Raw genomic sequence first — 57,671 nt, forward strand, 5'->3', positions numbered from 1 at the left:
CCCGAGGCAACTCCAACACTTCTACTCAATGAGTGAGAGCTTAATACTTGAACCTAGGAGAGAAAGATCCTTCCCTAGAGTCGTTAAGAAAAAGCCAAGCCGATACCCTAGAAAAAACAATGCCGATCACCTTAAGTGAACGGCATTAGAGCAATTGCCCTGCCTTTGGTCGTATTGGAAGTTCGTTTGGTCTTACCTAATGCTGGGTCAACTCACTTGATGCAGTTCGTATTTATGCAGCATCGCTTGTTGATGCCCCGCGATGTCTGCGACTTGTTCCGAGCTTTCAACCATGGATTCTAATTGGAGTTTAGTGTATTCACCTTGGTCAGAAATATGTGTAATGGCTTGCGATACATCGGCTGTTGCTCGTTCTTGCTCTTCTGTCGCAACAGAAATCTGTTCGACACGTAGTTGTATATGTCGAACCGCCGCATCGATATCCGAAAAAGCCGACTTTACTTCATGACTCGATTGAAGTGCATGCGCCATCTCTTCACGCGACTCACTTACCGCTTTACGTGAACGTTCTGCGGCAGCCACCAGCTCATTCATCATCTCTCGAATATTTGTGGTTTGTTGGGACGTATCACTCGCTAACTTGCGTACTTCATCGGCGACGACTGCGAAACCTCGCCCTTGCTCCCCTGCACGCGCCGCTTCAATCGCCGCATTCAAAGCAAGTAAGTTCGTGTTATCAGCAATACCACTGATCATGTCTACCATCTCGCGGATCTGCTTAACTCGTTGGTCGAGTTCTAACATCGACCGCTCGTTCAAGTTAAGGGAGCTTTCAAGAGACTCCAAACGCTGACGGTTTTGCTCTACCACACCAACCCCCTTCACTGTGTGTTCTGCCGCTAAATGCGAATCTTCGGAAGAGGCATTTGTCACCGTCGCGATCTCTCTAATCGATGCTTCTAACTGAGTAATGGTCGTCACCATGCTCGCCAGCGCTTCATTTTGCAAAGTTAAGCTTTGATTTGTTTGCTCGGCCGCATCGTGGCTTATCTCAGCGGTTTGGTACAAGGTTTCGCAGTTACGTGTGACGGTAGAAATCGAATCGTGTGTTGAATCGATAACTTGATTGAGTTTGCGTGCGACTTCTTTAAGCTCAAACGGGCCAATCTCTTGCGCTCTATCTCGGAAATCATGTTCCGTTAAAGCGGAGAGACGAGTAAGGATGTTTTTCAACCCTCGATTGATCCAAGTACGGAGGCCAAACCAAGTCACTAACACCACGAGCGAGATAACGCCAGCGGCAGCAACAACCATCAAACTGACGTTTTGAATGGTGCTGTGGACAATGGTTTCACGCTCATCAATCAGAGCAGAGGCGGAATCAGATACTTGGTCGAGCAAATACATGGTTTCGTTTGAGAGCTGAGAGGCACGTTGAAACTCGACCTTTTGCTGTTCGCTCTGCTCAAGTTTCGCCAGAATCAAACGCAAAACCCCGCCATCTTTGAAGCCTGCCTGTACCATCTCATAAGGCGCAGTTAGGCTGGCGAACTCAGTCACTTCAGGGTGCCATTCTTTAAAGTCATCATAAGCGAGGTTAATACCAGCGATACGGTTTCGCATTTCTCTGTATTCTTGCTCCGCTTTCTCTAGCTCGGTTTGCATCATCATGACCAAGAAAGTGCTTTCCATCGAGCTTGCGGATGCAATGAAGCGATTTGCCGCATCACTCGATTCAGGGTTGTCGTTGCTTAGAAGTGAGCTGATACGGTTCATCTCTGGACCAATCGAACTTAAACCATATCGAAACCCACCGACGGCCGAGTTAATGTCGCTTTGCATCTGAATCACCGCAGACTGTTTCGATAAAATGGAATTGGTGACTTGATGCAACTCAGCAACATTTTCTTTGAGCATACTTGATAGGTGTTCGGCAACACCGGAAGTTTGCTCTATGAGTCCGTCACTTTGCAGCGCTAGCTCTTCAATTTGAGAAGTGATTAGAGGAAGTTCATGCGGATCGGTGATTTGCATTCCATAGTTCAGCAGTTTGACCTGCTCTAAACGTTCCTTGTGAGTGTCGCATTTGCCATTGCCATGGGTAACGCTTTTTGAGACAACTCTTTAAATTGTTCGCCAATCTGTTCCATTCCTTTGAAACTTGAGACAGAAAGGGCTATAACAAGTGCGATGATAGTTAAAAATGTTGCACTGATAGTCTGAATCAGTGAAAGAGAAAGGCGTAAACGTTTGCGCTCTGTCATAATCAATTTATGTTCTTTCTTGGTTTTGAATCAACTTTCCGTTTGTTCGTCACATAAGTGAGACAAAAACGTGATTTTCAGCCCATAGTAGGCATTGGTTATGACACTAATATTTCAGTTTTAAGTCATGGAGATGACCTGTGTACAAAGTACGTCGTATATTTTTCCCTTTAATAATCAGTACGCTACTTAGTGCGTGTTCTTCTGGCCCAGACCCAGAAACGCAAGTAAACGCCTCCCTTCCAGTCAACCAACTTCTGTCCGACAATCAGGACTTGTTTCAGTTTTTTAATGAATGGGAAGGCACGCCCTATCGTTTAGGCGGTACAAAAAAATCAGGCATAGACTGTTCTGCGTTTGTACAAAAAGCCTTTGTCGAGGCATACCAAATGTCATTGCCACGAACAACGCGTCAACAGTCAAAACAAGGTGTTGAGATGAGTTGGTCTGATGCGCAGCAAGGCGATTTGGTATTTTTTAAGACCAGAAGAAGCACATACCACGTGGGTATCTACTTGGGAAATAAGCAGTTTATGCACGCTTCCACATCGAAAGGCGTGATCATTTCGAGAATCGACAACCCATATTGGGCATCGAAATTTTGGCAAGTAAGAAGAGTTACAATGTAACTCTTCTTTGAATAGGAATGACGAGAGATTGGGGAATCAGTCGTAGGTCGCGACAGCTGTATCGAACAAGTTCTTCACCAACGCGATGTATTCATCTAAAAAAGCGATCTGTTCATTGGTCGCTTTTTTCGTCCACACACCCGCAAGCACTTCCCCCAAATCTTCTACTACCGCATCAGCTTCTTTTAGTAACTTAAAACGCACACTTGAATGCAATTCTGGGTTTTGTTCGAATATCGCCATGATGTTCGACGCAACCATGTCAGTCACGACATCTTCAATGCTTTCTGATCCTGTGTCACCGATTTCAGACGTGAAAATATCTAAGTGAAGTGACAAGTGCTCGATTAGAGCGAGATATCCATCGGTTTCTACAACCACTGTTTTTCTCCATTTAGTGCAAGCCTTCGAAGCTGAAAGCGAAATAGTTTCAATAGTAAGACATGCCGAGAAAATTTCATTAACTTATTTCATATTAATAAGCATTGATGCGTTAACTGAATGGTTTTCAACCAATTAGGTTAGTCATCTTCATGACAACAGGTTTGATTTCGTCCATTTTCTTTAGCGCGATATAACGCAGCATCGGCACTCTTAAGCCATTGTGTGTGACTCTCGAAGTACGATTTATACTCGCAAACGCCGATACTGATCGTGTAGTTAATCAAAAAGTCTTGGGTATTCGTAAAATGATGTGTACGCAAGTCGATAACGCTGATACAGTTTAAATGTGTTTAATTCGTAAAAGAGTGTGTATTGATGGCAAAAGAAATTACCCATAACGACTTATGTAAAAAAGCAGTTGGCTGGCTAAAGCGCTCGCATAGTGCTGGCGGTTGTGGATGCCCTAATGCGTTTTCAGAGGTGCAATCTGGTTCTAATGGTGGTGAAATTGTTGACGCGATCGGATTAAGAACCGCTTATGGAACTGAAACCATAGTCATAGAGGCAAAAGTTAGTCGTAGTGATTTTTTAGCAGATAGAAACAAGCCGTTTAGGGCTAACCCAGAATTAGGTATGGGTAATTTTCGATACTACATCTGCCCAGAGGGGTTAATATCTGAATCAGAACTTCCGAATAAATGGGGTCTTTTATATGTTGGTTTGAGAGGAAAGATAACCGTTGTTCGTGGTCATAGGTTAGGTAAAAGTTCTGATTGGAAGTTTGAATGCAATCGTGATGCAGAGCTTGGGATGGCTTCTCTACTTCTTGCAAAATCGGGGAACTTTGAACAGTTAAACGATGTTTTTCGATATAATCAACGACTTGAAAAGAAAGTAAAGGAGTTAGAGGCGAAGGTTCATGAACTTGAGTTCCCGAATAAAATGGAACAAATGATTAAAGGGCTTGAGGACTTAGCCGTATCTCAAAAACCTATCCCTCGCGTCTCTCGATAACCATGTTAAATCTCGAAAACCTAAAAGTGATTGAGCGTGAAGAATATGACGATCACTGTATATTCCACGCTCAATCTATATCCCCTAACCGCACTTGTTCCGAGTGCGGATCAATCAATACAGTAATCGTCGGCAAGGTAAACCAACCTTACAACGACACTCGTATGTACGGCAAAACCATCAAGATTCAGTTCGATAGAAAGCGACTTCGCTGCAAGGATTGTAGCAAGACTCGCTTTGAACAATTGGACTGGCTCTCTAATGATTTTCGTATGACTAAACGAGCAGAAGACTACATCATGCGAATGTGTGGGAAAGTGCCGTTTACACATGTAGCCACTGAAATGGGTATCACCGAAGGCACTATACGTAACGTATTCGCCAACTACGTGGATATTATCGAAGGTAAGCACGATTGGCTTGCTCCTCGCGTTCTTGGTATCGATGAGACTCATTTCAGCAAGAAGATGCACCTTGTCATGACGGATATTGAGCGTAGAACCCTACTCGATATGCGTAAAGATAGATCTCAGGATGCCACTCAGAAAGCCATTATGAGGCTGAATGGATGGAAAGATATTGAGATCGTCTGTATCGATATGTGGCGACCGTATTACCGCGCTGTGAAACAGCTATTGCCTAATTCAGTTGTAGTTATCGACCGCTTTCACGTTGCCAAGATGGCTGGTGAAGCTATGGAGAAAGCACGTAAGGCGATACGAGCCGAACTATCAGACAAGGAGCGTAAGAAGCTCAAGAATGACCGAAAGATACTGCTTAAGCGTAGAGCAAACATCAAGGGCTTAAACGAGCTGGCGTCATTCCATTTCTGGACAGAGGAATACCCAACGTTGATGGAAGTGTATAACGCTAAAGAGGCTTTTCTCGATATGTGGGATATGCCTACCAGAAAAGAAGCTGAGGACTACTGGGAGAACTGGAAAGCAGTATCTACACCACCTGTCAGAAAATACTTCAAAGACGCCATACGAGCCGTTGATAACTGGCATGAGCCTATCTTTAATTGGTGGGACTATCCTTACACCAACGCTGTTACGGAGAGTCTGAACAACACAATCAAGGGTGTGTTTAGGAATGGTCGTGGTTATAGCTTTGAAGTGCTTAGAGCGAAGCTGCTTTACAACAAAGGCGGCTTGGAAGTGTCAATGAAGTCCTTGAACAAACCAACCCATGATCCACTGTTCGAATTGTTGAAGAAAGACGATCCAAAAGTAACAATGCATGGCTTAAGACATAGAGCCTTTAAAGCTCTGTTTAGAGACATGGTTACTTTGCTTGAAAAACAACCAAATACACACGAATAGGGTTTGTGAAGTGTGGGTATCAATTCTGTATGTTTATTAATCGATACTCACACTATTTCGAATACCCAAAGTCTTCAACTTTCACGATTTCTTGCTCGATTCGCTTTCTTAAACGTTCTGCAAAGTAACAAGCTTGCTCTTGATTAGTATGTGGTAGCAAAACCGTAAACTCTTCACCACCAAAACGACCACATACATCGCTGCTACGTGCCGTTTTACGTAACAAGCTTGAGGTACGACGAATCACTTCGTCCCCCGTGTGGTGTCCATAGGTATCGTTGACCTTTTTAAAATGGTCGATATCAAAGATCACTAACGAGCTCGCCCCTTCAATCACTTTAAGTTGCGCAAATTCGTCCTTCAGAGATTGTTCCCAAAAAGCCCGATTAAATAGACCAGTGAGACCATCTTTACGGCTGATTTCCGATAAGTGTTGGTTAGTTTCTCTCAAATGGATACGGTTACGCGCCGTTTCTGAAACATCATTAATCTGAACTGCAATATGGCTAATTTCACCTGACAACGAGCGTAATGGCGTAATCACAATGTCTTGGAACATCAAGTTGCTGCTGTTAGAAACCGGAGAAAAGTTGTTGAACTTGAAAAGGTATGGTCGGTTTTCCCAGCTAGAAAATGAACGTGTTTCTAAATCTGCTGATGTCTTGAGTTTTGTCTCTAACCACCTTCTCGGGAGATCTTCAAAATGGTCAAATAAACACTCTCCAAGAATGTTTTGCGACAAAATACCACTGTACGACTGCATAAAGCTGTTCCAAACGCAGACTTTATAGTCTTGGTCGAGGACAATAAGCCCAGAGTCCATGGTATCCAGGATTTGGGTAACCCAGTGAAAGTCTGCTATGTCCAGCGTGATTTCGGACATTAGATTAACTCCATGATTTCATAGATGATTTCTACGGATGATTTATCTATCAAAAACAGAACTTCACACTCAAAGTCGAGTGCCTCTGCCATGTAGGTGTATTCGATGGTAAAGAGTTGGCCAGCTTCGCCCTTTTCTTCACTGAAAGGCGTAATGGTTTCAATGATACCTGGCTGACGCAGAGAGAATTGCTTATCCAGTTGGTTGCCTAAAGACGTTAGGAAAGAAGAAACCAACAAGTTAGATACGTTTAAGATGATTTCATTGTGTGGCGTAAACTCTAACAAGTACCCTAACCGCTCACCAATTTGGTTAATGTCTTTACCGCGCAAGCAAACCAGTGCTTCACCGTGGATACCGCCACCGACAAATCGCTGGGCAACCGCTACAGAACTATCACGCCCGATCACATCCACCAGCGTCATATGAAGCTCGCCATAAGAAAGCGGCCCTACATGAGGTACAGGCAGTTGAATAAATTCGCGCAGATGATCCGCCATGATTGCTGCACCTTTACCTAGCGCAATATTGGCCACCTCACGGAACTTAGACAACGGGGTAATTTCTATGTTTGGCGTTGGTTCAATATCAACACTAGAACTAAAGGCGTAATGCAACCCCAGACTTTCATACAAAGGAACGACTTGTTCTTCAGAGAGTGGTTTCGCAATAAAGTCTATTGCACCAAGATCTAAACAACGTTGTTTGGCTTCTTGCTGGACATCACCCGAAACGATGACAATCTTGGTTTGATATTGGCTAACAGGCAGAGACTCTAGAACCTCGAATCCGTCCATTATCGGCATCGTCAAATCGAGAAACAAAACGTCAATATTTTGTTCCGTTAGGATTTTCAACGCCTCGTGACCATCTTGGGCTTCGAGAAGGTGCAATGATGTATCTTGTACGATGGATCGGGAAATCAACTTTCGTGCGACTGCCGAATCATCACAAATCAGTATTTTCATGCCACTAATGGAACTAAAGTCAAAAAAATTATAATACTCGTTGTATCTCAATAGCTCCATATGTTAAGTCGATAAATCATAGAGTTATAGGCGACATGATTCACACTTATGCACATTTTTCACTATGAGCGACGTATTTATTGTCGAAGTTTGCTCAAGTGCGCGTCAATCTTCCGCCGTTTATCCTAAACTATTGTTGGTCAAATAGATGAGCGAGGTTTTGTATGTGGCAAGCAATATCGCAACAGCTTTCTGATACCTTAATGTTTGAATATCAAATCACCGAGAAAGTGAAACTTTCAGGCGGCGACATTAGCGAAAGCTACATGATCAATGACGGAGAGCAACGCTATTTCGTCAAACTTAATGATCGGGATTTCTTAGCCAAGTTTGAAGTAGAAGCAGAAAGCCTTCACCTTTTGCGTGAAACCTCTACTCTATTTGTCCCTGAAGTCGTTTTAGTCGGTAAAACTAAAACGCACTCGTTTATTATTCTTAATTACCTCCCAACCAAACCGCTTGAAGATGCCAGCAACAGCTTTAAGTTTGGTCAACAACTGGCTCGCCTTCACTTATGGGGCGAACAAAAAGAGTTCGGTTTCGACAGCGATAATTATATCGGGTCGACACTCCAGCCAAATCAATGGCACAAGAAATGGTGCGTCTTCTTCGCAGAGCAGCGTATCGGGTGGCAATTGCAATTGCTGAAAGAAAAAGGCGTATCTTTGGTTGATATCGATGACTTTATTGACGTCGTGAAACAGCTTTTAGCAAATCACTCACCTCAGCCTTCTCTTCTGCATGGTGATCTTTGGAATGGAAACGTTGCACTGACCCCTGCAGGGCCTATTAGTTTTGATCCAGCCTGTTACTGGGGAGACCGGGAATGTGACCTCGCCATGACCGAGTTATTTGGAGGCTTCCAACCTGATTTTTATCAAGGATATGAATCAGTTGCACCACTTTCGGCTGGCTATGAAGAACGTAAAGATATCTATAACCTCTATCATGTTCTTAACCATTGCAACCTGTTTGGCGGGCATTATCTGGAACAAGCGCAATCGATAATTAAGAAGATAATTTCTTATTGATTTGGAAGGAAAAGATCATTGCTGAGTGTAAATTTTCGACACATATCACTCTAGAGAAAGACCTCAAGCCCAACGTTGGGTTTGGGGTCAACTTTTGTACTTATTTCGACTCAATTAGCAACAAGAGCACCTAATATTCTAAGTAACTCGGCTTACGTTGTATCTCTAACCCTAAGAGACAAGCGAGTAAATAAGGGCTGTATTTTCTCTACAATAAAGTATTAAAAGCCCTGCAATACTAGGAGTTTTTGTATGCAAAATTACACTGAAAGACATGTGAAATGCCCCCACTGTGGGCACTCAATCGGCATCACTCTCGATGCAAGTAATGGTAACCAAGAGTTCTATGATGACTGCCCGGCTTGTTGTCATGCGATTCACCTCAACATGAAAGTTGATGAATTGCAGCAAAAGGTCGAACTGTTCATCGACGACAACTACGAGTAGGAACTCACATCCCCCCCTAAAAATAGAAGAAACAAAAAAGGAGCCTCAAGGGCTCCTTTATTATTTTTACCCTGTTACTTTTGCCTAGTTAAACAGAGTTAGCTATTCCTCGCAGAACTAAAGCTGCTTTGCTGCCAATACACGTTCTACCGTATCTACGATTGCTTGCGTTTGTGGATCGAATTCTACGTTGATTTTTTCACCAACTTGGCGACGACCAAATAAGGTTCTTTCGAGCGTTTCCGGAATTAAGTGTACTGAGAAACGATTGCCTTCGACTTCACCAATAGTCAGTGAACATCCGTCTAAGCCAATGTAGCCTTTTGCAAGCACGTACTTCATCGACTCTTCTGGCAGCTTAAACCAAATCGTGCGGTTGTTTGGCGTATCAATGACTTCTGCAATTTCTGCCATCAAGCTAATGTGACCAGACATGCTATGACCGCCGATCTCATCACCGAACTTTGCTGCGCGTTCAATGTTGACGCTGTCGCCTTCTGCCAATTCGCCTAGGTTGGTCAGCGCAAGTGTCGCTTGCATTAGGTCAAAGCTGATTTGCGATCCTTCGATTTTCGTTACGGTGAGGCAACAACCGTTGTGCGCGACAGACGCGCCAATTTCAAGACCTTCACTTAATGCGCCTTCCAGTTCAACAACGTGAGTTTGAAAGCGATCTTTCTTGTCGATATGAACGACTTTAGCCGTACCCTGAACGATTCCTGTAAACATTCTTTTTACCTATTTGTTAGAAGCGACTGATAGCTAAGCTAAACGTCCGCTGAGTGTTTTTACAATCGTCTATCAATTAACCAAAAATCCACATCTTGTGGGTATGGTATCTGAGCATACAATTGTTTATCATCTGCGCGGAGTTCCACCGAGGCATTTTTTCACCTTATAGTGACTAAAATCAACCATCAGATCAGTTCCTCACATCTTTTGTCCTCGAGCACTCTCTTTCGATTCAAATTATTTCTTTTACAATATATTGTTCCGCTCTGGAGTATTTCGTGCATCGCTATAAAGAAGAAGCATCGAGTCTTATTAAATTAGCTACCCCTGTGTTGATCGCTTCTGTCGCGCAGACGGGGATGGGCTTTGTCGATACCGTCATGGCAGGTGGCGTCAGCGCGACCGACATGGCTGCGGTATCAGTGGCTGCAAGTATCTGGCTTCCATCAATTCTATTTGGTGTGGGTTTATTGATGGCGCTTGTACCAGTGGTTGCTCAGCTCAACGGTTCAGGTCGCCGCGTAAAAATCCCATTCGAGATCCAACAAGGCATTGTGCTTGCCCTACTGATCAGCATTCCAATCATCGGAGTGTTATTCCAAACCCAATTCATTCTTGGGTTAATGGATGTCGAAGCGGCAATGACAGAGAAAACCATTGGCTATATCCATGCGGTTATTTTTGCTGTACCAGCGTTCTTGCTATTCCAAACTTTACGCAGCTTTACTGATGGTATGTCGCTAACGAAGCCTGCGATGTTCATCGGCTTTATCGGCTTGATGTTGAACATCCCACTTAACTGGATTTTCGTTTACGGTAAATTCGGCGCACCTGCACTAGGCGGTGTGGGTTGTGGTGTTGCAACTGCGATCGTCTACTGGGTGATGTTTGGCTTACTGCTTCTTTACGTTACCACTTCTTCACGACTAAAAAGCATCAACCTGTTTGGCGAGTTCCACAAGCCTCAACTAAAGGCTCAAATTCGTCTATTCAAACTGGGCTTCCCTGTCGCTGCGGCGTTGTTCTTTGAAGTGACGTTGTTCGCAGTGGTTGCGCTTTTGGTCTCTCCACTCGGTTCGATCATTGTTGCCGCGCACCAAGTTGCAATTAACTTCTCTTCACTTGTTTTCATGCTACCAATGAGTGTGGGTGCGGCAGTGAGTATCCGCGTTGGTCACCGTTTGGGTGAAGAAAACGTAGATGGTGCACGTGTTGCTTCTCGTGTAGGTGTGATGGTTGGTCTTGCTCTTGCGATGATGACGGCAATTCTAACCGTTGTGTTCCGCGAGCAAATTGCGCTGCTTTACACCAATAACCCTGAAGTTATCGAACTGGCGATGGTGCTATTGCTGTTTGCAGCGATTTACCAGTGTACCGATGCGGTGCAAGTTATTGCGGCAGGTGCTCTGCGCGGTTACAAAGACATGCGCGCGATCTTCAACCGTACCTTTATTGCCTACTGGTTGCTTGGTTTGCCAATCGGCTACGTGTTAGGTCGTACAGACTGGATTGTTGAGCCTATGGGCGCACAAGGTTTCTGGCTAGGCTTTATCATTGGTCTATCGTCGGCTGCGTTCCTACTGGGTATTCGCTTGCGTTGGATGCACCGCCAAGACCCTGAAGTGCAGTTGAATTTCTCTCAGCAGTAATTCAAACTTCAACTATCGAATTTTAAAGCCAGCGAACGCTGGCTTTTTTGATCTCTCCCGCGCGTCACAAAGTATACTTATCTAAGTGATTAAAAAGGAAATGCAGTGAGAAGTTCATTTGTTGCTACGACTCTTTTATTATCGACAAGCTTACTCAGTGGGTGTAACGAATGGTTTAACCCAGAGAAAGCGGTATTCGAAAAATACAATCAACGCTTAGCAAACGTGTTAGACACATCAGAATCTGAGCTAGAGGCTTCTCCAGCTGTCACTGTTCCTGAGAAAAGAGAACTGTTTCAAGAGCTCCCTCGCCTGTCACTTGGCCTACTAGAAAGCTATCAATTGCGTCAATGTGGCCTGTTCAACTTGCTCGCAGAAAAGAACTCGCAATTGGGTAAAGTACAAGACGCCTTTTACGATTTCGACTATCAAACCAATCTGCTCAGAACGCTGAATGGTTGTTTGAATGATTACCCATTGAGTGACGAAGAAAGCACAAAACTTAACGGTTTGTACGATCAGAAATGGCATCACCTAAGCGTACATCTCGACAATATGTTGCTGACTAGCCATGCCATGCGCAAGCAATTAACCGGGTCTGAATGGTTACCGATGGAGAGCAAAGACCAAGTTGCCCACGTACGAGACGCTTTCCTAGCTTTGGATGAAATCTACCAAACGCCCTATCGCACCCTTTCTCGCTTACCCGACGTAACCATAGTGAACTATCAAGAAGAGATTGAAAAAACACGTCTCGTTGGACGACTGTATTACACCTTGATTGATGCGACCCATTGGCTAGAACAAACCACACAAATGCTCGAAGCAAACCAAGACAAAATTATTTGTGGTGCTAACCGAGACACCACGCAGTTTCGCTATTTGAGAAACGTATTTCAGTCGATTTATGTCGGCGAGGTACAACCTTACATGGCATTTGTCGACAGTACTTATCAGCAGCTCGATGGCGGGATTAACTTAATCGAACAAAGAATGGCCGCACATGGTGCAAATTACGGTATTGAAAAAGCACACGACCAATTTCGACAAAAGACATTGGAGCATGTGCAATTCTGGAAAGACTTATTTAAACGCTGCGGTGTGAGTGTTGGCAATCAGTAGCTTCGATTTATTGAGGAACTCGCTCTCTTAAGAATCGGGCAAATCGTGGTTTTCCATTATGGGTATAGCCGTTAAAACGAAATGTGATTGTCGAGCCGATTCGTGGCGGCGACTTTCTTACATCATCGGTAAAGCCACTGCCAATGTAAAACTCTGTCCCATTGCTCAAACGCACCAATAACGCTCCCATCATTCCCAGTAAACGTCCCGTCCCTGGTTTGTAACCGACCACTAAGGCTTCTGCATCTTCAAAACGTTTGAGCTTGAGTAAATCACTGCCTCTTCCTGCCTGATAACGGCTTGATACCTTTCTCAACATGACACCTTCACCGTCAGATTGCGAAATTTGGTCGAGTTGTTCGAACAAATGTTTCTCATCTTGAATTGCACGATGCTCAACGTACTTAATATGAGGCGCGTCAATCGCAAACACTAGGTCCTGAATGTTGTAGTACCGCTTTCTGTAATCACCCGCCGAATACGGCATGTCAAACAGCATAAAATCGATTCTTTGCCATGCACTGTCTACCGGCGTTCTATCTAAGACTGTCTGCTGAACAAGGTGGAAGTTACCTCGCCCTGCCCATAATTCGCCATCTAAAGGATAATCGGGTAACACTTGGATAAACCAATCTGGCGCGTAAATGCGATTTCCATTTCGCGTCACTAGATGTTGTCCCGTCCAGTACGCCCGAATACCGTCAAGCTTTTCGCTATACCAGTATTGGGATACGTCTATTCCGTCTTGGTAGGAATCGGCAAGTGAAACAGGTGGTAGTAAATTGGGATCAGCTTGCGGCTGGGCGGAAGCTATTACAGCGAGGGCAATCAATGTCATTCTTAATGGCATGCGGGAACCTTTTACGAAAAAGCACCTCTATTGAACCGTACCTCTCTGTAAAAGCCTAACCCACATTTTACGTTCTACGATCCAACGCAACACCCATAAACAAATAAATGCAACTTCATACATAAAGTTCAGATCGAACTAGCATTTATAACCCCCTAAAAGGATTCACTTTTTTGATTCTCATATTGAGAAAAACCAGATTCTCAATATGAAACATCGCTCTACATTTGTTTAATTCCCTGTAATTAAAGGATTTTTTATTTGGCACGTTCCCTGCTCTATCCAAATCAGGAAATAGAATAAATGGAGAAAGCATCATGGAACTACGTAAACTTGAGACCACCCCAAATACACTAACTGTCGAATTTTTTGGTGACCTAGACGCAAAAGGCTGCCGTCAAGCACAACATCAAATTGATGAGGTGATTCACAGTGACGATCACAAGGAAGTAGAAATCAATCTGCAACACGTCCAATTTCTTGATTCTTCAGGGATTGGTGCCATTGTTTATCTATATAAGCGCCTAGTTGAACGTGAGCGTAGCATGATTATTGAAAACGTATCAGGACAGCCATTGGAGATCATGAGCCTGTTACGCATCAATCACGCTATCCCGGTCAATTCAAAAGGTCATTAAAAAATACCGGTTAATACGGAGGTTGGCATGGTGAATCTTTTACGACAAAGTGTGTTTTGTATTCTCGTTGTCGGCATGTTTGGTTGCTCAACGTTTGACTACCCTGAGCATGGTAAGGGCGGTTTGGCTGAAAGTTACCAAGATATTTCTATCGAGAATTATCAGTTTTCACCAGTGATGCCTGACGAGCCTCTTGGCCCTGAGCACGGTTTACGTTTCGATTGGCAGTTAACCAAGCTGCACTTGGATGCTTTGATTCAAGAAGGCGCACGTTGGTGTTTTCCTGCAGCCGTCGTGCAGGCACTTGAGAAACAAAACCGTATCGCTCGTGAGTTGGAAGGCGGACTACTTCTTGATGCTGCCAACGACATTGTGATTCAGCGCCGACGCCTAAACCAGCTTGAGCAACAACTCGATTACGTATTATCGCAAACTACGTGCAAACCACCACAAGATATCGAAGCATTGCGAAGTGACCTAAACATCGTTGCAGACATCTATGACCTCCTGAACGTAGACAATCAATTTGCTGTAGAGTCCGCGGAAATCAACCCTAAATACATGGGGCATCTTGCTGAAGCGGCGTATATTCTCCGCGATCACCCTTCTTTGTCATTGGTTGTAACCGGACACGCAGACGCAACAGGCACACCAGAATACAACCAAAAGTTGGCACAAGCCCGAGCAGAGCAAGTGAAACGCTACCTCAACGTCTTCGGAATCACCTCAGATCGTGTGCAAACCAAATCTGTAGGAGAAACACTCCCCCTTTACGAAGGACAAACTCCTGCAGTTCGTTTGACGAATCGTCGCGTGAGCATTGAAGTTCTAAACGCTAAATCTGACACAAGCGCAGAGATGGGAGGCACACTATGAGAATCCTCAAAGCCATCACCACCCTACTAATGTTGTGTTTGATCACCTTTAATACAACGTGGGCAGCGGAAGATGATGTGGTTAAAGTCGGTGACTTGGTGCAAATTAACCTTCCAGGCGAAGCATCGCTAAACAAAGGCTTCCAAGTTGATAAACGTGGTCGCATTAACCTGCCAGAAATCGGTCCGGTTTTTGTTGCAGGCTACAACGAGACTCAGCTTCAAAACGTCATTACTGATAACCTTAAAACAGTATTCCGCGATGTAAGCAACGCACGTGTGTTCATCAAACAACAACAGCTATTAATTTCTGTACAGGGGTACGTGGTTAAGCCGGGTGAATACACGCTTCCATCTGGCTCCAATATTCAAATGTTCTTGTACGAAGCTGGCGGTCTACGTGCCGGTGCTCAGCTTGATAAAATCATCGTAAAGCGTGGCAACAAGAACATTGAGTTCGACTACAAACGTTTTCTTGATACCGGTGACGATTCAAAACTGCCGACCCTTGAATCTTTGGACGTTCTTTTCGTCCCTGCTTCACCATTGGTGGGTAACATTGAACAAGAGTTCGATGCAGGGAAATTGGCAAACTCGGGCGACAGTGCCGACTCTGCTCGAGCAATTAAAGTATTTGGTGAAGTAAACGCACCGGGCTCATTTACCTATAAACCCAACACGACACTTGTTGATGTGGTCATGCGCGCCGGCGGTGTTACTCGTTATGCTAGTGTGGAACAAATCCGTGTGATCACCAACAACACACCGATTATGTTTAACCTAAAGCGCTACTTAGATACAGGTGACCAGAGCTTGCTGCCTGAGATTCTACCGGGTGCCACCATCTTTGTGCCAAAACAGGAAGAAGAGATCAAAGCTGGTGCTAACGTAGTTTACGTGATGGGTGAAGTGGCGCACCCTGGTGCCTACGAAGGTAAGAAAGGCGCGAGCTTCATGGACATCCTTGCGAACGCAGGTGGACCAACACGTTTTGCTGAGTCTCGCCAAATCCGCGTCATCAAAGCCGACGGTGGTGTCATCAATTTCGATTTAACCGCTCACACCGAAGGGCTGTCGAAGCAAAAAGTTCCAGCTGTTGGGCCGGGCGACGCTATCTTCGTCCCCGAAAAAACCGACATGAATGAAAAGTCATGGCTGAAGGTTGCGCCAAGTCGTGCGGTGGCAGTAATGGGTGAAGTGGTTCGCCCAGGTCGTATCGAGTGGTCAGACGAAATGGACTTGATCGATTTGATTGCCCATGTGGGCGGACCTACTCGCCGTGCGGACACCAGTAAGATCGAAATCTCCAACAACGGTAAAGTGACTAAGTTTGATTTGGATAAATACATCCTACAAGGCTCACCACACTCTAAGCTTCCAAGCGTTTCAGCAGGCACAGTGGTTCGTGTTCATGCGTTACCAGACGATCCATCGGACAACAAATCACAATGGGTCAGTCAAAGCTCCGATGCATCGATTTACGTGTTTGGTCAGATCAACGCGCCGGGTCGTTACCGTTTTACCAAAGAGATGCATTTCCTAGATATCTTGTCTGCTGCCGACGGGCCTACCAAAGATGCTGATATTCATAACATTCGAGTGACGCATCGTGGCTTGGGTTATGCAAAAGTGAGCAAACTTAACCTGTCGCTTTACTTTGAAACTGGTGATGAATCGATTCTGCCAGACGTACGCCCTGGCGATACCATTTACATTCCAGAGAAAGACAAGAACTGGCTTGACCGCTCTAAAGAATCCACAGTTCGCGTGCTGGGTGAAGTACATGCACCTGGCCGCTATGTCTTCAACGACAACATGACCATTCTTGACCTACTTGCTGAGGCTGGTGGACCGAGTGATAGCGCTTACGTTGAGAAGATCAGTGTGGTTAACATGTCTTGCTGCCAAGGTCAGGCACGCGTGTTTAACTTGGTTGAATTCAGCAGAACCGCCAACATTTACGACCTGCCTGTGATTCGTGCCGGTGATACGATTTACGTACCGCACAAAGACGAAAGTTTTGCTGAGAAAGCCCGTGCAGGTTTGCGTGACTTGCTACAAATCACCACCACCATCGTGTTAATAGGAGCGCTGTAATGACTATTCCTGCAACACATGCTGAGATTGAGCAAATCTATCTTCAAAGCGAACTCAAGGACTACAGGTCAATTAGTGTGGTGGCTTGTCAGTCTGAAGATGGGGTTACATCTGTGGCTTCCGCACTGGCAGAGCGTTTGATTCTTGCAGGTCATAAAACACTTTATGTCGACCTAAACCTGTTCAAGCCCGCTTACAGCACGGTTCATGCTTTTGAAGAAGAAGCGGAAGAAGTTGGCCAACTGATCTCTCGTGAGGAAGACCATCAAACGCTGATAGGGTTAAGCGTCCCTTCCCTTGCGAGCACACAACTTGCCTATCGCGACCCAACCATGTTGCGAAAAGCGGTCGATAAGTGGCTTGAGCAATATGACCGAGTGGTCATTGATACTTCACCACTACTGAGCATGAACCGTAACAACATTCCTGCCCAAGTCGTTGCAGGCGTTTGCGATACTTGTGTACTGGTTGCGAGTTACGGCTCAACGACTACGAGCCAAATCGACCAAGCAAAAAAGCTGTTAGAAACCAGCAATGCCAATTTACTTGGCGCTGTACTCAACATGAAGCGCAACGCAGGTTTAAAAGACGAACTGATTCGTCAGGTGAAAAAACTGCGCTTTTTGCCAGAGAAGCTGAAAGCGAAAATATCGAAACAAATAAAGAACAGCGAATTATTTACCTTATAGGGAGCGCGCACTATGAATACTCAAACTGATGTAACGTTGGAGCAAGAATTGGTCGATGAGTTGATTCTTCAGCAAATGATCAAAGATACCTGTGCGGAAATCATGCCTACCTTAATCGAGCACTATATTGAGGAATCTCGTGAGCGCGTCGAAAAGATCCAGCAGGCCCTCAACAGCCAAGACAAAGAAGCGATGGAGTTTGAAGTCCATACGCTTGGTAGCTCTGCACTCGCCTTAGGTAATCGCACTCTATCGCGGCACGCTCGCACCATCGAGAAATACTGTGTTGAAGGTGATACAAAACAAGCTTTTGAGCTTTGCCAATCCTTACCAGAACTGGCAGAACAGTCTTTTACCGCACTAAACCAAAGAAAAGAGCAAGGGTTTGAAGACTAACAACAAATTTCAAGGATTTAATTAACTAAAAAATAAAGAATTTTCTGCAATCCTCACAGCGTGTGCTAATACTTAAATATAAAGATTCTCAAAATGAGAATCGAAAAGAAGCCATCAGCTTGAGGCAAGAAAAACGAACTGATCATGACAGCATGAACCTCAAGCCGACTTTACGCATTAAAACAACGAATTGAAGAAAGTTGGGAAAGGATTATGAGACCAAGAGTGTTACTGGTAGAAGACTCTACTTCACTAGCCATACTTTATAAGCAGTACGTCAAGGATGAGCCTTACGACATCTTCCACGTAGAGACGGGGCGTGAGGCGATTCAATTCATTGAGCGCAGCAAACCGCAACTTATCATTCTCGATCTCAAACTTCCGGACATGTCGGGCGAAGACGTATTGGACTGGATTAATGAAAACGAGATCCCGACTTCCGTCATCATCGCAACGGCGCACGGCAGTGTCGATCTCGCGGTCAATCTTATCCAGAAAGGCGCGGAAGACTTTCTAGAGAAGCCCATCAACGCTGACCGTTTAAAAACCTCAGTCACTCTTCACTTAAAACGCGCAAAACTAGAAAATCTCGTCGAGAACATTCAATCGACCTTCGATCGTCACAACTACCATGGTTTTATTGGCTCTAGCCTGCCGATGCAAGCGGTATACAAAACCATTGATGCGGTTGCCCCAACCTCTGCAAGCGTGTTTATCGTTGGTGAAAGTGGTACGGGTAAAGAAGTGTGTGCAGAAGCCGTTCACAGACAAAGCGATCGCAGAGACAAACCTTTCATTGCCATTAACTGCGGTGCTATCCCTCGTGATTTAATGGAAAGTGAAATTTTCGGTCACGTTAAAGGCGCATTTACTGGCGCAACCACCGACCGTAAAGGTGCAGCAACACTTGCCCACGGCGGTACACTGTTCCTAGACGAACTGTGTGAAATGGAACTTGAGATGCAGAAAAAACTTCTCCGCTTTCTGCAAACAGGAACCTACACCCCGCTTGGTGGCACCAAAGAGATGAAGGTGGATGTACGGATTATCTGTGCCACCAACCGAGATCCACTAACCGAAGTGGAAGGAGGTCGTTTCCGCGAAGATTTGTACTATCGTGTGCACGTTGTGCCAATCGATATGCCGCCACTTCGCGAACGTGGTAGTGACATTGTCACGCTAGCCAAGCATTTCTTAACCACATACGCCAAGCAGGATAAGAAGAAGTTCAGCAATATAGACAGCGAAGCGCAACATGTGATTAAGCATTACGACTGGCCTGGTAATGTGCGTCAATTGCAAAACATCATTCGTAACATCGTGGTGTTGAATAACGAAGACAAAGTGACTTTAGAACATCTACCTGCTCAATTGACCCGCAAACCGTCAAAAGCACGCACCGTCACACCACCTCATGTTGAAAGTGCTCAAGTAGCCGCGGTAAATCCAGCCACCGCAGCAACGCCAGTGCAAGCACAACCATTAGAAAGTGCACCTGTAGAAACATCCGCGCAACCAGAGTTCGCCTCAACTATGGTTACGAACGAAGCGCCTCCAGCAAGCCCTGCGGCGCAAGTGTCATCACCTTACTTCAATTCCGATGGCACCATTCGTCCAATGTGGAAAGTTGAGCGAGAGGCGATTCAAAACGCCATTGCGTATTGTGATGGTAACGTGCTTAACGCGGCGGTGATGTTGGAGCTTAGCCCTTCCACTGTGTATCGTAAAAAACAAGCGTGGGAAGCGGATGAAGCTAATCTCGAACAATCTTGAGATCCCAGTCGTTGGCGAAGTTTGGATACTACTGGATAGCCGCATTTACGGTGGCATTGAAAGCCATGTCGTCGAGCTCGCCACTGGGTTGCAATCCTTTCATGTTAACGTACGAGTTGTGTTGGTGGTGGAATACGATCCACCAGCACCACTTATCGACAAATTAAACCAAGTTCAAATACCTGTGAGTTATTTGTGGCACCTATGCCCAAAGTCAGAGCGGTCGAAAACCATTCCAGTCAAACAAATTACTGGCGCGGTGGCTGAGCATCAACCCAGCGTTATTCACACCCATGGTTACAAAGCGGCACTGTTAGCCAGAAGCGCAAAGGTATTCACTCGTACTTTTCCCCGTTTAATCTCGACCTACCACGCCGGTGAAACACCAACTGGCAAAGTTTGGGTGTATGACTGGCTCGATCGATATTCCGCGCGGCTCTCTGATCACAGCTTTGCGGTGAGTCAAGCCATTCAAGACAAGCTCCCTACTCAATCAGAATTGCTCAATAACTTTGTTACGATTCCCGAACAGCATTGTCGCTACAAAGAAATCGCGTTTGTTGGTCGTCTAAGCCATGAGAAAGGCGCAGACCGCTTCATCGATATTGCCCGTCAAATTCCTGATATCGAGTTCTCTATTTATGGTGACGGCCCCGAAAAGCCGAGACTCGTAGAAAGCGCACCTACCAACGTGATATTTCACGGTCATCAAAGTGACATGGATGCCGTTTGGCGAAATATCAGCGTTCTCGTCATTTCATCGCGCTATGAGGGGTTGCCAATGGTAGCGTTAGAGGCAATGGCTCGTGGTATCGTTGTGATAAGCCTTGACGTTGGTCGTCTTCCTGATTTGATCCAAGATGGTCAAAATGGATTCCTCACCCACGATATTCCAGTGCTAACCGACAAGGTCAATGGCTGGTTGGAAATGAGCCACAGCGAACAATACCCTATGCGCCACAAAGCGATTGAGACCATCAAAGCACACTATTCCTCTCGCAGCATCATTCCTATTCTGATTGAACGCTACCAAATTGAGAATCACACTTGATGCATATCCATTCTCAATTTGAGAAGTTTCGTATCTGATTTTTACGCCCACCGCATTTTCCATTTAAAAACAGACATTTAAATCGATGGCATATTTTGGCATCTCGGTTGCAATAGCTAATCCAAACAGATTGGCTAACCGAGGTAACGACGATGACTACTCCAAAACGCATTCTTTACGTTCATTATGGTGATAACTGGATTCGCGGCAGCGAAGTAGTACTGCTTGACCTTATCACTAATATTGACCGCAACCAGTACCAACCGTTTGTCTGGTCAAACTGTGAGCCTTTGATTGAGAGATGCCAATCCTTAGGTATCGAAGCAGAACATTCGAACTTCAGTCTTGTTGGCGGTTGGAACACGCCTCGCTGGGACATCAGCGGTTGGAACGATTTGATCAAACAAGGCACAGCATTGATCGAAAAGCACAGCATTGACCTTGTCCACGTAAACAGCGGCGGCCCATGCCAATGGATGTGCCTAGCTGCTCGTATGAATCACATCCCTTTGGTAACGCAACTTCATTGCCACTACACCTTACGTGACCGTTTCTCACTGGGTCTGCACCTTTCTCCAAAATTGATTTGTGTGAGTAAAGACGTGGGACACGAGATTCTCAAAGATGGCTACCCAGAAGAACATCTTCATGTCGTTCATAACGGCGTGTCATTGCAGAGTCACGATGCACCTATCGATGTCAAAGATCGTCTGGGCATTCCGCACCAAGCATTTACCTTTATTTCGGTTGGATCTCTCATTAAACGCAAAGGCTTTGACCGCTTAATCCAAGCCATGCGTATGCACAACTACCATCAACATAATCCGCATTTGGTGATTGTTGGTGATGGTGAAGAACGTATCGCGTTGAAGCAGTTAGCCGTAGATTTGGGCGTGGAGGATCGTGTGCATTTTGTTGGTGAGCAACACAACGCTGGAGACTGGATGAAAGGTAATGTAGATGCCTTCATCAGTGGTGCTTACGAAGAGGCGTTTGGTCTTGTTCTTGGTGAGGCAGCACTCGCGAAGTTACCAATCATTGCACCAAAAACAGGTGGCATCCCAGAATTGTTTGAGCACAACCACAGTGCCCTATTGTTCGCCAATCACGGTATGGCGAGTCTGTTAAATGCGATTCAGCAGATGATCCAAGATACGCCGCTACGAAATAAGCTAGCCGAGAATGCACATCAACACGCGAATCAGCATCTGACGGTTTCTGCCTCAGTCAAAGCGATTGAAGACATTTACCGCGATGAACTGACGCAGAAAGAATTGACGCCCATGCCTGTCAGCCACTGCATGAAACCAATTTCGCGCTGGTTAAACATCAACTAAGGAGCTCACCATGAAACGTGTATTGATGTTTGACGCCATCCCAATGCAAGGCGGTTCGAAAATTGCCAACGCTGAGTTGATTAAACAGTGTGACCAACGTGACGTGATTAGCTATGTCGCGACGACAAATCCAGAACACTGGACTGCCGCATTCAGCTCAAACCCTCGCGTACAGGTATTGAAAATCAAGCGTTCTCCAATCACGTCTCATCATGGTATCGCTTATTGGGTGATGAACTGTTTTTACCTGGTGCAGCTGATTTTGGTGACGTTCAAACTACCAAAACTCGATTGGTTTATGGGTTTGTCCTCACCAAACAACGACATGCCTTTGTACCTGCTTCGTTTGCTCAATCCCAAACCTATCGTTCAAATGGTGCATGGCCCGGTCGGCGTGTCTCGCTCGTCTGGCTACTGCTTAGTAAAAGCGTCTGCGATTCATTATTTATCGAACACTCGCGCTTCCATGATTGATGCGCTTGCCGCCTATTTAAAAATGCCAAAACCGGCGGTAGAGCGTTTTTGGACAACCTTAAACACCTCTTCTTTTGTTAACGGCTTGTCTTCAGAACGCGCTCCAAAGCAAGCAAACCCAATTTCTAATCGAGTGTTCTGGGCTGCCAGCCTCTTGAAATGGAAGAACGTTGATCTGTTGCTTGACGCGATCAAGATGGATGCGTCAGCAAACCTAAATGCAACCATCTGTTACATCAAACCTAACATCGAAGGTGTCGAATGCTCACAGCCAGATTTCACTCAGGAAAATGTTGAATGGCACGAATCACCAGACAACCTTGACGAGTTGCGAGCACAGTGTGGTGTGTTTGTGTCGACCAGTGAGAACGAACCGTTTGGGTTATCAATTTTAGAGGCGTTAGCCGCTGGTATGTGTGTCGTGATTCCTCATGACGATAGCTATTGGGATCGAGTGTTAACCCATGGCAAGAACTGCATTAAGTACACACCGAAAGAAGCCGCTTCTCTTCACAATGCCATTCGACTTTTAAACGAAGCACCTTGGCTAAAAGTCACCATGGGGATGGAGGCACTAAACGTTGCAAGTTTATACACCGCAGAACGTTGTTACTTCGATATTACCCAACAGCTTTGTACTGCCCCGACTAATAAAGCTCAAGACAGCGCAAAGAAGCGCGATAACGTCAAAGGATATGACCATGTCTAAAGCCATGACCAATATGTCACTGTTCGCCATTGCGTTGGTGATCAACAAAAGCATCAGCTTAATTATGCTGCCAGTGCTTCCTCAGTTTCTCTCGCCTGAGCAAATGGGCAAACTTGAGTTACTCACTTCTTTCGGTGTTGTCACTGCCCTACTTGCGAGCATGGCAATGCATGAGGCGCTGTACCGCTTTGTTGGCGTAGAGAAAGACGGCGAGAAGAAAGTGACCATGCTCAACCAGATCTACTCACTTTCTGTTTGGATAGCAGCGGCGATTGGTTTGGTTTTACTGTTTGCGATTTTAGTTGCTCCGATTCCTAGCCCGTTCTCTCAATTTGAATTCATCGTGCTGATGTTAGCCATTATCTTGGAAGGCGCGATTGGTATCGGTACTGCTTGGCTGCGCATGCAAGATGATAAAGCAAAAACCTTGCTTAGCGTGATGGTGACCACCACCGTTCTTCAAGTTGTATTCATTGTCACCGCTTTAATGATTCACCCACACGTCATTTCTGTTTTACTTGGTGGCCTACTGGCTGCCGTGATCCAATTTACTTGGCTGCACGTTATCAATAAATACAGAGTTGTCATGCCTGATATGGCGATCGCAAAGCAGCACCTGCATTACTGCATCCCTGTCATGATGTCTGCGCTGGTCGCTTTTTGCTTGAACGGTGCAGAGCGTTGGTTCATTGGCGCGAACGCTTCACTGGCAACACTTGGGGTTTACGCAATTGCGGTGAAGTTTGCCATTGGCATGTGTATTTTGGTTCAGCCATTCGGTATGTGGTGGATGCCACGTCGATTTGCGTATCTGGAGCATAATCGTGGTAAAGAAGCCGTTAGAATATCTCACTTCGGTATGATTTATATTGCAGCACTCACGGTCCTAGTCGCGACCCTTGCCTTCATTATGATCAGCCAGTTTTTACCAAAAACGTACCAGGAAGCCGCGCTTTACACATTGTTCCTTCTGCCAATCGCCATGATCAAAGAATGGAGCGAACTGCTGAACATCGCGATCCTTTACAAACGCCGCACTCGTTGGTTACTGGGAATAAACGTCGTGGCCGCTGGCGTCGCAATTACTCTTCTATTTGCGCTTTCTTCTCTTGGTATTTATGGCGTATTCATCGCACTTTACTACGCGCAACTAGCCAAACTGGCGATGACGTTCTTGATTGGACAACAGTGCATGCAGCTTCCTTTCCACCTAAGTTTGATGGTCGCATTACAAATCATCTCAGGAGTGGCACTGTTCCTGCTTTACTCTACTCAATCCATCGGAAGCGCGATCGTGATTTGCATTTTGACATGCACACTGCTTGCAGGCGTTGCCTTCCGATACATGTCTAAGGAAGCACGTAGCAATCTTGTGATGAGATTGAGAACGGAAGCGAAAAGAGTGACGTTATGAATGCCACGGATGTGAGACCAACCCAGATCATCGCTGCGATAACCATTACTGTGGTTATCGCTTTAGCGTGGTTGGTGATGCCGCATCCAATTTTGATTGTCGCAATTTGTTTTGCTCCGCTTGCCATCTTGTTTGTACTCAACCAAACCTTTTGGCTAGTGACTCTGTTTGTTATCTTCTCTTTCTTCCGAATTCACGAAGCGTTTCCCGTTATCTACAACTTCAAAATCCCATTGTTGTTGTCTTTAGGTGCACTTGGCGCGTTATCTTTTCATCTATTAATCAGTCGTCAGCTATCAATCTTCTGGCACCCTTCATTAAAGTGGCTTTTCATCTTCTGGGCGTTAGTCATCATCGGTATTGTGTTTGCTTCTTCGCGCGACATCGCAATTACCGTGTTCAAGAATACGTACTGGAAGATCATTGTGATGACACTGGCGATAACTTGGCTTATCACCACACCCAAACAGCTCGCACAAATGTCAAAAGCGATTATCGTTGCTGGGTTGTTGGTCGGACTCGTTGCCCTTTATAACGCCACTAACGGCATTGATATTGTGGAGGGAACGCGTGTGTCGATTGGCCGGTCGTTCGGCTCGGTATTAGGCGATCCCAATGACTTAGCGCTGGTTTTGATGTTCCCCCTCGCCTTTACGGTGAGCCAGTTGGTCGAGAAACGGTCGTCCATGTGGTTACGAGGGTTCGCGCTGCTCACTTGTATCATCCTGTTTATGTCGATCCTTGAGACACAAAGCCGCGGTGGTTTATTGGGAGCGCTTTCAGTTTTCGCGTATTTCGCGTTTAAACACATCAAGAGTAAGGCGTTGGTGGTCTTCCTAGGCTTAGTCGCAGCTTTGATTCTTTATGCTGTTGCGGGGATCTCCGGGCGAGCATCGGGGGGTGCTGCAGAAGCCGGTATTGATGCCTCTGCAATGGGACGTTTGTACGCTTGGGAAGCGGCTTTCAAAATGGCACTCGACAATCCGATAACCGGCGTTGGTTTAGAGAACTTCTACTACAACTACTTCTTCTACAGCCCGCATTGGGATGGCATTAACCACGCGGTGCACAGTACTTGGTTTGGTGTACTGGCTGAAACCGGTTTTGTTGGTTTAGCGGTTTTCATTACTCTGATTGTTTCTCTGGTCAAAACGTCATTAAGTTCAATTTCACTTCTGACTGAAAAGTCCCACTTCACGCTTTCTGTAGGTGCAAACGCCGTATTGAGCGGACTTATCGGCACCATAGTCTCCGGGACTTTCCTCACTCAAGGCTTCACTTGGCCGATTTACATACTTGCCGCACTAACCATAGTGATAAATCGCATCGTTCAAACTGATTGTCAAAATGAGAAATCTTCACCTTCTCAAATTAAGAAATAACCTAACCCATTGTTTTAGATAATTTTAAGTCTTTGGCACGCATCGTGATACGTCTTTGAGTAACAACAACGAATCAATTGGCTCAAGGAGAGAACGATGACGGATATCGTAGTATTTGGAGAAGACTTCGGCGGCTTGCCATCTTCCACTCAACACCTGATAAAGCACCTAGCGAACAACCATCGTATTCTTTGGGTCAATTCTATTGGCTTAAGACAGCCAAAGTTCACACCGAAAGACGCTAAACGCCTTGTCACCAAACTAACTGGCTCAGTCAAACAACAAGACAATGTCCCAACACCTTTCGGTCATGAAGAAGACGCAAACATCCACACCATCACTTTGTTGACAATTCCTGCTCCCAAATCGAAATGGGCACGCAGCGTCGCGACGAAGATGATGAAACATCAACTGAGCAAAAAGCTGAATGAGCTAGGCTTTCAACATGCCGTTTTTTGGACATCACTGCCTACCGCTGTGGACATTTGTCGAGAAATGAGCACCAAAGGCATTGTTTATTATTGTGGTGATGACTTTGGCGCGCTAGCAGGCGTGGACCACCAAACTGTTTTGCAACATGAAGCTGACTTGATCGATAGCGCAGACCTGATTCTGGCTGCGAGCGACAAGCTTGCCGCTGAGTTTCCGCAAGACAAAACCGTTACCCTACCGCATGGCGTGGATTTCAGCTTGTTCTCAGAGCCAGCGGCGAAAGCGCAAGATATGCCAAACAATGGGCGTAAGGTACTGGGTTTTTACGGCAGCCTATCAGAATGGTTAGATTACCGTTTGATAGAACAAGTGGCCGATCAAGCGCAGGGTTGGGACTTGGTCTTTATTGGTCCAAATGAGTTTCCTCACAACCCGTTGCCACAACGAAGCAACGTCCATTACCTAGGCCCGCGAGCACATCAAGATTTACCTAGCTACTCACAGCATTGGGATGCGAGTTGGCTGCCATTCGTTGATAACGCGCAAATTCAAGCCTGTAATCCACTTAAACTGTTGGAATACCTCGCAACGGGGACACCAGTCATCAGTACGGCTTTCCCTGCACTTAAACCCTACCAACACATGTTGCATGTTGTAGCGGACGTGGATGATGTTTGTGCAAGCCTCAATCACTTACTCCCACCACCAGAAGGATCACTCTCGATCATCCAACAACAAAGTTGGCAATCAAGAGCACGTCAAGTTGAGCAATTAGTGAGGGCGTTATGAACGATTTAAGAGACAACATCACCCTATTACTGCACGGTGCGTGGCGACGTCGTTACCTGATTGTCATTCCGATGTTGGTGTTGCCAATCTTGGGGTTTGTCGTCAGTAAAATAATGCCAACGAAATATGTGGCGCACACGAGCATGCTGATTCAAGAAACAGCTAAGATGAACCCGTTCCTTGAGGATCTTGCCGTCTCGACTATGTTGAAAGACCGCTTGAGCGCATTAAGCACCTTATTAAAAAGCCGTCATGTGCTGTATTCGGTTGCTCAGGAGCAAGGCTTAATTGACGACACCATGGGTCCGAAAGAGCAAGAGTTCATCATTAAAGATCTTGCCAATCGCCTCACGGTTCAACAGCTTGGCAAAGACTTCATTCAAATCCAATTAACCAGTGGTAAATCTGAAGGCATGGAAGAAGTCCTTGGTTCCGTCAGCGACCATTTTGTTGAACAGTTACTTGCGCCAGAGCGCTCTTCAATTAAAGACTCAAGCCACTTTCTTACCATTCACATCGATAAACGCCGCGAAGAATTGGATAAAGCCGAGCAAGCTTTTGCCGAATACAAAAACGCCTACTCGCACGCAACACCAGAGATGCAAGCGCAAAGCCTGACTCGTTTAGCGAGCCTAAAGCAAACATTGGCAGAGAAAGAAGCGGAACTGGCAGGTGTAAAACGCAGCTTGGGTAGCTTGGACCAACAGCTTTCGAAAACCAACCCAGTGATTGGTAAAATTGAAGAGCAAATCATCGAGATCCGCAGTGAACTTACCCTACTTCGTGCCAAGTACACAGAAGCGCACAGTATGGTTCAAGGTAAGCTGCGTGAGCTAAATCGCTTAGAGCAAGAGCGTTCGGTTCTACTCAACTCAAAACAACCAGAGATGAACAGTAATCAGCTTTGGGATATCGCCAGTACAGCAACGGTAAGCAATATTGGTGATGCGCAACCTCTGCTTGTTTCTCAGCTTCATCAATTGCAAATCATGCGCGGTCGATACGAGTCGCTTCAGGAAGAAACCATTAGTTTGCAAAGTATGATTCAGGAGCTAGAAGTCAATGCAAACCGCTTTGGTAGTACCGCAACTGAAATCAACCGTCTCGCTCGCGACGTGACAGTAAAACGCGAGTTGTATGACGAACTGGTTGAACGTTATGAAATGGCACAGCTCACCGGATCTTTAGGTGTGTTTGAGGAAAACAAACGTGTGAAAGTCATTGATGAACCTTACACACCAACGATTCCTGCCAACCTGCCAGCGTTTGTATTTGTCATTTTAGGATTCATTGGTGGCGCAGGCTTGGGAATCGGCTTAGCGACTATTGCTGAGTTAGCAGACAACTCAATTCGCTCTCGTAAAACTCTCGAAAAACACCTTGGGGTGCCAGTGATTACGACCATTCCGAAAGTAGCTCTCTAGGACTAGAGCCAAGACTGCAACGCCAACCAATAACATACGGAAAGCACTCTACTTCAGAGTGCTTTTTCTTTTGCTCCCTCTCTATTCTAAAGATTAGTTTTGAATTTCAAATTGAGAATCATAGCCTCTCATTTTGAACCTCACCTCAAAACCATTGCTAACCATTTGTTTTATATTAACTTATTTTCTGGCACGCACCCTGCTTTCTCTTTTACAGGAAACTACGTCGAGGGCTCAGGAATGAAAAACTCAGAGACTAAAAACTCAAGCAACAATGGCAACGTGATCGTTCACATCGTTCAGCACCTTGCTCCAGGCGGTTTGGAAACTTTGGTGCTTGAGATGCTTCGCTTTGCCAAAGCCGAAGACTCCGTTTTTGTTATCAGCCTAGAGGGAAACAAGCAAACTGCGCTAAATCATTGGGATAAGTTGGCGGACTTTGAAGACCAACTCCACTTTCTAAACAAACCGTCTGGTTTGCATCTATCAACCTTCAAGGTTTTGAAAGCAAAATTAAAACAACTGAATGCAAACGTCGTCCATACACATCACATAGGGCCTTTGCTGTACGGTGGCACCGCAGCTCGTTTGAATGGGATCAAAACCTTGATCCACACTGAGCATGATGCGTGGCATTTAAACAATAAAAAGGCCGCGAGACTGCAATCGACGCTTCTTAAAGTGCTTCGCCCTCAAGTCGTGGCAGATGCAGACTTTGTCGCTGACCAAATCACGAATAAGTTGGGATATCAGCGTGTAAGCACCATCCATAATGGAATCGACTGCGAGAAATTCACCGATGGTAATCCACAAAAAGCACGTGAGTTTTTCTCTCTTCCTACAGACAAGTTCATTGTGGGTACAGCGGGGCGTTTAGAAACGGTGAAAGGACAAGAGATCCTCATCAAAGCCTTTTCTCACCTACCACAAAACACACACCTTGCGATTGCTGGTTGCGGCAGCCAAAGAGGCATTCTAGAAGCACAAGTTCGCACACTTGGGTTAGAAGACCGAGTGACTTTCCTTGGATTAGTAAGCAACATGCCTCGTTTTTATCAGAGCCTAAACGTGTTTTGCCTGCCTTCACTTCAAGAAGGTTTCCCTCTATCCACATTAGAAGCACAGGCGTGTGGTGTCCCTTGCATTGCAAGCGATGTTGGCGCGGTAAAAGAAACACTGTGCCCACAAATTGGAGCACTCGTTGAACCGAACAAAGTGCCAATGTTGGCAGATGCGCTATCGCAGCAATTATCACAAACACCTCAATCACCGAGAGCACACATTCTTCAGCATTTTGATATTCGCAATATGGTGAATCGCTACGCAACATTGGCTCAGGGAGAGAACGCATGATTGATCTACTATGGACGACTGGTTTTGTTTTGTCTGCGCTACTGATTATCTATCATCACGTGGGTTACCCGTTGGTTTTGAATTGGTTATCAGCACGCAGAGAACAACGAAAAGCGAAAAAGAATGCAAGAAAACAAAAAGCAAAAGAGCGCTGCTACAAAGCCTCAAAGCGTGACTGTACACTATCAAGTGTCACGGTGATCGTTCCTGCTTACAATGAAGAGCAATGGATTGCAGAAAAAATCCGTAACCTTGCAAGCCTAGATTACCCAAGAGACAAACTGACCGTCATCATTGCTTGCGATGGCTGTACAGATAACACCGCAGCGATTGCACAAGATACGATTCAAGAAGCCATCTGCGCAGACACTCTGTTCATTGTTAATGACCATGAGGTAAACCGAGGTAAAGTCGGGTTAATCAACGTGGAGATGGAGAGCGTCACTTCAGATATTACTGCATTAAGTGATGTCTCTGCCCTCGTCTCTTGCGATTCGCTCTTGTTGGCGAGTCAGCATTATCAAAATGAGAAAGTGGGTGTGGTGAACGCAACCTATCAAATCATGACGACACAGAACCAAGGCGAAGCGGCTTACTGGCAATATCAATCGAACGTGAAGTACAAAGAGTCATTGATCGGCTCAACCATTGGTTCTCACGGCGCATTCTATACCTTCAGAACCAAACTGTTTTCGCCATTGGAGCCTGAGATCATCAACGATGACTTCATTTTGCCAATGCGCATTGTGCTTCAAGGTTATGACTCCGTTTATGAGCCAAAAATGTTAGCCATCGAACTGGAAGAAAGCTCAGACAGTTCAGACTTCAAACGTCGCCTACGTATCTCGGCAGGTAACATGCAGCAGTTCTTGAAATTGAAAAAACTGTTATTACCCCGCTATCGTGGCACCGCATTTGCATTTCTATCGGGAAAGGTACTGCGTCTTGCGACTCCTTACCTGATGATTATGTGTTTGGTGAGTTCATTACTGCTGATTCACTACCCAGCGTTTCAATTTCTGATGCTGGCACAAATGGCAGTCTACTCAGTTGCTCTCATCACTTACTTAGTACCGGTATTAAATTTGTTTAAGCCATTCAAGTTAATCAATTACTTAGTGGTCGGACACATAGCAAACTTCGCAGGCGGACTACGCTACCTACTTGGAATGGAAAACGGACGCTGGAAGCGCGTTAATCAATAAGGAAAGCATCATGAAAACTTCACGCTACGACTCAAATATTCATCTAGCAAAACGCGCTTTCGATGTGGTTGTTTCACTGCTCATATTGCTCGTCACCATGCCAATTATGCCTTTGATTGCGTTAGCAATTGTAATCAACTCAAAAGGCCCTGTGATTTATCGTCAGCTTCGTGTTGGACGCTGCACACCGGAAAAAATGGACCTGTTTGAAATTATGAAATTTCGAACCATGTATGTCGATGCAGAACAACGCTCTGGTGCGGTATGGGCTTCTGAGAACGACCCACGTATCACTCCGGTTGGACGCTTCCTACGCAAGACTCGCTTGGATGAACTTCCACAACTGTTCAATGTGCTAAAAGGTGAAATGTCTTTGATTGGCCCTCGTCCGGAACGTCCTGCTTTCTACCAAAAGCTGGAAGACGAAATCCCTTATTTTGTGGAACGCACTTACGGCGTGCTGCCGGGCATTACAGGTCTAGCCCAAGTAAATCAAGGTTATGACTCTTGTATTGAAGACGTTCGTCGCAAGGTGGGGTTTGACCACAGTTACGCACTGAGTTTGAGTTCTTTTTACTCGTGGATTTCCATGGACATTGCCATCATGAGCAAAACATTAGTGGTGATGATCGACGGTCGCGGTCAATAAACCATAGAGGCTTAACTGATTAGAAAGAAACAAAGAATGAAGAACCGTTACTCTTGCCATTGGCGGCGCATATTCTCTATCGTCGCTGATGGCACATCATGAATGCTCTGATATTCACCTCGGCAAACCTGCATTTCCACTTCAATCTGCTTTTTCTCACAGTACTTCAAATACCGTTTCATCTCCCAAAGGCGCACAAACGTGTTACTGACGATCACAGTCTTTCCTTTGCTTAGCCATTTGCGGGTTTGCTGAAAGCACCATTCATGCGCATCAGCCAGCTTTGTACCATCAAAATGGTATTCGCCAATTTCATTCTCAAAATACATGTCAGCTTCAAAATGTTTTGCTTTGAGCTGTTTGGACAATTTCTTGGCAAGTGTCGTCTTACCAGAGCCCGGTAAACCACGGATTAGAAGAAGTTTCGCGTTAGACATAATGGGATGATTTCAGTGAAAAACCAGCAAACTGTACGCTATTTTTATAGAAAAGAAAGCGAAAGCAACCACACGGTTTTAGCATTCTCGGAATACTGCTCTCATTTGTGTAAATAATCGCAATTCGCCATTAATTTTTGTTCCCTCCTGCCGCATTTGAAACTAGAATGCGCGCGCATTTATTGAGCCCTAAAAAGTCACTAAAAGTTAGGCACTTATAAATTAAATCTCAATATCCGTGAGCTTTTAGATAAAGTTAATCTCAACCAACTCGCCATCCAGACGACGATGGCATTTCATAAGGGTTTAGTCTTTGAAAAGAAGTCTTCTTTCAATCCTTGTCGCATCGCTGCTGTTTGGCTGCGGTGGCGATGAAAACAAACACTCAACAGAACTCCCAACTCCAGAAATACCAGATATCGAGGACAATATCTATCAAGGTAAGCTATTTATTCATGGTAAACAGATCACTGGCGATATTCAGTGTGATGGGCAAGACATCAGTGAGTCTGGTTACTTCACCTACGTAGCTTCAGAAGGCCAGTTTGATTGTCAATTTGGTGGTGTGACTTTAGGTGAGTTCAGTTACCAGATCCCTGAGCAAACTCGTATGGGTTCACAGCCTGCTGAACTAACACAAGCCTATGACCTAAAAGACGTACTCGGCCCACACGTAAACAACGCCACTAAGTTGTTGAACAAGATCGACACGTGCCCTACTCAGGACGCACAAGTGTGTTTGGATGAAATAAACAGCTATGACATCCAAAACTTGTACGAAAGTGACGATCAAGCGGCGATTGATGAGTTTCTCAATCCAAGTGTTACAAACGAAGGTGAACAACCAAGCGCGCACGTTGACCCAGAACTTCAACCAGAAGTCACTCCGGGCGCAAGCAACAACTTAACGGAATCGTTTGTGTCTGCCAATGCAGAGACGACTTACGAATACAAACCAAGTGCTGCCAACAAACCGTTGACTAAAAGCCGTTTGACCGACTCCCAAGGAAATGCGCTTGCTGGCGTCGAGTTCTTTAGCCAATCCGCACGCGGAATCACGGATGCCAACGGTGAATTTGAATACCTTTGGGGTGAGAACCTGATCTTTGGTATCGACACCTTTACTCTAGGCCAAGTGAAAGGCAATAAGGTCAATTACCAACTTGCAGATTTAAGCGACAACCCATTGGTGAAACAGAACCTTGATACGTTCGTTCACCGTTATGGCGTGTCTTCTGGCAACCACATTGAGATCAGCGATACCGTTCGTCAGGTGTTTGCACAATACCCGAACGTTATTAACGAGCTGATCAATTTGAACCTACCAAACGGCGCAAAAATTGAAGGCACGAACTTCACCACACCAAATGAATTCGAAGCGCAATTCAGCCAAGGTTTAACACAAATCATTGATGGACAACTAAAACAAACGCCTCAATGGTCGGGCTTTGCTGCACCTATGCTACGCACGGTTCGTGCTTCTGGCAGTAATTATGTCACGCAGTCTCTGCATCAGATTTATGCTGGGGTGGATAGCGTGCACGTCTTCCATGATAACCATGGTTGGGGTGGCTCTGGTTACACACGTGCGATGCGCAACTTCAACCTAACTAACGAAGCCTTCCCTGTTCTGATGCCACGCAACGACAACAGCTACTGGCTCCCGTTTGGTGAAGAAGCGGCATGGACTCGTGGTTCTGGCAAAGATCAAAAAGCCTACATTGTGGATGCCACAACCATTGATGAAAACTCAACGGTGGTTATGCAGCGCCCAGAAGTAATTTCCAAACAAACCGCGACCTTTAATCTACCAACCATGACGGCAGGTATGATTGGCTCGGGTAAAGTGGTGTTCTTGGGTAACGCGATGTACACCTCTATCTTCTCTTGTCCAGAAAACTACTGGGCAGGCGCAGATCTGGGCATCGACAGCGAAGCGCAGCAATGTCGTTACAGCACGCCTCACAACCAAGAAGCGCAAGATGCGGATACTCGTACCGATCGCGGCAGCATGCATATCATGTTCAGCAACTTGATCGATTGGTTAGTGCCGAATGCAACGCAAGAATCTCTCGCGATTGCTACCAACATCAACAGAGGTCACGCATTCCGTTGGGATCGCAAAGAAGGTCAAATCTACGATTTCTTTGTCAACCCAAGCTATAAATTGGGTGAAATGGACGTATTAAGCAGCGGCCAGTTTGATTCATTAGATCCAACTTCTACACCACTGCTTTTGCTTCAGTCTTACGAAATCAAAACCGATGGCTACGCGACAAAATCCGTCGTGTCTGACATCAACCAACCTAAGTTGGATGCAGATGACGTTACAGCACTTATCGAGTACGTAAACAACGGTGGTAGCATTATCTTCTTTGATGCTTTGGAAGAAAGTAACCCAGAGCCGATTGCTCGTTTAGCGGATGCGGCAGGCGTTTCTGTTGGCGGTGCGAACGTTGCCAAGACGTTCCAATCTCTGTGTACTGATAGCTATTGGTGTCACAGCACATCAGGCCCGAACGTACCTAACCTGCATACCGTCGCAGAACACGATCTCGTGGTTTATGAACGTTATGCAGACACGACTAAGATTGAGATCAATGACAACGGTACAGTGACATGGCCGGGCAATATCGACATGCCTACCCTTGAAATACCGCTATACAAAGTCTCAATTGATGGACAAGAGCATCAACGTTATGCCTTCCACATGGTGAAGTCGGAACAAGAGAAACAAGCAGCAATCGCAGAGCTTCAACGCGAGTTTCCTGGCGTTCCGGTTTGTAAAGACGATTACCAATACGAAGTAAACTGTATTGAAGTGCGCGAAGGTCATGGCATTCCAAGCCATGGCAACCACCATCGCCCGGACTTTACTCGTTACGAAATGAGCCCTGAAGTCGTCGATAGCATGGTAAAAGCGGCGAACTTGGGTGCCAACATTGATCGTCTACTTTCTCACGAGCTTTACTACCGCAGTAAAGGGGAAATTGGTGAACGCTTGTCGCAGGCTGAGCTAACTTCAACCTACGATAACCTATCCGTTTGGCTTTGGAATGATGAGCAATACGAGTTCAATCCAAACATACAAGATGAGCTTGGCTTCGAACGTGCGGTCGAAATGCTGAACTGTTACACCAGCAACGAACATCAAGGCGGCAATGTTTGTGATCAAGAGACACGAGAGCAACTTGCTAAATGGTCAATGATTACCGAATCAGGCGAGCTGAACCCGTCTTACCCTCTGAACTGGATGGAAAAGCCGTTAACACGCATGATGCTGGGTCGCTCATACTGGGATTTAGAGATCAGTGTTGATACAACGGGCTACCCGGGTCGTCCTGTTCAATCAGGCAGTGCAGCGAGTGTTGCGATTCATACCGACAACAAAACCGTGATTGGTACGGCAGGCAGCATGCAATCGACGGGCTTATGGGCGCCACAACTTGAAGAAGTCACCATCTCTGGTGGTGTAAAAGCGTCTATCAATGTTGCATTGGTTGATGACTTAACAGGCCGTGCAAACCACGAACTGAGCTTGAAACGCCCACCACGCGTGCAAAAGACCTTCCAATATGACGGTTCTTCTTTGAGCTTCAAAGTACCTTACGGTGGTTTGATTTACATTCAACCGTTAGAAGTGGATTCTCGTGACGTTGTGACGTTTAACTTCACTGGTGTGCTTCGTGCGTCTTGGTGGAAAGACGGTGCATGGTTAAACCCAATCAACACTGACGTCCCATTGGCAGAAATCGATTCAGGTCATTTCGTCTATACGACGCCAGTGAAAAACGTACTGGACACAGACGTCCCTAAGTTTGCCGATGAACTGAACGCATTCGCGAACCATGCAAGTGATTTTTACGGACGTGATCAAGTCACGGCAGAAGGGAAACACCGTCGATTTACTTACGATGCCCTGCTCGCCAACCGACATCGCTTCGTGAATGATGTACAAATCTCGATTGGTGCTGCGCACTCAGGCTACCCAGTTCAAAGCAACAGCTACTGGCCAACGTGGACTGTCGTTCCATCCAACCCAACCAATGACTGGTTACTATGGCATGAAGTCGGACACAACCTTGCTACAGCGCCGTTTATGATGGCCGGCTCTACTGAGGTCACCAACAACATTCTTGCCCTTTACATGCAAGAACAGCGTGAAGCGAAGCCATACATGGACCGTATTGCGAGTGATCTATCCAAGTCACCTTTATGGCTCGATCGCTTTGAAGGACATGCTTGGAGTGAAGCGGATGTCGGCATGCGTTTAGCGATGTTCGGCCAGTTAAAGCTTTGGGCAGAAGACCACTTCAACATCGATGATTGGTATGCGAATCAAGCAGAGAAGCCAAGCATCTTTGGTGAAGATCAAGGCTGGAACTTCTTCAAACTCGCACACCGTAAAGCGCGTGGTGACAGCATTGGCGACCAAGGCATTAACTACTGTTCTGCACAAAGCAGCCAGTTAAGCCAAGGCGATCTCATGATGGCATGTACCTCATACCTGACCGGATACGATCTGACAGATTACTTCCGTATGTGGAACCCATCAGAAACCAAAGCTAACCTGCCAAATGGCACTGTTGATTACTCTGGTGGTTTAACGCCTGCCGGTTTCAACGCGGTTGCGACGATGGATTTACCGAAACCAGATAAGTCTCCTTCTGAGTATTTGTCTGTTAAGTAACCCGTAAGACGATAAAAGCCGACAGAATCGAATTCTGTCGGCTTTTTTGTATCATTCTGCTTGCTTTGGCGAAGTGCCGAAGAGGAAAGCTACAAGGCCATCAGCTCTCGCTTAGTTTGCTTATCCAGCTTTTCTATCGCATATCGAAACGCCGTTCTCGGCATCTTGCTATGATGACGTTTCAAGTAGTCCACCACTCGCTCCGGTTCTTTTTGCGCCAGCACTTTGAGCATCCAGCCATAGCCTTTTTGCACTAAATAATGATCATCTTCGAGCAAAAAATCCGCTATGTGAAAAGGCTCAGTCCCTTTGTATAGACCTTTATTGATCGGATAGATAAGCGTCACAGCGGCTGCTCGTCTCACTGCAAAGTTATCACTCTTTACCCACTCCAATGTGCGAGTAAACAGGCTGTTGTCTTGAGCAATAAGCGCACCGAGTGCATGGGTGCAAAAATCATCACAATCATTCCAATCGGTAATGTATTGATAAAGCCAAGTTTCGAATCGATCGTACGTGGCGGCGTCATACTGCTTTTTTACTCTGAACGCCCAATCAAACGCAATCACGCTTAATGCCCAATCACGCTCTGCCAGCAACGTTTCACACTGCTCAAAAACGAAGTCTGCTTGCTTACTGTCTAAACTTCGAAAACCATCGGCAGAGATCGCCCTCACCAAGCCCGTGCGCACTCGCTTCTCTCGGTACCCAATCTCGCTTAATTGTTTAGTTAACGTTTTTACAATACTCATTGCTTTTAGTTCTGTACTTCCATTTCGATACATATGACGTGAACTAATTTATTGGCGAATTACTTTGCTCAAAAGAAAGAGTGACATCTTCTATGGGCTACATCCACCTTGAGTCTGCGAATACTTCATTTTTGCCAATTCAGTCATATTTCCGTGGTTTATGTATTGTGCTGACAAGAATCCAAATTGGAACGGGACACGAATATTTACATATCTCGTTGTAATCAGTTTAAGAAAGAGTCGGTCTGCCATTAGGAACCTTCACTACTCAATAAAGGAATGAAAATGAAAGAAACGCTCCAACCAAAGCTTCAACGTCAGTTGGGATTAGGGCTGTTAGCATTGCGCTTAAGTATCGCGTTGGTATTTATCATGTGGGCGCTAGATAAAGTGCTGGAACCAGAGCATGCAATGAAAGTGTTCTCTGGCTTCTATGGCTTAGATATTTCGAGTGGATTTTCTGTCGCGTTAGGTATTGCCCAGCTGGTGTTCATCGGGATTTTTGTGGCTGGACTTTGGAAGAACCTGACTTATCTTGCGATTCTCGTATTACACGCAGGCTCGACTTTTTCTTCGTTCGCGAAGTACCTAGACCCGTTCAACAACCTGTTATTCTTTGCGGCGTGGCCGATGCTTGCTGCGTGTTTCGCTCTCTACCTATTGCGAGATCATGACATCTATGTGTTGAGAAAGCAGCCTCAAGCAGTTACGGCTTAGCTCATCACCAGCGACTGAGACACAATAAAAAAGGGAGGCTTCACACCTTGCTAACTGAATATCGGCACTTCTACCATCGAAGTATGATAAAACGCGTAACGCCCTTTACCCAACTGCTTCGCCCTGTACACCGCCATATCGGAACAGTGCAGCAGAACATCAATATCACGCCCCACACCCTCGGTGAGAACAACCCCAATTGACGCGGTTAAACTGATATCAATGCCTAAAAGATCCGCCGTGCTTTGCAATTTAGCGAGGAATTTGTCTAGTTTAAGTTCTAACTCACGCTTAGTTCGAAACTCTTGCGTTAACACCACAAACTCATCACCACCAAATCGACCTATGATGTCGCGCTTGTGACCAAAACTCTCTCTCAACACGGCCACAAACAGAGCGATAACTTTATCACCCGCTAAATGACCGTATGTGTCGTTGATGTACTTGAGGTTATCCATATCAAAGAAGATACAGGCTTTAGGCGTATTACTTAGAGATAACGACTTCTGCGCGCCTCGTAAGAAATACTCCCGCGTAAGCAATCCACTGCGAGAACAAAACACACCATTGCGACTGGCTTGAAGAACTTGCTCAAAGTGCTCTTTTAGCTCCATCGAACTATCATTGAACACCACCTTACTTTCTTCCAAGAATCGGTCAAGCGGTTGAGTTAAACCGACCACCTGTTTACCCATCAAGCGCGCGATGACGAAATAAATCGCAAAGATCAACATCACGTTCGCACCAAACATCAAGGTCCCATCACCAACCAAAGAACTGAACTTGGCCTTAGATAACAAAATCCAAGGCGTTCCCTCAACTTTAGTAAACTCAACATAAGACAAGTCCAACGGATAGCTGTAGGTAAAGAAACCGCCTCTGTCGGTGCCCGTCAGTGCTTTTAAATTTCCTTCTCGGTCGAACAGCTTTTCATATCCATAATTAAACAAGTTCACCCCGATATAATGCTTGTCTCCGGAGTGGCTTATGATGTTAAGGTCTTCATCTAATAGAACACTGTAAATGTCGCTCTCACCGTCTGTATCCAGAGCCATTTGAATCTCAGAGAAATGAATAGATGCAGATATTGTTCCTTGTAGATCACCACTTTCATCAAACATTGGACGACACAACACATAGACGGCCTTTCCATTGGAAACATCAGTAAGAACATTGGTCATGACCGTTTCTTTGGTTCGGATAACTTGATGAAAGTAATCCCTGTGAGCAATAGAGTGAACTCTATCGTTGTTTGTACTGACCATGTTCCCCACACCATCGCTGAATCCAATGCCCGCCAGCTCAAAGGCTTGCTTATATGGAACCGCACGTTGCGCACGCTCTTGCAATGTGATGTCCGATTCGATGAAGTGCTCATCTTTACTCATTGCGCGTAGCAGATCACGGTAACCATCGACGATAGTACCAAGGTTGAGCTCTGCAGATTTAACATGGTATCGGGCTAGGTTTTTCGCTTCATCGACCTGCTGATATGCCCAATAGGTGAAGTTAGTGAAAAGCGCGATCAAGACAATCGGGACAGTGTAACGCAGAGTGACCGATTGAAGACTTCGAGATACGTTCATGATTTAGTTATTGTTATTTGTTGCCGTATGGAGGTTAACTTTTTATTTAAGCCTTTTTCCCACTAACCTTTGCATCGTTTGAAGTACAACTCCCGGAAATCGCAAGCACGTATTCCACAAAGTCTCATTAGCAAGAAAATCCGACGATTATACCCACCCCTGTATATCGACACAGCCACTTTATGACCTTTTACGACAAAACATTTTACTCACTCAACAAATGATTTTTATTTATAAATATCATTGATTTGAATAATTCTCACTAAGTGAGAAATCCCATTTTTATTGATAGATTAGAAGATTTATCTCTTTCAAACACCGACCTTTTGTAACGAGTATCACAATTTTTATATGGCGAAAGTGTGAATTTTTCTGCTTGATTTCTAACAATTGAGATAGTTAGCCTACACTTTTCATATCAACTTATTGTATATGGGCATTCACAGTGGTCGGATCGTTTTCATGGAATAACCTATCTGTTAAGCACAAGCTGTTTAGCTTAGTTTTTTTACCCATCGTTTTACTCCTCTTTCTTGCGGGGCAACAAGTTCACAGGCTTTCCACTCAGGCTCAAGATCTGGAGAAAGCGCAGCTGTTTTCCGACTATATGGATAGCGTCTCTTATCTGTATAACTTGCCGAATAACAGCGAAGTGTCAGACAAAGAGTCGGAGATCAAAACCGTCACGCAGTCGCTCAATAATGAAGCCAAGAATATCTTTGCCGACAATGGCGTAGAAATGGCGGACCTGCTCGCGAGCCTGGAAGAAGCCAGTCTTTCTCTCGCAACAACAACGGACATGGATGAACGTTTAGACGTTGCAGAGTGGCGCGCAGACACCTACAAGCAGATTCTATTGGCGTTAGAAAAAGTCCCTTTTAATGACGCTACATTCGAAATCCAAGCCCACCTCTCTGCCCTTATGCAGATTGAATGGTTGATGTTTTGGTCCAAAGAAGAAAACCGACTTAGCCAATATCTGATTTACTCCGTTGAGCAAAACCAATTTTATGACGCTGACATCAGCAGCGAGATTGAATCGCTCGTCAAAAACCAACAATTGTTCCTTGAACGCTTCGTCACACTTAATGCCAACCAACAACAAGTTGAACTGTTGATCGAAACATTCACCAATGAAGTGTTCGTCCTTAGCCAAGAGTTCAGAAGCTATCTGTTCAACGAAGAAGCGCTCAGCACTCTGCCAGAAGGTGAAGTTGCCGCAGGTTTAACTGCATTAAACGGACGCTTAGCGTTGCTTAAAAACGTCGACAACAAAATGACCGAGCAATTGAAAGCCGACGTAGATCATGCAATTACGACTGCAAACCAACAGCGCTTGATGTTCATCGGTATCATGTCTGTCATTACCATTTTGGTGATTAGCTTGGCGTTACGTCTGGTTCGTAAAGTGACGAGTAATCTTCAGTTGGTTTTGGAATTTCTTCGTCGTGATAGCTACAGTGAGGAATCGCCGCTTGAAGAGCTCGTTAAAGGTAAAGATGAGTTAAGCAAGTTTGCTCAAGAAGTGGAAAGACTGAGTTATGAGCGTGAACAAGCCAACATCAAACTGACACAAGCAAAAGAAGACGCTGAACGCGCCAAAGACGATGCAATCAAAGCCAGCAAAGCAAAAAGTAGCTTCCTTGCTAACATGTCGCATGAAATACGAACGCCACTTAACGGTGTTATCGGTATATCAGAAGTGTTATCTGATACCTCCCTCACTGCCACGCAACGCGACTATGTGGATACTATCGAGACGTCGTCGCAACTACTGTTGAGCTTGATTAACGACATTCTAGACTTCTCTAAAATTGAATCGGGCATGCTACTTATCAGCCCGCATTCAACTTGTGTTCGCGAGTCTATTTACGACATCGCTTCTATCGTTTCGCCTAAAGCCAAAGAGAAAGGCATCGATCTTCAAGTGAACATCAGTCGTAACACACCTTTCCGTTTGATGATTGATGATCACCGCTTACGCCAAGTAGTGATGAACTTTATGTCTAACGCGGTTAAGTTCACGGAAAAAGGCACGGTGCTTCTTTCTGTTACCACCCATAGTGTTTCTGGCTCTAATGCGGTCATGGAGTTCTCTGTTCGAGATTCAGGTATCGGTATCGACGAACAGCAACAGAAGAAAATCTTCGAACCATTTGCACAAGAAGACGACTCTACAACACGCCAGTTTGGTGGTACCGGTCTTGGCTTAGCAATCAGTACTCAGCTCGTTGAGTTAATGGGCGGTAAGATTCAATTAGAATCCGAAAAAGGCCAAGGCAGTCGCTTTTTCTTCCAACTGTCCCCTTCTGTTGTTCAGCTAGACTTTGATGCCAAACATGCCGCGGCCAACAGCCAAATTTGGTTGGTTTGTGAAGATGCCGCAATGGAAAGCACACTACGTGATGAGCTAAACTTCTATCGCATTGCGGTTCATCAATCCGTGACGAGCTTAGACGCCCTCCCAACGTGGATTAACGACAAAGAACACGTCATTGTCATCTACGCTGAAACGCGACCAAATGCGGCGATGGAGAGCGAAGATGCCTTCCACCGATTAGAGACCCAAAACGTACGCGTTTGTCTAATCAAACATCTGCAAAGCGATCAATTTGATTTCGGCGAAAACGTCAGCGCAATGATCACGCAACCTCTGCTCGGCCAACGTTTGGTGAAAGCGCTTGAAAACTGTGAGGCCAAATTTAGCCAAACTGCTCAACGAGCCGCGGCAAACGTGACAGCCAATACCAAAAACAAAATCTTGGTGGTCGATGACAACACAGTAAACCAAAAAATTGCGGGCTTACATGTGACAAAAGCCGGCTTCACGTTCGACCTCGCCGCCAACGGGCAAGAAGCGGTCGACATGTTCAAGAAGAACCAATACGCCTTGATTCTAATGGACTGCATGATGCCCGTTATGGATGGGTTTGAAGCAACAGAGAAAATCCGCCAAGTCGAAAAAGAAGAGAACCGCAATTACCGCATTCCAATCATTGCGCTAACCGCCAGTGTGGTCGATGACGACATCCAGAAGTGTTTTGATGTCGGCATGGATGACTATGTACCCAAACCATTCAAAGCTAACACCCTCAAAGAAAAACTGGCAAAAGCCGTTGATGCTCCAGAAGTGGACACATCAACCGCTGTGCCACCCCCAATCAGCGCCGCAGCAAAAACTCGCCCGGCAGACAAGCCTGAAGAGCCGGCAATGAACACCTTGCCAAGCCGCTCAGAACGGATCTTGTTGGTCGAAGATAATACCGTTAACCAAAAGGTTGCGTCATTGCTGCTGAGCAAAGCGGGCTATCAATTTGAGATAGCCGAGAATGGTCAAATTGCCTTAGACATGTTCCAACAAGATAACAGCTTCGACATCATCTTGATGGATTGCATGATGCCAGTGATGGATGGGTTTCAGGCGACAAAAGAAATTCGCGCTTATGAACGAGTTTCTGGTCTGCCTAAAACCCCGATCATTGCACTGACGGCAAGTGTGGTGGACGACGATATTCAGCGCTGTTACGACTCAGGTATGGATGCCTATGTGCCAAAGCCGGTGAGAAAAGAAAAACTTCTTCACCAAATTGAAAGTGTGATTTAACGGATAAGGTAATGGCCATGGATACCCATTTCTTAGTGAACAAAAACAAAGTGTTGAGATCACTCTCTACTGCAATGATCGCCTTTGCCCTGTTAATGTCTTTTGATAGCGAAGCATTGGCGGCAGACCAGTATGCGATTTTCTCTCTCGACTCAGGCTTTGATGAGCTCAGTATCACCAAAGCAAGAAAGCTTTATCGTGGTAAGACTAAGCGTTTGCAAGGTAAGCGTATTGAGCTGTCTGATTGGCCTGATACTTCCTCAGAACGCTCAGAGTTTTATCGCTATTTACTCAACAAAAACATCGCGCAAATGAACGCGCACTGGGCGAGCTTGTCGTTCTCTGGCAAAGCGCGTCCACCAAAAGTTATCGACAATTCCAACATGGATGCCCTATTAGCCTGGATGAAAGAAAAGCCGAATCGCATTGGCTATGCACCGGTGAGTAGCCTCCCTTCTGATGCACAAATCCTCTACGTAGTAAGTTCGGAGAAATAATATGAAGAAAACACTCATCGCATCAATAGCAGCAGCAGCGCTTAGCAGTGTGGCCTTTCCGAGCTTGGCGGCAATAGAATTAACGGACAACTTATCATTGAGCGGTTTTGGCTCGACGTCTTGGGCTACCACCGACAATGAAACACCCGTCTTTGTGAACCGATTTATCGACGACGAAAACTGTTACGACTGTGATACCACGTTCGGCGTTCAGCTCGACTTCTACTACGATGCCTTTAAAGCTTCTGCCCAAGTGGTGAAAAGACCGCAAGATCACTGGAGCGATCCTCAACTTGAATGGGCTTATCTTGCTTACACCTACGGTAATGTTGAATTTCGTGGGGGTCGCTTAAGAATGCCGGTGTTCTTGGCCTCCGAGTATTACTATGTGGGGCATGCGTTCACGCCAGCACGCCCACCAAACGAGGTTTACGACAGTATCTTGGGGATTACCGCCTTTAATGGCATTTCATTCTTGTGGAACTACGATCTCAACGACAGCATGACGTTAACCACAACGCCTTTTATTGGCTTTCATGATGAAAGCACCGTCGACTTTAACGCCAATACTGAGCTAACGTTTAAAACCAATGAAATGTACGGTGTGAACTTTATCCTGAGTGGGGATTACTATCGCTGGAACTTTACGTATTTAGACTCAAATTACGATCAAGAGACCAAACTGCGTAACCTGACCACCAATATTCCTGGTGTGGGCATCGTTCAGATTCCGGATCAAACCATTAAAGCGAAAGACCAAAACATTCAGCTGTTCTCTCTCGGTGCAGAATACGAGTTTGATGCGCTGACGTTAACCGTGGAAGGGCAAACCAACGACATTGCTTCCGCTTGGTATGTGCAAGGTACTTACAACTTAAACAGGTTCACACCTTATGCGACCTATGGCCAGCAGTTTGATGATCATGAACATCGAGTTGGCGATAGTTACCTCTTCGGTGTGAGATACGATCTTCACTACAATGTGTCGCTCAATGCAGAGTGGCAACACTTCAAGGCTTATCGTGACGCCTCTGGCGCGTTCGTCTCTAGCCCTTCCGATGACGACGCTAATATGTACACCATTATGCTTAACTTTGTGTTCTAACCCTTTGGCAGGTCGACACTCATCGACCTGCCTTTTCCTCTATAAACATTATCCTTCTGTAAACATCACCCTTTCTTTCGTCCTTTGCCGTTGTACCGACTTATGATTTGAATCGGTTAATCATGACGACCGAGACAATGGTCAGCACCATCCCTAAAGCGTGAAACCAAGTAAATGCTTCGTCCAATATGAAAATGGCACACAACGCCGTCATTGCTGGACCGATGTTACTCACTAAACTCAAATGCGCAGGGTTCAGCCGTGCCATGGCAGCAGCAATCAAATAAGAAGGAATGACGGTACAAAAGATGCCCAGCAACACACCAATAGTGATGAGTTCATTGTTCATCGAACTCAACTGTAACGAGCTAAACGATAAATGAATAAGAATGGCGACACCGGCACTGCCCATGCCGATGCTGGTAAACATGGTACTCCCTAGTTTCGCGATGCTGGCTTTGCTCAACACCAAATACACAGCAAACACAAATGCAGAAAGAATCGCCAATCCGCCGCCAAGCCAGATCTGCTCACCATAGTGAGAAAGGTCATGGGCCACAATCAGCCCCACTCCCAAATACCCAACCAATACGGCTGACAGCACCTGACGATTGGTTGATTGCCCCTCTTTAAACCACATAATTAACACGACAAAAGTCGGGAATAAGAACAGCAATAAACGTTCAAGTTGAGCAGAAATGTAGTTAAGTGCGGTGATATCGAGATAGCTTGCTAAGTAATATCCAAGCACACCAATCGCGGCGGCTTTGATTCCGTGGTGTTTCACTTTCGTTCGGTTCTCGGAACCACGCAGCATAGAGAAGAGAATACAAAGGTAAAGAGGCAGCGAGCTCATTGCTCGAAGCGTCATGATGCTCACCGCGTCACCGCCATGTTGATACGCGAGTTTGACAAACACAGGTTTAATTGAAAATAACAGCGTACCGGCGAGCGCAAACATGACGCCAACAGTCATTGTACTAACAGGCTTCTTTTGAGGTTGATGTTCTGAACTAGGGCTGGAATCGGTTGCCGTATTCATTTTCTCTCCTTGATGATTGATAACATTCAAACAAGGCTACGAGATAGAATACGATTCTGGCTGCATCTACTCGCAGCCAGGCACAACTCAACCTACCGACTGCTTGGCATTGGAAGGAGGAGCCACCAGAGGTTGGTTGTGCGGATGATCATTTTACTTTCCTATTCGGGTAGAAGGTTTAGACTAACCATTGAACATATTTTGTTCAAGCTTACGGTCTTTAAAATAGTACTCTTTATCGTATTGTCCGACCTCTCTAAGCACTCGACAAGGGTTACCAACGGCCACCACATTGGCAGGAATATCCTTAGTTACGATACTGCCCGCGCCAATCACCGAGTTTTCTCCGATCGTCACACCCGGTAATACCACCGAGTTTGCACCAATCCATACGTTATCTCCGATTCGAACCGGCATGTTGAACTGTGCGACGTCTCGTCTCAGGTCAGGATCGATTGGGTGTCCTGCCGTTGCAATGGTTACATTAGGCCCAATCATCACGCTATTTCCAATGTAGATGTAGGTATCGTCGACCAAAGTCAGATTGAAGTTTGCGTAAACATTGTCGCCAAGGTAGGTGTGACAACCCCAGTTCGCCCTTAAAGGCGGTTCGATGTAGCAGTTCTCACCAACAGACGCGAGCAGACGTCCGAGTATCTCGCCCCGCTTTTCTGATTCCGAAGGACGTGTGTGATTGTAATCGTATAAGGTCTCAAGACATTCGGTTTGCATTGCCGCCAACTCTTCATCATTACAGAAGTACACTTTTTGGCTGTGCAACATGGTTTTCTTATCCATTATTATTCCTGTTGAGGGGATGTTCTTGGTTGGAATTTAGCAGAGTAAGAATAAGAAAGGCTTGCCAAAAGTCATGAAATTCGCGCCTTACTTTGTCAGCAAGGTGAAGTCATGAACCCAAGGCACGCTTTCACCGATGATGTATTGTTTCTTCACAGACAAAAATGCGACGTTTATTCCTTTGACGCGTTGGGCAGATGCCGAGACAAAGCATCCATGAGATCCTTTTTAATGAGCGGTTTGGCAAGAACTTCATCGGCACCCGCATCGATAAAAGATTGTGTCGATTGCTGCATCACATCCGCTGTCCAACCGAAGATCAAGACATCATCCAGCCCTTGCTCACGGATTCGCTTAACGACCTCAATACCACTCATTTCTGGCATATGGTTATCAATAATGATGAGATTGAAAGACTGCTCGTTCAACAAGTTCAGCGCTTCTTGTCCACTGCTGCATGTGTGACTTTTCGCCCCTAACTTATCTAAAAAGACTTTTGCGATGATCTGATTCATCCGGTTGTCGTCCGTAATCAGTGCATGAACGGAAGAGAGATCTTCAACCTTCGCATCCTCTGTTTTCTCCGCAATGGAATCGCCTGAAGCACTCGGTAAGCTAATCACAAAGCGGAATTGACTTCCCTTTCCTAACTCGCTCTCAACACTGATTTGGCCATTCATAAGAGTCACTAATTTTTGACAAATCGCTAAGCCCAACCCGGTGCCACCATACTGCCGAGTCGTCGACACTTCCGCTTGTTCAAATTCATTAAAAATAGAATCCATACGATCTTGAGGAATACCGATACCGGAGTCTTCTACGCAAAATTCTACGAAGGGCGACTCTAGCGCTTTGATGGTAACGTTAATATGACCAGCGTTAGTAAACTTTAGCGCATTGCCGACAAGATTGAGTAAAACCTGCCGAATACGCACAGAATCACCGCTATATTGGCATTCATCACTGCATTGGTTATCCACGCTGAACACAATGCCTTTCTCTGAGCACAAGCTCTGATAAGTCACTTCCACCGGAGTAATGATGTCTGCCATTTTGAAAGGATGAATGTCGAGTGCAAGCGCATCACTTTCTACCTTGGCTAAATCTAAGATGTCATTGAGAATCGAGAGCAAGTGTTCACCCGAGTTCAATGCGAGTCGTAGCACTTTCCTTTGTTCCGGGTCTCGGATGTCATCGAACAGTATTTGTAGCATTCCCAAGAGCCCATTAAGCGGCGTTCTGATTTCATGACTCATCGTCGCTAAAAAGGCCGATTTCGCTTCGTTGGCGTGCCTTGCCTTCAATGCCTCAGTTTCAAGGTCACTCTCTAAGCGTTTCACTTCTGTGATGTCACGTTCAATGGCAATAAACCGCTCAACAACACCTTGCTCATTCCTCAATGGGATAATATCGATATCAATCCAATAAGGCTGTTTGTTTATCGTATAGTTAAGTATCTCTGTCCTAACTTGCTCACCCTGTCGAATCGCGCTTCCTATGTCTGAAATCGTCTCTGGTGAAGTATCAGCACCTTGCAAGAAAGCGCCCGGAGCTAACCCTTTGATGCCATCGAGTTGATAACCCGTCATGGATTCAAACGCCTTGTTTACCCACTCAACCTTTCCGTGGTGGTCCGTAATAACAATGGCATCTCTCGCGGCTTTAACAACGGTCGCAAGTAACTCGCTCTCCTTCTCTTTTTCTTTCAATTGAAGGTTAGAATCTTCTAGCTCCCGCTTGGATTTCTCTAACTCACGGTGTGGGTTAACGAACAGCCTTTTTCCTATGACTGTCACGATAATCGAACTCACGATCAGTACACCAATTAAGCCCTTTAACAAACTGCTTTGGAGATTCGTTAATTGCTCATCCAAGAAGGATTTACTAACACCTTGAGTCAAAAGTAAATTACCTCGACTCAACGGTTCTTTGTTGATAATCCATCGGTCGATTTCGCTTACTGTTGGAACGTGCTCATGGCTATGGGAGAGATGGTCTTGCGCCTGTGTTTCGGTTAGGTGAGCCAGTTCAGGAAGCGGTGGAATGGTTTGACTGAGTTCATACCAACGCTCTCTTCCTGTTACGAACGAACCAAAAAAGTCATCGTAGTCGACAGCGGTTTCACCATATAGCACCCCGACAAAATCACCGTTATTAACAAGGGGCATAAACAGCTTTAAGCAGATGTGATTAGTATCATCGTGCAGCAGATACACGATGCGCTCATTTAATCGAGACTCGGAAAGCGCATTAAAAATCGCGACTTCTTGCTCAGATGCGGGGTGACGGAAAGTGTCTTCGAACAACAAATCGCCGTTAACATCTCTTGCTGCAAATTGCATCGTTTGATGTTGGCCTTTAAAACGCTCTAACTGGAACGCTAACCCTTCAACATCATTGTCAACCACGGCATCGATAACCCCACGGTATTGGGATGCAAGGACGATTCGGTCTTCCGCTACCTCTAAGTACTTCTCCATGAAGATCTTGGCCGACTCTAGCTCAAACCGACCATTCCCCTTTTGGAGTTGTTTTATTGTCGCCTGACTTTCTTGAGATAACACAATAAGTGAAATGACTCCGTAAATGAGTGCAGTCATCCCAATAAAAATGAGTAATAGAGCTTTTGGACTAAACCTAGAGAGCTTTTTTGCCATGAGCACATGCTTCCTTGCGCGAATTCACCGCTTTCACATCAATAAGTGTAGGATATGTAACCGGTTAATTCTCATAATCATTTAGGGTTAACCTTTTGGAGCAAACTCCACCAAGACAAAATCGCACATGAACCTAATGAGCAGAAAACGGCGAACTGGCGGGATCAAAAATGCCGCAAAGTTCGAATCTTGCGGCATCTTTCTAAACTGGCTTGTTTGTTTTTTTTCGACTTTCTAAACGCGCTTTAAACTTCTTATTTCGGCGCTTTAAGGCTCTGAAGAATTTCGACTCTTCGTGATACCAACCAATAACGCTAATGGGGAATCCCACCAGCATCATGATGAAAACATCGGCAGGAAACTGCTCTGTAATATCCCTTACCGTTTGCAACTCACCAAAGACAAACAAGCCAATAACCTTGCCAACCAACAACGCACAGCAAATCATCAAGAAAGACTTCATAATGTAGTGCCATTTGCCTTTCTTGCGCTCTTCTCGCCAATACACGTATTTGTGCTCGCGATTGTACATTTCCCCCTCCGTATAAGTGACATTGTCACCATCAATCTGCAAAATGGAATGGTGATGCGAGACGGTAGCTCGCACTACTTTAATCATAGTGCGATTGGAGGGAGTTGCTTGTCAGACCAATAAGAAATGACGGGGATTTTACTGAGCGGTCCACATTTGTTTGTAAGAGCGCAATTCTCGGTTGGACTCATCCAAACCAAACATGCCTGCTAGTGCTTGCAGTTTTTGTTTGTAATGCCCTAATGCACTTTCATCGTCAGTCATGATCGCGAATTCTGCGAAATAACCGATGCTTTCAAGGTGGTCAAGCGTGATATGGAATTCACCGACAAAGTAGATGCTGCGAGCCTTCTTAGTATGAAGGATGACCTCGTAACCCATGTTCTCTAACATACTTTTTGCCGCGTGAGACTTGTTGATGTCTGTCGCTTCACAACGATCTTCTTCTGGGCCTTTAACAATCCAAAGCTTAATGCCAGATGGTTCAATTTCACGAATCACCAAGCTTTTGTTTTCTTTGGTCAGTTTGCGATCAGGCGTATCGTAAAACCAATCTGATTCTTGGTTATCTTCGAACATCACTTCGTGTTGTAAGCTGCTTAGCGCGGTTAAAAACGCTCGCTTGTCTTTCACTCGGTATTTCAATTCAACTTCAAACTGACCCTGAAAATGATCTTGTGCACTCACGCGCCTACCTCTCTACAACTGTTCGCTTGGACTTTTTATTCTGTTTTTCACAAGGTAAAAGGACTTTTAAATTTGGCGAAAGAGTAGCATGAGCTCCACTGCTGGCCTGATACACAAGATAACTTTGTGCAAAACGTGGCACAAAACTTAAAACGTGAGAGAAAGCATATACACACAGCTTGCGATGCCAGCGATAACGACCAGAGTCCTGCCGATGGCAATATCCGCAATGTACATGACGGGATGTGCCATTCGGGTAAAAGCAAACACAATCGCAGGCATGGAGAGATCAGACCATGGAACACCACTCAAACTCACGGTAAGAATGGTTGCGCTATAAAACGCCAACGCTTCCCAAGCATTCGACTGCGCCGCGATGGTTCTTGCGGCTCGACCACTGAGTTTTCTCTCTTGCAAACGTGGATGATGGTTATCTAAATGGCCGAGTTGCTGGACTTTGGCATAGCCCCCAAGGCCGGCTAAAACATAAGGAATAAAACTGACAAAGACTAAGACAAACAGTGCGGTAGGCATAACAAGGATTCGTGAAAATGATTCATAAATTAAGTTTAGCAATTTCTAATTTGCTCGACTGCTTACTTCTCTCATTAATGCTTACGAAACACCCAAATTGGCCCGATTAAGAGGAACTGAACGTCTTCAAAAAACGATGGTTTCTTCCCCTCGATTTTGTGCCCGATAAACTGGAAAATCCAAAGCACACCAAAAAGCAGCATCGAAATCTGTAAAACCGGCCAACCGAGTATGTCCATCGACCAGGTCAGGCCAATACACGCAACGGTGTAGCCAATCATCATCATGAACACACTGAGAGACAACCGGAAGTAGAAGATCCATGCGGGTAAAGCAACGACCCACACCCAATTAAGATTGAATCCAAACAAAGGAATTTGCGGAATAGACCAAATCAACCCAACCACGGATAAAAAGATACCCGGCACCGCCACTTTATGAATCTTTTGATTGATTGGGTTTCGATGGCTTTCACCGTAAGCTTCTAACCATTCAGAGAGTTCACGCATAACTTCACCTTTAACATCGCTATAACATTTATATAGTCGGTGCGAGTTAAAGGTGCGAGTTTTTGTCCGAAGATATTGATAATAAACAAAGTATCTGTGACCAAGCACAAACTATGTTACTGATATCCCAATGAAATACGCTGCGCTTTCGTTAGTTTAGCAACCACTAGGTCATACGAGCGTTCGCACAAATCCTGCACGAAGCCATCTTCAACATCGCCATTGAAGTAAACCGTAATCCAATGGCGTTTGTTTAGGTGATAACCCGGCGTTATATCGGTGAACTGGGACGTTAGCACTTCCCCATCTTCAGGTGCGACTTTCAGGCTCACATACTCTCGTCCGTGGCGCTGTGCCAAAACCGCAAACATCTTGCCTTTAATTTTGAAGACGAGAGCTTCGGGGCCAAATGGAAAGCTGCTTTCTGCACACATGAAAGTATCAAGAAATTGCTCTAACTCTTTAATATTCATCCGTAACCCTCTTTCAATCCCATGATTTGGCTCTACTCATACTGCGGCAATAGTAGCTTTAACGCCTGATTAACCTGCCCTTTTTCTGCACTGCTCAAAGACCCCATCAGCTCATGTTGCGCTTGAAGGTGCTGTTCTATCAGTGAATCAATCAGCTCGAAACCTTTTTCTGTGAGTTCAACAGTGACGCTGCGACGATCTTCTTTACTGTGCTCACGCGCAATCAGACCTTTCTTCTCTAGCTTATCAAGCCTATTTGTCATGGCACCGGACGTCAGCATCATTGATGAAATCAGCTCCGATGGCGTTAATCGATATGGTTGACCACTGCGTCGCAGCGTTGCTAATACATCAAACTCGCCCATTTTGAGGTCGTAACGTTTGTGCAGCTTGGCGACGTGGTTCTCCATGTGCTTTGCGATTCTCATCAAACGCCCCATGATCGCCATCGGTTCGGTGTCGAGCTCCGGCTTTTCCTTAGCCCACAGGCTTACCACTCTATCAATTGCGTCCATTACCCTTTCATCTCCAAAGACATTTTGATTTACGAATTTATTTTAACATAAAGATACTTTACAAAAAGCCATCACGAGCGTACCTTTACAATAAATTACCTCAACGTAAAGATATTTAACATGAATATTTTATTCGCGATGATTCCGGCGTTCTTTTGGGGCACCACTTACGCCGTGACACAGTTTACTTTGCCAGACTGGCCACCAGTGTTGCTTGGCGCGCTGCGAGCTTTGCCGGCTGGCCTTTTGTTGCTTGCTATCAAACCATCCTTACCAAAGAAACAAGATTGGAAGATCTTACTGGTACTCGGCACAATCAATATCGCCCTCTTCTTCGGACTCATCTTTGTTATGGCGTTGACCTTGCCTTCTGCAATTTCTGGCGTAGGTATGATTTCTGTACCAGTGTTTGCGATGCTGTTTGGCTGGGTTGTGTACAAGCGACAACCAAGTTTGATTCAAGGGATAAGTGGCGCAGCGCTGATTGCACTAGCATGGTTCCTGTTTGATCCTAGCTCGATCACACTTAACCCCATTGGCTTAATCGCAATGCTCTCTGCAATCATGTGTATCGTGATCGGCAGTAGCGTCACCAAATCTCTTGGAGCAAGAATGCACTGGTGGACGGTGCTAACATGGCAACTCATTTTAGGTGGTATCATTCTTTCTATCGCCGTAGCCATCTTGGCGAGCTTTAATCCAGCGCCGTATGTGAGTGCCCTAGAAAGCACATCATTAAGAAACGTCGGTGGTTTATTGTGGGTTATCGTACTCAACACTGCGCTTGGTTACGGCATGTACGTGTGGCTATTGCAACGCATGTCAGTGGTGGACTTTACCTTTGGTGGTATCGCAAACCCAGTCGCTGGCATTGTTTCTGGCTTAGTCTTGATGGGCGAAAGCTTCACTCCCGTACAATACAGCTTGATGCTTGGCATGATCTTAATGTCGCTCGTTCCGCAACTGGTAATGTCGTTTAAACAAAAACGCAGCATCAATCACGCAAAGCCTTGTGAGTCATAACGCTCTGCAACGTGAAAAACAAAAGCCCGAGTTTGTGCTCGGGCTTTTTGGTTCTGCTTTCTTCACTTCACCGTTATCGGCTTATCTTTCACTCCAGCGTAAAACACCAAAATCTCTACCGGCTCATCACCCGTATTTGCGCCAAAGTGCCATTGGTCGACGACTTCTGCAATTGCGTCTCCGGCTTTCAGTACGATCTTCTCTTCATCCTTTTTCGTGACTGTAATTTCCCCTTTCAGCACAATGCCCGCATTAATGACAGGATGTTGGTGCACGGGAAGCTGCACGCCCTTCGGGACAGTAATTTTCAAAATGGTGACTTCCGATTGGCCTTTTGGGTATTCTGGCAACGTAGTGCCATCCCAACTGGTTGTCGTCTTGAGGATTACGTCGGTCTCTACTGAATCTGGCAAATGGGTGTCTGCCCATACAGAGCTAAACACCAATGAAAGTACAATCACTGCAGCTTGAATCGGTTTCACAATCCTCTCCTTGTTTATTGATTACCTTTGTTTTAACAGTAAGAGAGATTCAGATATGAGCCTGACTTGAATAGTAAATATGTGAGGTTGAGAGCGATTTTAAGTCGTCCATAAAAAATGCCCACCGAATCGGCAGGCATTCTCTATTTCACAAAGTCTTAGCGCTAAATAGCGTCTTTATTGGGAAAGCTTTTTCATTTGTAAGCCCATAAAGATGAAGCTGATACCTTCAATCAGTAGTGAGATGCCCACAAACGTGCCCAATAGCGTGGTTGAGAATGCAGGATCATCGAGTAGCATGAAGAAGTAACCACCGATTAGCACTGAAATTACGCCACTGAATACAATAACGTTGCTGCTTGGTAGGCTACGGTTGCTCAAACCAAAGAAGATACGAGTCAAACCGTTTAATATCATCACAATCACCATCAACATGGTAATGGTGACAAGGCCCGCCAGTGGTTTGAACAAGATAAACAGACCACCGACGATATACAGTACTGCACTTAATACGTACCAAAGCTTCTCTTTCCAAACATTGATGGAGAATGTGTGGTAAGCCTGAACCAGACCACTGAACAAGAGTACTGCACCCACGATAGTTGAGATCGTCACGCCTGCCAGTACAGGCAAACTCATGGCACCAATGCCCATTAGTGCGATGATAACGCCAACGATAACGAAGTATTTCCAGCCTTTAGATAGGAATGTAGGCTGTTGTGATTGATTAGAATTTTCCATTGAATGCCTCTTGAATTAAACGCGAGCCGCCTTTTCAGTCTAGTCTAATAAAATATAGAGAGTTCACAGACTTAACAGAAATACGTGTCCTGTTTGCATAAATGGATGTTAACCCCGTATCACATCATCGCCTATACGCTATTTTTGAATAATAAGTTTCAAGATTGCTGGATTAAACCAGTGCAAAACACGGAGATGGAGAGTAGGATTAGTGGCTTTTCTAACGCCAGTTGCCTGACTTTTCTTTAGACGTTCCCACTCCTTTCATTCAGGCTACTTTTTTGAGGATGACATTTTGCTCGATCATCATATTCGCACCTTCATTTCTGAAAAGCTCAGCTCAGTAGGCATCAACAGCGACCCTTATGGTATTGAACTCACCTCTGTTTTTATTTTGGCGAGCCTTACTGCGGCCGCTCTCAGCTATTTGATTGTGCATCACCTGATTGTTAGAACGGCTAACAACGTTCTCATGAAAACCAACAAACCACTCGCTGAGAGCTTGACCAAGTATGACGTACTAGAGAAGCTGTCGTTGCTCATTCCCATCATGGTGCTTGATGTCTTCATTCCACTTGCTGTCGGTCATTATGATTGGTTGGCGGCGATCTTCGATAGAATTTTAAGCATTTTTATCTTGGTCATCTTTGTGTGGATGATCTTCGCCCTACTCGACGCTATGAATGACATCGCGACGTTTAAAGGCATAACCAAAAGAATGCCGATCAAGAGTTTTGTTCAGTTGATTAAGCTGTTCACCTTCTTTGTTGGCGTCGTGGTGTCCATGTCGATTCTCGCCAACGAATCCCCAGTCATTTTCTTGTCTGGTTTAGGTGTCGCAACGGGTTTCGTGATGCTGGTGTTTAAGGACACGATATTAGGCTTTGTTGCTGGCATTCAGCTTTCTGCAAACCGCATGATCAGCTTAAACGATTGGATTCAGATGGACGCCTATGGTGCAAATGGCACGGTAGAAGAAATCTCCCTGACGACGGTGAAAGTCCGAAACTTCGATAACACCGTAAGCATGCTGCCCGCCTATGCACTAGTTCAGAACGCATTTATCAACTGGCAAGGCATGTCTGATTCTGGTGGCCGACGTATTAAGCGCTCCGTTAATGTCGACGTTACATCAATTCGTTTCTTGTCTGATGAAGAAATTGAAAAGCTGAAAAGCATTCGAATTTTACGCCAATATATTTATGAAAAATCGCGTGATATTAATGAATACAATGAAGAGATGAGTGATGAACCAGCATTTGGTAACCTTCGTCATATGACAAACTTAGGCATGTTCCGCGCTTATATTAATGCATACCTAAAAGCCAACAAAGATATTCACCAATATATGCTGATCATGGTTAGGCAATTAGAACCCACACCAGAAGGTATTCCACTTCAAGTTTATGCCTTTACCAATAATACCGACTGGGCGTATTACGAAGGCGTTCAGGCGGACTTGTTCGATCACATCTACTCTATTATGCCTTTATTTGGCTTGCGTCCTTACCAGATGCTAACCAGTAATGACGCTAAACAAATTGCATTAGAAAATACCACCAGCAAAAACACTCAATAAAATAACAATGAGGGTGAAGACTATGCTTCACTCTCTAAACTAGGAGTGAGGCCTTTGCGATTGTAGCGATGCTCCGCTAGCACGCCATCTTGCACCTTGTAACGCAAACCGTATTTACCAATACAGCCTCGTAACCTTGAGCGCGTCAAATCCGATAAATCAGATGCGGTACTTGCCTTGTCTACAAGCTGCACCCAATACGTTTCCATTTTGTCTTTCACAATGATCCCCCGACCAACATTTATAGATTTACCGATAATTCTTACAAATACCGATAGTGGTCTGGATAGCATATGACAGAACTTTTCCGATGGAATGCCTACGAGAATCGCAGATTTTTCGTTCAAAGCGGTATTAATACGTTGAAAATAAAGCTTTCCGTCTAATTTTTGGCTTGATTTAAAAAGGAATTAAATTCCATAAAAAATGATTAATTATCGGTAATATATGCACTTTGAAAGCAAATAATGGGCCCCTTACCTCTCCTTTTAACGCAAGCAAGCGTTAACTGGCAATCCATATCGAATGTTTGAATTTACAGCTTCCTGTTCGTTTTTCACGCCGTCGACATAAGTAACTCAACCACATGTTCACGCAGCAAGGACAAGTACCTAAACAGCATCATTGTGCTCATCAGCCTTTTTGTTTTAGTGAGCATTCATCGACAAAATATAGTGAGCTAATTCGGAAATTTTTGACTATCTC

General features: G+C 45.3%; 50 protein-coding genes and 3 pseudogenes. 31 read left to right on the forward strand and 22 right to left on the reverse strand.

All coding sequences use genetic code 11. The annotated features are described in order from the left end of the window. A pseudogene (locus tag QTO06_RS05360) lies at nucleotides 1-139 on the forward strand (IS4 family transposase); the annotation flags it as partial. A gap of 68 nt (nucleotides 140-207) precedes the next feature. Here the strand turns inward: QTO06_RS05360 and QTO06_RS05365 are convergent. Further along, nucleotides 208-2,225, reverse strand: a pseudogene (locus QTO06_RS05365) (methyl-accepting chemotaxis protein). Between the two features lie 140 nt (nucleotides 2,226-2,365). Here QTO06_RS05365 and QTO06_RS05370 point away from each other — a divergent pair. Continuing rightward, complete coding sequence (locus QTO06_RS05370; RefSeq protein ID WP_009706073.1) at nucleotides 2,366-2,854, forward strand: NlpC/P60 family protein; 489 nt, start codon at nucleotides 2,366-2,368, stop codon at nucleotides 2,852-2,854. 36 nt (nucleotides 2,855-2,890) lie between these two features. On the opposite strand, the gene QTO06_RS05375 is transcribed toward QTO06_RS05370, so the two are convergent. Together QTO06_RS05375 and QTO06_RS05380 are read right to left on the reverse strand one after the other, a co-directional pair. Then, nucleotides 2,891-3,235 carry a DUF3802 family protein gene (locus QTO06_RS05375; protein WP_331407076.1) on the reverse strand — a complete coding sequence of 115 codons (345 nt, stop codon included), beginning with the start codon at nucleotides 3,233-3,235 and terminating at the stop codon, nucleotides 2,891-2,893. Nucleotides 3,236-3,375: 140 nt separating this feature from the next. Then, complete coding sequence (locus tag QTO06_RS05380) at nucleotides 3,376-3,573, reverse strand: diguanylate cyclase (RefSeq protein WP_331407175.1); 198 nt, start codon at nucleotides 3,571-3,573, stop codon at nucleotides 3,376-3,378. Nucleotides 3,574-3,613: 40 nt separating this feature from the next. Here QTO06_RS05380 and QTO06_RS05385 point away from each other — a divergent pair, with 40 nt between their 5' ends. Both QTO06_RS05385 and QTO06_RS05390 read left to right on the forward strand, forming a co-directional pair. After that, a complete protein-coding gene (locus QTO06_RS05385) occupies nucleotides 3,614-4,252 on the forward strand; it encodes an adenylosuccinate synthase (protein WP_208446517.1) in 639 nt (212 codons plus the stop codon). A gap of 2 nt (nucleotides 4,253-4,254) precedes the next feature. Further along, nucleotides 4,255-5,577 carry an ISL3 family transposase gene (locus QTO06_RS05390; RefSeq protein WP_331407077.1) on the forward strand — a complete coding sequence of 441 codons (1,323 nt, stop codon included), beginning with the start codon at nucleotides 4,255-4,257 and terminating at the stop codon, nucleotides 5,575-5,577. Nucleotides 5,578-5,644: 67 nt separating this feature from the next. On the opposite strand, the pseudogene QTO06_RS05395 reads toward QTO06_RS05390, so the two are convergent. Then, a pseudogene (locus QTO06_RS05395) lies at nucleotides 5,645-6,460 on the reverse strand (diguanylate cyclase); the annotation flags it as partial. Beyond that, complete coding sequence (locus QTO06_RS05400) at nucleotides 6,460-7,428, reverse strand: response regulator (protein WP_331407078.1); 969 nt, start codon at nucleotides 7,426-7,428, stop codon at nucleotides 6,460-6,462. The pseudogene QTO06_RS05395 and the gene QTO06_RS05400, both read right to left, overlap by 1 nt. Nucleotides 7,429-7,652: 224 nt before the next feature. Between QTO06_RS05400 and QTO06_RS05405 the strand changes: the two genes are divergently transcribed. Together QTO06_RS05405 and QTO06_RS05410 are read left to right on the forward strand one after the other, a co-directional pair. Next, nucleotides 7,653-8,519: a fructosamine kinase family protein gene (locus QTO06_RS05405; protein WP_009706070.1), complete on the forward strand. Its 867-nt coding sequence runs from the start codon at nucleotides 7,653-7,655 to the stop codon at nucleotides 8,517-8,519. A gap of 252 nt (nucleotides 8,520-8,771) precedes the next feature. Then, the gene (locus tag QTO06_RS05410; protein WP_005427574.1) at nucleotides 8,772-8,966 is read left to right on the forward strand and encodes a CPXCG motif-containing cysteine-rich protein; all 195 of its coding nucleotides are present in this window, start codon (nucleotides 8,772-8,774) and stop codon (nucleotides 8,964-8,966) included. A gap of 117 nt (nucleotides 8,967-9,083) precedes the next feature. Here the strand turns inward: QTO06_RS05410 and QTO06_RS05415 are convergent, their stop codons facing one another. Then, nucleotides 9,084-9,695 carry a riboflavin synthase subunit alpha gene (locus tag QTO06_RS05415; RefSeq protein WP_331407079.1) on the reverse strand — a complete coding sequence of 204 codons (612 nt, stop codon included), beginning with the start codon at nucleotides 9,693-9,695 and terminating at the stop codon, nucleotides 9,084-9,086. Nucleotides 9,696-9,976: 281 nt separating this feature from the next. On the opposite strand from QTO06_RS05415, the gene QTO06_RS05420 reads away from it, so the two are divergent. Further along, nucleotides 9,977-11,347, forward strand: coding sequence for an MATE family efflux transporter (locus QTO06_RS05420; protein WP_331407080.1), 1,371 nt, complete (start codon nucleotides 9,977-9,979; stop codon nucleotides 11,345-11,347). A 105-nt stretch (nucleotides 11,348-11,452) separates the two neighbouring features. Beyond that, the gene (locus QTO06_RS05425) at nucleotides 11,453-12,469 is read left to right on the forward strand and encodes a DUF3080 domain-containing protein (protein WP_331407081.1); all 1,017 of its coding nucleotides are present in this window, start codon (nucleotides 11,453-11,455) and stop codon (nucleotides 12,467-12,469) included. A 7-nt stretch (nucleotides 12,470-12,476) separates the two neighbouring features. Here QTO06_RS05425 and QTO06_RS05430 read toward each other — a convergent pair whose 3' ends face one another. Beyond that, on the reverse strand, nucleotides 12,477-13,319 hold the full coding sequence (locus tag QTO06_RS05430) for a DNA ligase (RefSeq protein ID WP_331407082.1): 843 nt from the start codon (nucleotides 13,317-13,319) through the stop codon (nucleotides 12,477-12,479). 317 nt (nucleotides 13,320-13,636) lie between these two features. Here QTO06_RS05430 and QTO06_RS05435 point away from each other — a divergent pair, with 317 nt between their 5' ends. The 16 genes from QTO06_RS05435 (at nucleotide 13,637) to QTO06_RS05510 (ending at nucleotide 32,006) form a co-directional block, all read left to right on the forward strand. Next, nucleotides 13,637-13,957, forward strand: coding sequence for an STAS domain-containing protein (locus QTO06_RS05435; protein WP_331407083.1), 321 nt, complete (start codon nucleotides 13,637-13,639; stop codon nucleotides 13,955-13,957). A 27-nt stretch (nucleotides 13,958-13,984) separates the two neighbouring features. Next, nucleotides 13,985-14,833 carry an OmpA family protein gene (locus QTO06_RS05440; protein WP_331407084.1) on the forward strand — a complete coding sequence of 283 codons (849 nt, stop codon included), beginning with the start codon at nucleotides 13,985-13,987 and terminating at the stop codon, nucleotides 14,831-14,833. Continuing rightward, nucleotides 14,830-16,929 carry an SLBB domain-containing protein gene (locus QTO06_RS05445; RefSeq protein WP_331407085.1) on the forward strand — a complete coding sequence of 700 codons (2,100 nt, stop codon included), beginning with the start codon at nucleotides 14,830-14,832 and terminating at the stop codon, nucleotides 16,927-16,929. The genes QTO06_RS05440 and QTO06_RS05445 overlap by 4 nt, the downstream gene beginning before the upstream one ends. After that, nucleotides 16,929-17,618, forward strand: a complete 690-nt coding sequence (locus QTO06_RS05450; protein ID WP_331407086.1) for an AAA family ATPase — start codon at nucleotides 16,929-16,931, stop codon at nucleotides 17,616-17,618. Before QTO06_RS05445 ends, QTO06_RS05450 begins: the two co-directional genes overlap by 1 nt. A gap of 12 nt (nucleotides 17,619-17,630) precedes the next feature. Then, on the forward strand, nucleotides 17,631-18,014 hold the full coding sequence (locus tag QTO06_RS05455) for an Hpt domain-containing protein (RefSeq protein WP_005440949.1): 384 nt from the start codon (nucleotides 17,631-17,633) through the stop codon (nucleotides 18,012-18,014). Between the two features lie 213 nt (nucleotides 18,015-18,227). Then, a complete protein-coding gene (locus tag QTO06_RS05460; RefSeq protein WP_331407087.1) occupies nucleotides 18,228-19,787 on the forward strand; it encodes a sigma-54-dependent transcriptional regulator in 1,560 nt (519 codons plus the stop codon). Further along, the gene (locus tag QTO06_RS05465; RefSeq protein WP_331407088.1) at nucleotides 19,762-20,838 is read left to right on the forward strand and encodes a glycosyltransferase family 4 protein; all 1,077 of its coding nucleotides are present in this window, start codon (nucleotides 19,762-19,764) and stop codon (nucleotides 20,836-20,838) included. The genes QTO06_RS05460 and QTO06_RS05465 overlap by 26 nt, the downstream gene beginning before the upstream one ends. A gap of 152 nt (nucleotides 20,839-20,990) precedes the next feature. Continuing rightward, entirely contained in the window at nucleotides 20,991-22,175 is a 1,185-nt protein-coding gene (locus QTO06_RS05470) for a glycosyltransferase (RefSeq protein WP_331407089.1), read from the forward strand. A 10-nt stretch (nucleotides 22,176-22,185) separates the two neighbouring features. Beyond that, nucleotides 22,186-23,358: a glycosyltransferase family 4 protein gene (locus tag QTO06_RS05475; RefSeq protein ID WP_331407090.1), complete on the forward strand. Its 1,173-nt coding sequence runs from the start codon at nucleotides 22,186-22,188 to the stop codon at nucleotides 23,356-23,358. Further along, nucleotides 23,351-24,772 carry a lipopolysaccharide biosynthesis protein gene (locus QTO06_RS05480; protein WP_331407091.1) on the forward strand — a complete coding sequence of 474 codons (1,422 nt, stop codon included), beginning with the start codon at nucleotides 23,351-23,353 and terminating at the stop codon, nucleotides 24,770-24,772. The genes QTO06_RS05475 and QTO06_RS05480 overlap by 8 nt, the downstream gene beginning before the upstream one ends. Continuing rightward, entirely contained in the window at nucleotides 24,769-26,154 is a 1,386-nt protein-coding gene (locus QTO06_RS05485) for an O-antigen ligase family protein (RefSeq protein WP_331407092.1), read from the forward strand. The genes QTO06_RS05480 and QTO06_RS05485 overlap by 4 nt, the downstream gene beginning before the upstream one ends. Before the next feature lie 96 nt (nucleotides 26,155-26,250). Then, nucleotides 26,251-27,375 carry a glycosyltransferase gene (locus QTO06_RS05490; RefSeq protein ID WP_331407093.1) on the forward strand — a complete coding sequence of 375 codons (1,125 nt, stop codon included), beginning with the start codon at nucleotides 26,251-26,253 and terminating at the stop codon, nucleotides 27,373-27,375. After that, on the forward strand, nucleotides 27,372-28,799 hold the full coding sequence (locus QTO06_RS05495) for a GumC family protein (RefSeq protein WP_331407094.1): 1,428 nt from the start codon (nucleotides 27,372-27,374) through the stop codon (nucleotides 28,797-28,799). Before QTO06_RS05490 ends, QTO06_RS05495 begins: the two co-directional genes overlap by 4 nt. Nucleotides 28,800-29,039: 240 nt before the next feature. Continuing rightward, entirely contained in the window at nucleotides 29,040-30,152 is a 1,113-nt protein-coding gene (locus QTO06_RS05500) for a glycosyltransferase (RefSeq protein ID WP_331407095.1), read from the forward strand. Continuing rightward, nucleotides 30,149-31,357 (forward strand): glycosyltransferase family 2 protein, encoded by a 1,209-nt coding sequence (locus QTO06_RS05505; protein ID WP_331407096.1) that lies wholly within the window; start codon nucleotides 30,149-30,151, stop codon nucleotides 31,355-31,357. The genes QTO06_RS05500 and QTO06_RS05505 overlap by 4 nt, the downstream gene beginning before the upstream one ends. A gap of 10 nt (nucleotides 31,358-31,367) precedes the next feature. Next, the gene (locus QTO06_RS05510) at nucleotides 31,368-32,006 is read left to right on the forward strand and encodes a sugar transferase (RefSeq protein ID WP_039986622.1); all 639 of its coding nucleotides are present in this window, start codon (nucleotides 31,368-31,370) and stop codon (nucleotides 32,004-32,006) included. 47 nt (nucleotides 32,007-32,053) lie between these two features. Here QTO06_RS05510 and QTO06_RS05515 read toward each other — a convergent pair whose 3' ends face one another. Continuing rightward, nucleotides 32,054-32,443 (reverse strand): ATP-binding protein, encoded by a 390-nt coding sequence (locus tag QTO06_RS05515; RefSeq protein WP_331407097.1) that lies wholly within the window; start codon nucleotides 32,441-32,443, stop codon nucleotides 32,054-32,056. Nucleotides 32,444-32,756: 313 nt separating this feature from the next. Between QTO06_RS05515 and QTO06_RS05520 the strand changes: the two genes are divergently transcribed. Next, entirely contained in the window at nucleotides 32,757-37,133 is a 4,377-nt protein-coding gene (locus tag QTO06_RS05520) for an SslE/AcfD family lipoprotein zinc metalloprotease (protein WP_331407098.1), read from the forward strand. Nucleotides 37,134-37,222: 89 nt separating this feature from the next. On the opposite strand, the gene QTO06_RS05525 is transcribed toward QTO06_RS05520, so the two are convergent. Then, nucleotides 37,223-37,885 carry a DNA alkylation repair protein gene (locus QTO06_RS05525; RefSeq protein WP_331407099.1) on the reverse strand — a complete coding sequence of 221 codons (663 nt, stop codon included), beginning with the start codon at nucleotides 37,883-37,885 and terminating at the stop codon, nucleotides 37,223-37,225. A 285-nt stretch (nucleotides 37,886-38,170) separates the two neighbouring features. Between QTO06_RS05525 and QTO06_RS05530 the strand changes: the two genes are divergently transcribed. Then, nucleotides 38,171-38,602: a hypothetical protein gene (locus tag QTO06_RS05530; protein WP_331407100.1), complete on the forward strand. Its 432-nt coding sequence runs from the start codon at nucleotides 38,171-38,173 to the stop codon at nucleotides 38,600-38,602. A 50-nt stretch (nucleotides 38,603-38,652) separates the two neighbouring features. On the opposite strand, the gene QTO06_RS05535 is transcribed toward QTO06_RS05530, so the two are convergent. Further along, the gene (locus QTO06_RS05535) at nucleotides 38,653-40,188 is read right to left on the reverse strand and encodes a diguanylate cyclase (RefSeq protein WP_331407101.1); all 1,536 of its coding nucleotides are present in this window, start codon (nucleotides 40,186-40,188) and stop codon (nucleotides 38,653-38,655) included. Nucleotides 40,189-40,633: 445 nt separating this feature from the next. Here QTO06_RS05535 and QTO06_RS05540 point away from each other — a divergent pair, with 445 nt between their 5' ends. From QTO06_RS05540 to QTO06_RS05550, 3 genes are read left to right on the forward strand one after another with little or no spacing between them, the layout of a single operon-like run. Beyond that, nucleotides 40,634-43,792 carry a response regulator gene (locus tag QTO06_RS05540; RefSeq protein WP_331407102.1) on the forward strand — a complete coding sequence of 1,053 codons (3,159 nt, stop codon included), beginning with the start codon at nucleotides 40,634-40,636 and terminating at the stop codon, nucleotides 43,790-43,792. 17 nt (nucleotides 43,793-43,809) lie between these two features. Further along, on the forward strand, nucleotides 43,810-44,289 hold the full coding sequence (locus tag QTO06_RS05545) for a hypothetical protein (protein WP_009706043.1): 480 nt from the start codon (nucleotides 43,810-43,812) through the stop codon (nucleotides 44,287-44,289). A gap of 1 nt (nucleotide 44,290) precedes the next feature. Next, on the forward strand, nucleotides 44,291-45,394 hold the full coding sequence (locus QTO06_RS05550; RefSeq protein WP_331407103.1) for a sulfate ABC transporter permease: 1,104 nt from the start codon (nucleotides 44,291-44,293) through the stop codon (nucleotides 45,392-45,394). Nucleotides 45,395-45,494: 100 nt separating this feature from the next. Here the strand turns inward: QTO06_RS05550 and QTO06_RS05555 are convergent, their stop codons facing one another. The 9 genes from QTO06_RS05555 to QTO06_RS05595 all read right to left on the reverse strand — a co-directional run bounded on the left by QTO06_RS05555 (nucleotide 45,495) and on the right by QTO06_RS05595 (nucleotide 53,141). Beyond that, the gene (locus QTO06_RS05555; RefSeq protein ID WP_331407104.1) at nucleotides 45,495-46,436 is read right to left on the reverse strand and encodes a DMT family transporter; all 942 of its coding nucleotides are present in this window, start codon (nucleotides 46,434-46,436) and stop codon (nucleotides 45,495-45,497) included. A gap of 183 nt (nucleotides 46,437-46,619) precedes the next feature. After that, complete coding sequence (locus tag QTO06_RS05560; protein ID WP_331407105.1) at nucleotides 46,620-47,234, reverse strand: sugar O-acetyltransferase; 615 nt, start codon at nucleotides 47,232-47,234, stop codon at nucleotides 46,620-46,622. A 173-nt stretch (nucleotides 47,235-47,407) separates the two neighbouring features. Beyond that, on the reverse strand, nucleotides 47,408-49,891 hold the full coding sequence (locus tag QTO06_RS05565; protein WP_331407106.1) for a PAS domain-containing hybrid sensor histidine kinase/response regulator: 2,484 nt from the start codon (nucleotides 49,889-49,891) through the stop codon (nucleotides 47,408-47,410). Between the two features lie 202 nt (nucleotides 49,892-50,093). Then, a complete protein-coding gene (locus QTO06_RS05570; protein WP_331407107.1) occupies nucleotides 50,094-50,423 on the reverse strand; it encodes a hypothetical protein in 330 nt (109 codons plus the stop codon). Between the two features lie 138 nt (nucleotides 50,424-50,561). After that, nucleotides 50,562-51,110, reverse strand: coding sequence for a class IV adenylate cyclase (cyaB, locus tag QTO06_RS05575; protein WP_331407108.1), 549 nt, complete (start codon nucleotides 51,108-51,110; stop codon nucleotides 50,562-50,564). A 147-nt stretch (nucleotides 51,111-51,257) separates the two neighbouring features. After that, nucleotides 51,258-51,644 carry an MAPEG family protein gene (locus QTO06_RS05580; protein ID WP_331407109.1) on the reverse strand — a complete coding sequence of 129 codons (387 nt, stop codon included), beginning with the start codon at nucleotides 51,642-51,644 and terminating at the stop codon, nucleotides 51,258-51,260. A 74-nt stretch (nucleotides 51,645-51,718) separates the two neighbouring features. Further along, nucleotides 51,719-52,153 carry an Mpo1 family 2-hydroxy fatty acid dioxygenase gene (locus QTO06_RS05585; RefSeq protein ID WP_331407110.1) on the reverse strand — a complete coding sequence of 145 codons (435 nt, stop codon included), beginning with the start codon at nucleotides 52,151-52,153 and terminating at the stop codon, nucleotides 51,719-51,721. A gap of 116 nt (nucleotides 52,154-52,269) precedes the next feature. Next, nucleotides 52,270-52,626 (reverse strand): MmcQ/YjbR family DNA-binding protein, encoded by a 357-nt coding sequence (locus tag QTO06_RS05590; RefSeq protein WP_005442967.1) that lies wholly within the window; start codon nucleotides 52,624-52,626, stop codon nucleotides 52,270-52,272. Between the two features lie 32 nt (nucleotides 52,627-52,658). Next, nucleotides 52,659-53,141, reverse strand: a complete 483-nt coding sequence (locus QTO06_RS05595) for a MarR family winged helix-turn-helix transcriptional regulator (RefSeq protein WP_331407111.1) — start codon at nucleotides 53,139-53,141, stop codon at nucleotides 52,659-52,661. Nucleotides 53,142-53,261: 120 nt separating this feature from the next. Here QTO06_RS05595 and QTO06_RS05600 point away from each other — a divergent pair, with 120 nt between their 5' ends. After that, the gene (locus QTO06_RS05600; protein WP_331407112.1) at nucleotides 53,262-54,164 is read left to right on the forward strand and encodes a DMT family transporter; all 903 of its coding nucleotides are present in this window, start codon (nucleotides 53,262-53,264) and stop codon (nucleotides 54,162-54,164) included. 62 nt (nucleotides 54,165-54,226) lie between these two features. Here QTO06_RS05600 and QTO06_RS05605 read toward each other — a convergent pair whose 3' ends face one another. After that, nucleotides 54,227-54,646: a cupin domain-containing protein gene (locus QTO06_RS05605; RefSeq protein WP_331407113.1), complete on the reverse strand. Its 420-nt coding sequence runs from the start codon at nucleotides 54,644-54,646 to the stop codon at nucleotides 54,227-54,229. A gap of 177 nt (nucleotides 54,647-54,823) precedes the next feature. Next, nucleotides 54,824-55,387 (reverse strand): HdeD family acid-resistance protein, encoded by a 564-nt coding sequence (locus QTO06_RS05610; protein ID WP_005427746.1) that lies wholly within the window; start codon nucleotides 55,385-55,387, stop codon nucleotides 54,824-54,826. A 295-nt stretch (nucleotides 55,388-55,682) separates the two neighbouring features. Between QTO06_RS05610 and QTO06_RS05615 the strand changes: the two genes are divergently transcribed. Further along, a complete protein-coding gene (locus QTO06_RS05615) occupies nucleotides 55,683-56,966 on the forward strand; it encodes a mechanosensitive ion channel family protein (protein ID WP_331407114.1) in 1,284 nt (427 codons plus the stop codon). 20 nt (nucleotides 56,967-56,986) lie between these two features. On the opposite strand, the gene QTO06_RS05620 is transcribed toward QTO06_RS05615, so the two are convergent. Next, nucleotides 56,987-57,175, reverse strand: coding sequence for a hypothetical protein (locus tag QTO06_RS05620; protein ID WP_020197357.1), 189 nt, complete (start codon nucleotides 57,173-57,175; stop codon nucleotides 56,987-56,989). Between the last annotated feature and the right edge of the window lie 496 nt (nucleotides 57,176-57,671).

Source organism: Vibrio sp. M260121, assembly GCF_036533715.1.
Classification (GTDB): Bacteria; Pseudomonadota; Gammaproteobacteria; order Enterobacterales; family Vibrionaceae; genus Vibrio.

Excerpts from the sequence above, each read along its gene's own strand:
- QTO06_RS05385 (WP_208446517.1), top strand. The coding sequence starts at position 3,614 with ATGGCAAAAGAAATTACCCATAACGACTTATGTAAAAAAGCAGTTGGC.
- QTO06_RS05390 (WP_331407077.1), top strand. The coding sequence starts at position 4,255 with ATGTTAAATCTCGAAAACCTAAAAGTGATTGAGCGTGAAGAATATGAC.
- QTO06_RS05400 (WP_331407078.1), bottom strand. The coding sequence starts at position 7,428 with ATGAAAATACTGATTTGTGATGATTCGGCAGTCGCACGAAAGTTGATT.
- QTO06_RS05405 (WP_009706070.1), top strand. The coding sequence starts at position 7,653 with ATGTGGCAAGCAATATCGCAACAGCTTTCTGATACCTTAATGTTTGAA.
- QTO06_RS05410 (WP_005427574.1), top strand. The coding sequence starts at position 8,772 with ATGCAAAATTACACTGAAAGACATGTGAAATGCCCCCACTGTGGGCAC.
- QTO06_RS05415 (WP_331407079.1), bottom strand. The coding sequence starts at position 9,695 with ATGTTTACAGGAATCGTTCAGGGTACGGCTAAAGTCGTTCATATCGAC.
- QTO06_RS05430 (WP_331407082.1), bottom strand. The coding sequence starts at position 13,319 with ATGCCATTAAGAATGACATTGATTGCCCTCGCTGTAATAGCTTCCGCC.
- QTO06_RS05435 (WP_331407083.1), top strand. The coding sequence starts at position 13,637 with ATGGAACTACGTAAACTTGAGACCACCCCAAATACACTAACTGTCGAA.
- QTO06_RS05440 (WP_331407084.1), top strand. The coding sequence starts at position 13,985 with ATGGTGAATCTTTTACGACAAAGTGTGTTTTGTATTCTCGTTGTCGGC.
- QTO06_RS05445 (WP_331407085.1), top strand. The coding sequence starts at position 14,830 with ATGAGAATCCTCAAAGCCATCACCACCCTACTAATGTTGTGTTTGATC.
- QTO06_RS05450 (WP_331407086.1), top strand. The coding sequence starts at position 16,929 with ATGACTATTCCTGCAACACATGCTGAGATTGAGCAAATCTATCTTCAA.
- QTO06_RS05455 (WP_005440949.1), top strand. The coding sequence starts at position 17,631 with ATGAATACTCAAACTGATGTAACGTTGGAGCAAGAATTGGTCGATGAG.
- QTO06_RS05460 (WP_331407087.1), top strand. The coding sequence starts at position 18,228 with ATGAGACCAAGAGTGTTACTGGTAGAAGACTCTACTTCACTAGCCATA.
- QTO06_RS05465 (WP_331407088.1), top strand. The coding sequence starts at position 19,762 with ATGAAGCTAATCTCGAACAATCTTGAGATCCCAGTCGTTGGCGAAGTT.
- QTO06_RS05470 (WP_331407089.1), top strand. The coding sequence starts at position 20,991 with ATGACTACTCCAAAACGCATTCTTTACGTTCATTATGGTGATAACTGG.
- QTO06_RS05475 (WP_331407090.1), top strand. The coding sequence starts at position 22,186 with ATGAAACGTGTATTGATGTTTGACGCCATCCCAATGCAAGGCGGTTCG.
- QTO06_RS05480 (WP_331407091.1), top strand. The coding sequence starts at position 23,351 with ATGTCTAAAGCCATGACCAATATGTCACTGTTCGCCATTGCGTTGGTG.
- QTO06_RS05485 (WP_331407092.1), top strand. The coding sequence starts at position 24,769 with ATGAATGCCACGGATGTGAGACCAACCCAGATCATCGCTGCGATAACC.
- QTO06_RS05490 (WP_331407093.1), top strand. The coding sequence starts at position 26,251 with ATGACGGATATCGTAGTATTTGGAGAAGACTTCGGCGGCTTGCCATCT.
- QTO06_RS05495 (WP_331407094.1), top strand. The coding sequence starts at position 27,372 with ATGAACGATTTAAGAGACAACATCACCCTATTACTGCACGGTGCGTGG.
- QTO06_RS05500 (WP_331407095.1), top strand. The coding sequence starts at position 29,040 with ATGAAAAACTCAGAGACTAAAAACTCAAGCAACAATGGCAACGTGATC.
- QTO06_RS05505 (WP_331407096.1), top strand. The coding sequence starts at position 30,149 with ATGATTGATCTACTATGGACGACTGGTTTTGTTTTGTCTGCGCTACTG.
- QTO06_RS05510 (WP_039986622.1), top strand. The coding sequence starts at position 31,368 with ATGAAAACTTCACGCTACGACTCAAATATTCATCTAGCAAAACGCGCT.
- QTO06_RS05515 (WP_331407097.1), bottom strand. The coding sequence starts at position 32,443 with ATGTCTAACGCGAAACTTCTTCTAATCCGTGGTTTACCGGGCTCTGGT.
- QTO06_RS05525 (WP_331407099.1), bottom strand. The coding sequence starts at position 37,885 with ATGAGTATTGTAAAAACGTTAACTAAACAATTAAGCGAGATTGGGTAC.
- QTO06_RS05530 (WP_331407100.1), top strand. The coding sequence starts at position 38,171 with ATGAAAGAAACGCTCCAACCAAAGCTTCAACGTCAGTTGGGATTAGGG.
- QTO06_RS05535 (WP_331407101.1), bottom strand. The coding sequence starts at position 40,188 with ATGAACGTATCTCGAAGTCTTCAATCGGTCACTCTGCGTTACACTGTC.
- QTO06_RS05545 (WP_009706043.1), top strand. The coding sequence starts at position 43,810 with ATGGATACCCATTTCTTAGTGAACAAAAACAAAGTGTTGAGATCACTC.
- QTO06_RS05550 (WP_331407103.1), top strand. The coding sequence starts at position 44,291 with ATGAAGAAAACACTCATCGCATCAATAGCAGCAGCAGCGCTTAGCAGT.
- QTO06_RS05555 (WP_331407104.1), bottom strand. The coding sequence starts at position 46,436 with ATGAATACGGCAACCGATTCCAGCCCTAGTTCAGAACATCAACCTCAA.
- QTO06_RS05560 (WP_331407105.1), bottom strand. The coding sequence starts at position 47,234 with ATGGATAAGAAAACCATGTTGCACAGCCAAAAAGTGTACTTCTGTAAT.
- QTO06_RS05565 (WP_331407106.1), bottom strand. The coding sequence starts at position 49,891 with ATGGCAAAAAAGCTCTCTAGGTTTAGTCCAAAAGCTCTATTACTCATT.
- QTO06_RS05570 (WP_331407107.1), bottom strand. The coding sequence starts at position 50,423 with ATGTACAATCGCGAGCACAAATACGTGTATTGGCGAGAAGAGCGCAAG.
- QTO06_RS05580 (WP_331407109.1), bottom strand. The coding sequence starts at position 51,644 with ATGCCTACCGCACTGTTTGTCTTAGTCTTTGTCAGTTTTATTCCTTAT.
- QTO06_RS05585 (WP_331407110.1), bottom strand. The coding sequence starts at position 52,153 with ATGCGTGAACTCTCTGAATGGTTAGAAGCTTACGGTGAAAGCCATCGA.
- QTO06_RS05590 (WP_005442967.1), bottom strand. The coding sequence starts at position 52,626 with ATGAATATTAAAGAGTTAGAGCAATTTCTTGATACTTTCATGTGTGCA.
- QTO06_RS05595 (WP_331407111.1), bottom strand. The coding sequence starts at position 53,141 with ATGGACGCAATTGATAGAGTGGTAAGCCTGTGGGCTAAGGAAAAGCCG.
- QTO06_RS05600 (WP_331407112.1), top strand. The coding sequence starts at position 53,262 with ATGAATATTTTATTCGCGATGATTCCGGCGTTCTTTTGGGGCACCACT.
- QTO06_RS05610 (WP_005427746.1), bottom strand. The coding sequence starts at position 55,387 with ATGGAAAATTCTAATCAATCACAACAGCCTACATTCCTATCTAAAGGC.
- QTO06_RS05620 (WP_020197357.1), bottom strand. The coding sequence starts at position 57,175 with ATGGAAACGTATTGGGTGCAGCTTGTAGACAAGGCAAGTACCGCATCT.